The organism is Acidovorax sp. DMC1 (genome assembly GCF_056314325.1).
In genome coordinates this window covers 205,868-261,252 of record NZ_JBQUYO010000002.1, presented here as the reverse complement: position 1 = coordinate 261,252, position 55,385 = coordinate 205,868, and the positions used below count along the sequence as shown (strand labels likewise).

Sequence of the window (55,385 nt, the reverse complement as noted above, 5' to 3'; positions counted from 1 at the left end):
TGTGGCCGAGGCCGATGCATTGAGCCATGTTGCCGGATATGTGCTGGCCAACGATGTGTCCGAGCGTGCCTGGCAGATGGAGCGCGGCGGCCAGTGGGACAAGGGCAAGAGCTATGACACCTTTGCGCCCATCGGCCCCTGGCTGGTCACGGCCGACGAGGTGGCCGACCCCCACGCCATCGACCTGTGGCTGGAGGTGAACGGCCAGCGCGTGCAAAACGGCAGCACACGCAATTTCATTTTTGGTGTGCCCACCGTGGTGTCGTACATCAGCCAGTTCCTGACCCTGGAGCCGGGCGACCTCATCCTGACTGGCACCCCCGCGGGCGTGGGCCTGGGGCAAAAGCCCGCACCGCGGTTCCTCAAGCCCGGCGATGTGGTGCGCCTGGGTGCCACGGGGCTGGGCGAGCAGCTGCAAAAGTACGTCGGTGGTTGAGGTCTCCTACAGCGGCACCTGACTTGGCGAGGGAGTTGGGCGGGGGCCGTACACCCGTTCAACCTGCATCCGCAAGGCTGGAGGGCTTGGTGGGCGCTTTAGGCGTGTTCGGCTTCGTCAGGCCAACTTGCCCTTGAGCGCATGTCCCAGGGTGCGCCAGCCGGCTTGCTCTGCATGCGCCACCTTGAAGATCCTGAGATCGGCCTGGCTCTCGCGTTTGACCTTGAAAATCTTGAAGCTGGCCTGGTTCTCGTAGTTCACAAAGAACCACAGCGCATCGCCCGTGGCCTGCGTGGCGTAGCCCACCTCGTGCCAGCACAGGTCGGCCTGGCTCTCATAGGCCACTTCGCACACGCGTGCATCGGCCTGGTTCTCGTACTTCACTTCCAGAATCTTGGCCATGGGCGTCCTTTTCGGGGTGTGGGCGGATGATCTTGAAACTGACGGTGTCTCAACACGGAGCTTTCAACGCCAGGAACCTGCGTGGCGCTGCCTTGCGAGGTTATCCAAAACTGTGGATATCGGACAGCGTGCGGTGCAAGAGGATGTAAACAATCTTCAACCCGCAGTGGCGCTCTGGGTGGCTTGGCGTGCCGGGCAGCGTTAAGGTATGGACCTGTACACCTCCACCGCGAAAGCCGCTATGCCCCATACCCCGCGCCGTGCCCACCCCGAAGGCCACCGTTCTGACCGGATTGGCTGGCTCCGCGCGGCCGTGCTGGGGGCCAACGACGGCATCGTATCCACCGCCAGCCTGGTGGTGGGCGTGGCGGCCGCGCAGTCCAGCCAGTCCACCATCGTGATGACGGCAGTGGCCGGGCTGGTGGCGGGTGCCATGTCGATGGCGGCGGGTGAATATGTGTCGGTGCATTCGCAGGCCGATACCGAAAAGGCGGACCTGGACCGAGAGCGGGCCGAACTGGCCGCTGACCCGGCGGCCGAGGCGCGCGAACTGACCGCCATCTACGTCGCCCGAGGCTTGACCCCTGAACTGGCTCAGCAGGTGTCGGCGCAACTCATGGCGCACGATGCGCTGGGCGCCCATGCGCGGGACGAGCTGCAGGTGTCCACGGCACTCGCTGCCCGCCCGGTGCAGGCGGCCCTGACTTCGGCGGCCAGCTTCGCGGTGGGGGCCGCACTGCCGCTGGCTGTTGCCATGGTGTCGCCTGCCAGCAGCCTGCTGTATGCGGTGGCAGGTTCTGCGCTGGTGTTTTTGGCATTGCTCGGGGCCTTGGCTGCACACACAGGCGGCGCGGGGATGGCTGTGGGTGCCTGGCGTGTGACCTTTTGGGGGGCACTGGCCATGGCTATCACGGCGGGGGTGGGCGCGTGGTTTGGGGCGCCGGTGTAAGGGCGCCGGAAGAGACCGCCAACGAACCAAAGCCTCAGCGGAAGCGCCATCCGCACTGTGCACGAGTATTTGAACCAGATATTTGAGCCAAATCGGTCTGTAGCGATAGTGAAATATGCGCTGACAGCTATTAAATCGTGAGCAGTCAGCCCCCGCCTGCCGTACCCGGACGGGTGCCCTGGCTGATGCGTACGGCACCGGCCAGCCGCTGTTGCACGGTGGTGCGCACTGCGGGTGGCGCATCGTGCAGCAGCACGGGCCAGTCGGCCTGGGCCTGTTTGACCACATCGCGCAGCAGCGCCAGGTGCCGGGGCACCCGCAGCAGCCCGGCGGATTTCATCAGGCCTTCCATGTCGTCCCAGGTCAGTGCCCGCAAGGTTTTGTCGATGGCGCGGTTCACCGCGTATTGCTGGTCGGGCACGCCTTCAAAAAACGCGGCCACGCACACGGGGTCGTACACCGGGGCCAGTTGGGGCACGCGGCCGTCGGGGTAGACCAGGGCCCAGTTCTTCAGGTGCGCGTCGGTGTTGCCCATCAGGATGAAGGCCACCATGCGCGCCAGAAACTCGCGCGTGTCCTGCACGGGTTGGCGGCTCAGGCGGTTGAGCACGCGCAGCATGGTGGCCCAGTCCTGTAGCACGCCCTTGCCGTGCGACTTGCCGTATTTCTGGCGCGGCGTGTAGCCCAGCACCTGGTTGAACTCCTCCATGTGCACGCGGGCGCCGCCGGGCAGGTGGTCAAAGCGCTGCACGGCCAATATTTCGTTGAAGGGCACGGCGTCGGGCAGGTCGGCCTCTGCACGGGTGATGACTTGCACATCGGCGCAATGCAGGCCCAGAGCCTTGCACAGCTGGTAGCCGGTGTACTCGTTGGCCACCAGATCGGGGTGGGCGGTGGTGGAAAGCTTCAGGATGACGCTGCCCGCCGCGCCCCGACGGTGCACGGTGTAGCGTCGGCCGTCCTGCACCGCGCTGAACTTGGTCACCACGCCGGGCAGCGAGGCGGCGTCTTCCACCGGGAACTCCACAAACCCCGGCTCCAGCACATCCAGCCCCTGGGTGGTGTGCCAGTAGCGCACCACGTCCGGGATGCCGTCCTGCGCGGGCACGGGTTCCACCTCCAGCGCGCCCATCAGGTCGTGGCCTGCTGCGGCCAGCAGCTCGAACTCGTCGTCGGGGCTGCAGCCCCGCTCGCGCGCCAGCCGCTCGCGGTTGTGGCCCTCGGGCAGCAGGTTCTGAAAGTACACCGGCCAGCGCCCATCGGTGCGCACCAGCCGCGCATCGCGCGCCGATGCCAGGATCTGCTGCGTGGCCGCTTCGTCCGCGCCCTGGTAGCTGAGCGACAGGGTGGGGCGCTGCGGGTTGCGGATGTAGCTCTCGTCGAAGGACACACGCAGGATGTCGCCGTACTGCGAGAGGTAGCCGATGGCGTCCCGTTCCCCTGGAGCGCCGCTCGCCAGCGGCGGCCGGTGCAGGTACAGGCGCAGGTAGCGGATGGAGGTGCTCATGGGGCGTGGGCCTGCCAGTGCGGTGGGGCGTCGCCAGGCTCAGCGGCGCAGGCTGTCCACGACCGAGGGGGGCGCATCCACCCCTTCGGGCTGGCCCAGAAACTTGCCGCCGGACTGAATGAACGCCTCCAGGCTAGGCCGCAGGCTGCTGGGCACGGCAATGATGTCCATACCCAGCACCCGCGCCATTTCGGCCAGGGTGGAATAGCGGGGGTCCAGGTCGCCGCCTTCGGTGCGCTGCACTGTCATGCGGGAGAGGCCTGCACTTTCGGCGAGCTGGGCCTGGGTCATCTGGTGGGCTTTGCGGGCGGCGGCGAGGGTGGGGATGAGATCGGTTGACATGATGATATTTATACTCTTTTTATATTGAAAGAGTAGATAAATATACAAGTTTTCTACTCCTCACCAAGCTCAGGGCGAAGCCAATGGAGGCAATACCTCGCTGCGCTCTGCGCTAAACCGCTGCGCTTCCTGTACCAGCCACTCCCGCACCAGCTCCATCGCCGGGCTCGGGTGGGTGGTGGTCACAAACGAATAGGCCGCGCGCGATGGCACGCTGCGCCCCAGCAGCGGCACCAGTCGCCCGGCCTTCACGTCCTGCAGCACCAGCGCGGCGCGGCCCATGGCAATGCCCTGGCCGGCCAATGCGGCGCCCAGGGCCAGTTGCGACAGGTTGAACTGCTGGCCGCCCGCCCAGGGCGGGGGCGGGGCGCCCCTTTGCGCAAACCAGTGCTGCCACTCCTCATAGGTGTCTGCGCCGTCCCAGGCGCTGCCGTCGTGCAGCAGCCAGTCGCCGTGCAGATCCTCGGGCGTGGTGATGGGCGAGTGCCGGGCCAGGAACTCGGGGCTGGCCACGGGGATGAGCCATTCGTCGAGGAACACGGTGGCGTTCAGGTCGCGGTAGCCGCCCAAGTCAAAGCGCACGGCGGCCTCCACGCCGTCGCGCACCATGCGGATGCGGTCCAGCGTGTGGAACTCGCCAAACACGCGCAGCCCGGTGTGCGGGTGCTGGCGGAAGAAGTCGCCCAGCCGGGGCGTGAGCCAGCTCATGGCGAAGGAGGGCGAGCAGCTCAGCGTGGCCGTGGCGGCTTCTGCCGGTTGGCGCATCTGGGCCAGGGTGCTTTCGATGGCATCAAAACTCTCGCGCAGCACCACGGCCAGCCATTTGCCCTGGGGCGTAGGCACCAGCGCGCGCGGGGTGCGCAAGAAGAGGGGGCGGCGCAGCCAGTCTTCGAGCTGCTTGACCTGCTGGCTCACCGCCCCCTGGGTGATACACAGCTCGGCCGCCGCCTTGGTGAAGCTGCCGTGGCGGGCGGCTGCGTCAAAACTGCGCAGCCAGGCGAGCAGGGAGGGGGAGAGGCGAATATCCATTATTAATACTAATGTTTCGCTCAATATAAATGGTTTGTGATGGTGGCGTGACAGGCGAAGAATGGGGGCAACACTCTTCGAGACACAGATGCCATGACGACTGCCCAGACCCAACCTGCCGTGGATGCCTTGCTGGCTGCCCGCTTACGCAATGCCCAGCCTGCTTTGTGGACCAACGCAGCCCGGGAGGCGCAGCCTGCCGCAGCGATGTCCGCATTGGGCAGGACTATTAGTCTGGATGATACGAAGGCAGCGGCGGCGCGTTTGGCGCGTTTTGCCGGGCTGCTGGCCCAGGTGTTCCCCGAGCTGGCCGCAACAGGTGGCGTGGTGGAGTCGCCCCTGCTGCCCGCTACGGCGCTGCAGCTCGCATTGGGCATGGCCGAGGGGCAAGGCCGACTGTTCATCAAGGCCGACCACAGCCTGCCCGTCGCCGGCTCCATCAAGGCCCGGGGTGGCATGCACGAGGTGCTGGAGTTTGCCGAGGCGCTGGCGCTGCAGCATGGGCTGGTGCAGCCCGGCGGTGACTACCGCGCGCTGGCGACGCCGCAGGCGCGCGAGGTGCTGGGTCGCTACCAGGTGGCGGTGGGCTCCACGGGCAACCTGGGCATGAGCATCGGTGTGGTGGCGTCGGCCCTGGGTTTCCAGGCCACGGTGCACATGTCGGCCGATGCCAAGGAGTGGAAGAAAGACCGTCTGCGAACGCGTGGTGTGTTGGTGGTGGAGCACGCGGGCGACTACGAGCGTGCCGTGGCCGCAGGCCGCGCCGAGGCGGCCAGCAATCCGATGTGCCACTTTGTGGACGACGAGCAATCGTTCTCGCTGCTGCTGGGCTACAGCGCGGCGGCGCTGCATCTACAAAAGCAACTGGCAGAGCAAGGTGTGGCGGTGGATGCCGAGCACCCGCTCATCGTCTACCTGCCGTGTGGTGTGGGCGGCGCGCCCGCAGGCATCACCTTTGGCCTGCGGCAGGTGCTGGGGCCGCATGTGTACTGCTTCTTTGCGGAGCCGGTGCAGTCGCCGTGCTTCATGGTGCAAATGATGGCCGATGCAACGCAAGGTGTGGGGCAGCACCCCTCGGTCTATGACTGGGGCCTGACCAACCGCACCGAGGCCGACGGCCTGGCCGTGCCGCGTGCATCGCTGCTGGCGGCAGAGCTCATGCGGCCGCTGCTGTCGGGCGTGTTCACCGTGGCCGACGACACCCTGTTTGCGCACCTGGTGCGGGTGCTGGACGCCTTGGGCGAGCGCATCGAGCCCTCGGCCGCCGCTGGCTTCAGCGGCCCGGCGATGTTGACCGGCACCACCGCCGGGCAGGCCTGGCTGCGCAGCCCGGGCATCGACGCGGTGTTGCATCAGGCCACCCACCTGGTGTGGACCACGGGCGGCCTGCTGGTGCCCGATGTGCAGTACCAGGGCTTTGTGCAGCGCGGGCGGGCCGTGCTGGCTGCGCAGGCCTGATGGCTGAGCGCCTTCTTTTCTCTTTTTTCTTTTCACTTTTGTCTGGAGCCACGCCATGAACCGCAAGCAACTGCTTTTGTCTGCCGTCCTCAGCGCCGCCCTGGGGGCCACTGCGTGGACTCCGGCCATGGCGCAGGAGGCCGCCTTCCCCACCAAGCCGATCACGCTGGTGATTCCGTTCCCGCCCGGTGGTGCCACCGATGTGCTGGGGCGGCTGATCGGCAAAAAGCTGGGCGACAAGCTGGGCCAGAGCGTGGTGATTGACAACCGTGCGGGGGCAGGCACGGTGATTGGTGCGACGTCGGTGGCGCGGGCGGCGCCCGATGGCTACACGCTGCTCATGAGCTCGGGCACCACCTTCACCGTCAACCCCGCCGTGCGCGCCAAGCTGCCGTACGACCCGGTCAAAAGCTTTGAGCCCATCGGCATCACGGGCCGCACGGGGTTGATCTTGCTGGCTAACAAGGATGTACCTGCCAACGACCTGAAGCAGTTTGTGGCGTTGGTGAAAGCGGCTCCCGACAAGTATTCGTATGGCTCGTTCGGCACGGGCACCACGTCGCAGTTTGCGGGCGAGATGTTCTTCCACGCAGCGGGCCTGAAGATCCAGCATGTGCCCTACAAGGGCAGTGCGCCCGCCATGACCGACCTGCTCGGCGGGCAGATCCCGTTCACCGTCGATACCGTGTCGGCCGCGCTGCCGCAGCTCAGGGATGGCAAGATCAAGGCCATTGCGGTGACTTCCGGCAAACGCTCGGCCCTGCTGCCCAAGGTGCCCACGCTGGCCGAGAGCGGTTACCCCGGCCTGGAGATGGACACCTGGCTCGCCATGGTGGCGCCGCGTGGGCTGCCGCCGGCGGTGAAGTCGCGGCTGGAGCTGGCGCTGGCCCAGGTGGTGTCAGACCCCGAAACGCGTGACAAGATGATCGCGGTGGGGTTCGAGCCGTCCTATGCTTCGTCCAAGGTGTTGGCCGAGCTGATCGATAAGGAGTTGCCGCTGATGCGCGCCATTGCACAGCGTGCCGCTATCACCGCAGACTGAACCCGTGGGACCAGAACAAGGAGACAAGCCCGAGATGACCACCACAACCCCCCAAGCCCTGGTTGAGCTGACGGCCAACGAACTGCGCCACCGCATTGGCACACGCGAGATTTCGCCGGTGGAGCTGCTGGACGCCTGCATTGAACGCATCGAGGCCGTGAACCCGCACGTGAATGCCGTCACCGCCACCTGCTACGACCGCGCCCGCACCGAAGCCAAGGCGGCCGAGCAAGCGGTGCTGCGCGGCGAGCCGCTGGGCCTGCTGCATGGCCTGCCCATGGGCGTGAAAGACCTGGAGGCCACGGCGGGCTTGCTGACCACCTATGGATCGCAGATCTACCGCGAGCACATTCCGGCCGAGGACAACGTGCTGGTGGCACGCCTGCGCGCTGCTGGCGCCATCGTCACCGGCAAGACCAACATCCCCGAAATGGGTGCGGGCGCCAATTCGCGCAACACCGTGTGGGGTGCCACGGGCAACCCGTTCAACCCCAACCTGAACGCCGGGGGCTCGTCGGGCGGCTCGGCCGCTGCGCTGGCGTGCGACATGCTGCCGGTGTGCACGGGCTCGGACACGGGCGGGTCGCTGCGCATTCCGGCGTCCATTTGTGGTGTGGTGGGTTTCAGGCCCTCGCCCGGCGTGGTGCCCAGCTCGCGCAAGCTGCTGGGCTGGACGCCGATTTCGGTGGTTGGCCCCATGGGCCGCACGGTGGAAGAGGCCTGCCTGCAACTGGCCGCATCGGCGGGCATGTCGCCCGGCGACCCGCTGAGCTATCCGCTGGACCCGATGAGTTTCCTTCTGCCCGAAACCGTGGACCTGAGCCGCCTGCGCGTGGCCACCACCGAGGACTTCGGCGCCTGCGCTGTGGACAACGGCATCCGCGCCGTGTTCCGCAACAAGGTGCAGGCCATGAAGCACCTGTTTGCGCGTTGCGACGCCATCGACATCGACCTTGGCGATGTGCACCGCTGCTTTGACGTGCTGCGCGCTGAGGCCTTTGTGGCGAGCACGCGCGAGGCCTACGAGCGCGACCCCGCCAGCCTGGGCCCCAACACCCGCGCCAACTACGAAATGGGCGCCGCCATGACGCTGCTGGACAGCGCCTGGGCGCAGGCAGAGCAGACACGCATCCTGGCGCGGTTCCAGAAGCTGTACGAGGATTACGACATCATCCTCGCGCCCACCACACCCGTGTCGCCGTTCGCCTGGACCGAGCTGTTCGCCAGCCACATCAACGGCGAGCCGCAGGCCAACTACTACCGCTGGCTGGCGCTGACCTACGTGACCACGCTGACCACCCACCCAGCGCTGAGCCTGCCGTGCGGGCTGGACGACGCTGGCATGCCGTTTGGCCTGCAGATCGTGGGCCGCTTCCGCGCCGACCGGCACACGCTGGGTGTGGGGCATGCGCTGGAGCAGGCGTTCAAGGGCATTGCAGGGCTGGCACGGCCCCGGCCCGACATCGCCAAGCTGAAGCAGACGCGCGCCGAACCTGCGCTGACCTCCATCGTGACCGTGGCACCGGACCCCCGCGACGCCCGCACCCTGCCGCGCGACGACCGTGCGGCATCGGCTGCGCAGGTGTCGGCGGTTTGAACAGGAGACACCGACCATGCAAACCGTAGACACCATCGTGATTGGCGCGGGCATTGCCGGGGCCTCCGTGGCCTGGCAACTGGTACAGCCCGGCGCCGCAGGGCAGGGCGCCAGCGTGCTGCTGCTGGAGCGTGAATCGCAGCCCGGTTATCACACCACCGGCCGCTCGGCCGCGCTCTACATGGCGACCTATGGCACGCCCAACATCCAGGCGCTGACCCGGGCCAGCCGCGCGTTCTACGATGCGCCGCCGCCTGAATTTGGCGCCGACCCCATCCTCTCGCCCCGGGGCGTGGTCTATGTGGCTGGGCCGGATCAGCTGGACTTGCTGGAACAAACCTACGAGGAAGCGCGCTCCACCTCGCCCAATGTGCAGTGGGTGGAGCAGGCCGAGCTGCTGGCGATGCTGCCCTGCCTGAAGCCCGAGGCCGTGGCCGCCGGCATGAGCGAGCCCGAGGCGGCCGATATTGATGTGAACGCCCTGCACCAGGGCTACCTGCGCGGCCTGCGCCAGCGCGGCGGCCAGGTGCTGACCCACGCCGAGGTGACGGCCGTGCGCCGTGACGGCGACGTGTGGCAGGTGACGCTGGCCGACGGGCGGGTGTTTGCCGCCCCCACCATCGTCAACGCTGCGGGTGCCTGGGCCGATGTAGTGGCAGGCCTTGCGGGTGTGCCGCCGATCGGGCTGGAGCCACGCCGCCGCACGGCGTTCACCTTCCCGGTGCCCGAGGGCATGGACGCTACCCATTGGCCCGCCGTGATCGGCATTGACGAAAGCTTCTACTTCAAGCCCGACGCAGGGCAACTGCTGGGCTCACCGGCCAATGCCGACCCCACGCACCCGCACGATGTGGTGCCCGAGGAGCTGGACGTGGCCACCGGGATTTATCACATCGAGGAAATGACCCGGTTCCAGATACGCCGCCCATCGCACACCTGGGCCGGGTTGCGCTCGTTTGTGCGGGATGGCGACATGGTGATTGGCTGGGACAACCATGTGCCCGGCTTCTTCTGGCTGGCCGGGCAGGGCGGATATGGGATTCAGAGCGCGGCGGGCGCCTCGTTGCTGGCGCGGCAGCTGCTGCGCTGCGAGCCGCTGGCCGGGGAGTTGGTGCGCGAGGGCGTGGGGGTGGAAGGGCTGTCGCCCGCGCGTTTGCGCTGAGCCGCCAGGGCCGAGAGAGAGGGGGGGCTCAGCCCCTCAGGCGAACGTGTTGACGTTGGTCCCCAGCGTACCGCTGGTGGCCAGCTGAGGCTGGGGCATGGACTGCTGCATGGCGTCGATCATGGTGGCGGCCGACACGGCCTGCATGTCCAGCTCCTTTTTCAGCACCACCATGTTCAGGGCGTCGGACGTCTTGGCGCTGGCCAGGCTGGTAGCGGTGTTGACGATGCTGTTGGTCAGGGCGACGTCCATGGTGACTCCTTGGGGCAATGGTGGTTTATCGGCACTACAAAAGCGAGCTTGAGGGTTGTTACATGTGCAGGGGGCGGTGAAGCTGCGCTGTTCTGCATTGCCTTAGTCCAGCGCAGGCACCCCCAGGGCTGGGCAGGCGGCCAAGTCGGAGGTGCGGGCGTTTGGCAACTGTCGGGCTGCGTCGCGCAAGGCGGTGCGCAGGCCTTCTTCCAGCGTGGGGTGGTAGAACGGCATGCCCAAAAGATCATGCACGGTCAGCTGCTGCTGCACAGCCAGGGCCAGCAGGTGGGCGAGGTGCTCGCCATCGGGGGCGCACAACTCGGCACCCAGCAGGCGACCACTCGTATGGTCGGCATAAACGCACAGGCGTCCCAGGTTGCGCTGCGCGGTGCGGGCGCGGCCCTGGTTTGCGTAGCTGGCGGTGCCAGTGATGGTGCTGTGCGGGTCCATGTCGGCCACACGCGGCCCCACCACCGCCACGTTGGGGTCGGCGAACACGATGGAGAGCAAGGTGCGGCGCCGAAAGCGCGTGGGCGTGGGGGTCAGGGCGTTCATGCCTGCAATGTGGCCTTCATCGGCCGCCTCGTGCAGCAACGGGGTGTGGGTGTTGGCGTCGCCCGCCAAAAACACCGGCAGGTCTCCAATCTGCTGGGTTTGCGGGTCTACGGTGGGCAAGCCGCGCGCATCCAGGGGCACGCCCAGCGTCTCCAGGCCCAGGTGTTCGATGTTGGGCACCCGGCCCATCGCGGCGATGACCTGGTCCACCACCACGCGGTTGGCGCCACTCGCCACCTCGATGCCTCCGGGCACCTCGCGCAACTGCGCCTCGGCGCCCATGTGCAGGACCATGTCTTGTTTCAGCAGAGCGGCCAGCTCGGCGTTGAGCGTAGGATCGCTCAGCCCGGCCAGCGTGTGGCCGGTGGTGAATGCCGCCACCTCCAAGCCCAGCCGCGCCAGGGCTTGCGACAGCTCCACCCCGATCGGTCCCATGCCAATCACTGCAACGCGGGGGCCGAGACTGGGTTGCTCGAACAAGGTGTCGGTGGTGAGCATGCGGTCGCCAAACGCCAGCCATTCATCGGGCACGCGGGGGCGTGACCCCGTGGCGATGATGATGCTGCGTGTGGCGTAAGCCGTGCCGTCGATGTCCACCGCACGTGGCCCCAGCAGCGTTGCACGCCCTGACCTCTGGGCGCTGCCCAGCCCGTTGGTGGCCTGGGTGGCTCCTGCCACGAAGTCATCTCGCAGTGCGCGCACGCGCTGCAGCACGGCAGGCAGGTCGGCGGTCAGACCACTCGCGCCGCGCAGACCGAATTCTTCAAAGGTGTGGCGGCGGTGGAAGGCGTTGGCTGCCTCGATCAGCGCTTTGGACGGCATGCAGCCCACGCGCGCGCAGGTGGTGCCCCAGGGGCCTTCGTTCACGATGAGGTAGCGGTCGGTGCGCTTGCGCACTTCGCGCAAGGCGGCCAGGCCCGCCGTGCCGGCGCCGATGATGATGGTGTCGAGCGGTTGGGGCATGGGGCTCTTTCGGAGTCGGAAAAGCCGGAGTGTGTAGCGTGAACGGCCCCACCGCTGTAGGCATGCACGCCGTTTTACGAGGGCGCTGTGGGGGGCGCTTCCCAACCCTTTGTATGAAGGCGTAGCCCGGGGTCAGGCTTCGACATCCGACCAGCCCACGCGGCCTTGCCCATGGTCGTTGATGCGTTGCACAAAGGGCGCCGCTTGTGTTTGGGGCAGGCGCAGTTGCAAGGTGACCAGGGTGCCATGCTGAACGTCCACCAGTTCGGCACCTGCCGCCTCGATTTCTCGGCGCAGCAAGCCCTCCAGGGCATAGGGCACCTGGCATTGCAAGGTGGTCATGCGCTGCAGCGTGACCTTGGGGGCGGTGAGCAGCGCCTGGGCAATGGTGTCGGTGTAGGCGCGCACTAGGCCGCCCGCGCCCAGCTTGACCCCGCCAAAATAGCGCACCACCGTGGCCAGCACGCCTTCCAGGTCCTGGTGGCGCAGCACGTCCAGCATGGGGCGGCCAGCGGTGCCTCCGGGCTCTCCATCGTCCACCGCGGCAGACTGGCCGCCCGCCAGCAGGGCCCAGCAGATGTGGGCGGCGCCGGGGTGCTGCTTCCACAAGGCATCGACGGCGGCCTGGGCACTGGTGCGGTCGGCCATGGGTTGCACGCAGCCGATGAAGCGGCTTTTCTTGATGATGAGTTCGCTGTGCGCGGGGGCGGCCAGAGTCTGGGGCATGGGGCAGCGAGTGTACGGCGAGCATTTGGGGTGCCAGCCTGGGACGGTGTGTGACAGAAGTCACAGTCCATGCCCTCAAGGGCATGGATCGACACCAATCGCGTCGCGAATGTGCGTTCTGTCACACACACGTTTGGCGTGCGTTCCTACACTGCGGACTTGTCGCTGTGGCCTACGCTGTTGCTACGCATTTGAAAGCACCCGTGCCACCAGAAAAGGAACCGCCATGTTTGCCACTTCGCTCTCTGCACCTTTGCCTACCTCTCTCGCCAGCCATCTGTTTGGCCGTTTTATTGCCCCCTCTGGCGCCCAGGCATCGAGCCCCAGTGCGTTGGCATCGGCCGCCGCAATGCCCAGCGCGATGGACGAGCAGGATGACGATGCGATGCCGGACCTAGCACAGCGCGTGCGGGAAATTGGCGAGTGGTGATACGGCGCCCTGCGTGATGTGACAAACCACGCAGTGGAGCGCGTGTTTATTCGGTGTTGTCTACGCCGCCTTGTGCCTTCTCTAAGTCGCGTGCCATGAGCACGCTGGTGTAGTTGGTCAAAGGGCGCCAGTCGCACTCGCCCACCACCCGGTAACCCCAGGATTCATACATTGCTATCAAAGCGGTAGCGGGTTGTGCAGTGTCTAAAGCCATCACTCGGGCGCCTGCCTTGCGGGCATAGTCCAGGGCATAGGCGTGCAACTGTTTGCCGTAGCCCCGGCCTTTGGCGTCGGGGCTGATACAGAACTGGCACAGCGACCACACCGCAGGCTCGCGGTAAAGCGGTACGGTGGACTCGGGTTGCGGCGGTCGCAGCGTGGCGGTGCCCACATAGTCGTTTCCATCCAGCATCACCAGCCCCGTGCCAGAAGCAAATCGCTTGGCTGTGTCTTCCACGGATTGGTGGGTGCCCCAGTAGCGCAGGCCCCGCCGCGCGTGGGGTGCGTAGGCGGAGTGGATGAGGGCGGTCAGCCGTGCCAGGTCATCGGCGGCCGTGACGGGGCGAATCAAAAGCGGATCGGACAAAGTCATCGAGATGCTCCGTGCCCTCGCGTTGGGCGCTGCCGGTCATGCAGCGGATTGCGTAGCCTCATTCAAAGCTTCAGCTCCCAGGTTTCTCCCACCAATTGCTGACCAAAACCTTCGTAGGGCTCGGTCTTGACCAACTGAAAACCCCGTTGCGCATAGATACCGCGCGCCGCCGTCAGGCAGCTGTTGGTCCACAGCACCATCTTTTTGTAACCTTTTGCACGCGCAAAGGCAATGCATTCGTCGGTCAGGCGGGCGCCCAGGCCGAGGCCCCTGGCTTTGGGGCTGAGGATGAGCATGCGCAGCTGTGCGGTGGTGGGGGATTTGCGCACCACAAACACCGAGCCCACCCGCTCGCCGTCCAGCTCGGCGATCCAGGCCTTCTCCCACGCGGGCTGAAACTTGCGCAGAAACTGCGCCGCGATGTCTGCCACCAAGGCCTCAAACCGGTTGTCCCAGCCGTACTCGCGCCAATAGATCTCGCCATGCTGCTGCACCACCCAGCCCATGTCGCCGGGCAGAGGGTCGCGCAGAACGGCGATGCGCGTGCCGTCCGCGGCGTTGGAGGGGGCGGACAGCAGGGTTTCGATCCGCTCCATGGCCTCCACCACCTCTTGGCGCCGCGCCGGGTGTAGGGGCGCGAGCAGTGTGGCGGCCTCGTCGCGCGAGCGCTGCTGCAGCGGCTCGAACACCTCGCGCCCGGCAGTGGTGAGCGTGACCAGGCTTTGTCGCGCGTCCTTGGTGCTGGCGTGGCGTTCTATCCACCCTGACTGCTCAAAACGCCGCAGTATCCGGCTCATGTACCCACCGTCCAGGCCGAGCTCCCGTGCGAGTTCGCTGGCCACGGGTGCCTCGCGGTGGGCCAGTTCATACAACACGCGCACATCGGTCAATGACAGCTTGCTGCCCAGGTATGGGTCCAGCACGCCAATGCGGCGGGTGATGAAGCGGTTGAAGCGGCGCACGGCCTTCACCGCGCTCGGGGAAACGGGGAGGGGGGCGGAAGGGGCGGGGGCAACGTTGCTCATGAATGCCTTTGTCAGTTAATTAATTGACAAAGGCAAGTATATGCTTGATGGTCATCAAACCTGTATCAGTGAGGGGCAAGGGCCACCAAGGGGACAAAAACCGTCTGCCAACGTAAAATCGCGGGTTATCCACCACAGACGCGCCCTACAAAAGCCCCCATCGCTCCGGGGGCGGCCGCGACCCCCTTTGCATGAACGCCCCCGTTGACGTCTCCTTTTTTGCGCGCGCCGCAAAGCCCTTGACCAGCTACCGTCCGTACTGGGCCAAGCGCTTTGGCACGGCTCCGTTCCTGCCAATGAGCCGCGCCGAGATGGAGAAACTGGGCTGGGACAGCTGCGACATCATCCTGGTGACGGGCGACGCGTATGTGGACCACCCCAGCTTCGGCATGGCCGTGATCGGCCGCACGCTGGAGGCCCAGGGCTTTCGCGTGGGGATCATCGCCCAGCCTGATTGGCAGAGCGCCGAGCCGTTCAAGGTGCTGGGCAAGCCCAACCTGTTCTGGGGCGTGACGGCGGGCAACATGGATTCGATGATCAACCGGTACACCGCCGACCGGAAGATCCGCAGCGACGACGCCTACACCCCCGGCGACGTGGGCGGCAAGCGCCCCGACCGTGCAGCCATCGTCTACAGCCAGCGCTGCCGCGAGGCGTACAAGGACGTGCCCATCATCCTGGGCGGCATTGAAGGCAGCCTGCGCCGCATTGCGCATTACGACTACTGGAGCGACAAGGTGCGCCGCTCCATCGTGGTGGACAGCAAGTGCGATCTGCTGCTGTACGGGAACGCCGAGCGTGCGCTCGTTGAAGTGGCCCACCGCATCGCAGCGCGTGAACCGGTGGAGCAGATCACCGATGTGCGCGGCACGGCCTTTGTGCGCCGACCGGACGACGAGAGCGGCAAGGGCTGGTTCGAGATCGACTCCACCACGGTGGACGAGCCCGGCCGCGTAGAGGCGCACATCAACCCGTACATGACCACCAGCGAGCAGGCTGCGGCCCAAGGCAGCACCTGCAGCAAAGAGGATGGAAGTGCTACTGATTCTGTAGCGGGCGCCGCAAATAACACCAGCGCTACCGGCCAAAACAGCCCCAACCCTGCCATTCAGCCGATCCAGTTCGTTGCCAATCCGGCGCTCAAGGCCAAGCTCAAGGTGCCCCCGCGCGAGAAGAGCGTGATCCGCCTGCCCAGCTACGAGCAGGTCAAAAGCGACCCCGTGCTCTACGCCCACGCCAACCGCGTGCTGCACCTGGAGACCAACCCTGGCAACGCGCGTGCACTGGTGCAGGCCCATGGCGAGGGTGTGACGGCGCGTGATGTGTGGATCAACCCGCCCCCCATCCCGCTGACCACGGCCGAGATGGACTACGTGTTCGACCTGCCTTACGCGCGTGGCCCGCACCCTAGCTACGCCGACGAAAACGGCAGCCATGACGGCGCGACCAAGATCCCCGCGTGGGAGATGATCCGGTTCTCCATCAACATCATGCGCGGCTGCTTTGGCGGCTGCACCTTTTGCTCCATCACCGAGCACGAGGGCCGCATCATCCAGAGCCGATCGGAAGATTCGATCATTCAGGAGATCGAGGACATCCGCGACAAGGTCAAGGGCTTCACAGGCACCATCAGCGACCTGGGTGGCCCCACGGCCAACATGTACCGCCTGGGCTGCCGCAGCCCCGAGATCGAGGCCGCCTGCCGCAAGCCAAGCTGCGTGTACCCCGGCATCTGCCAGAACCTCACCACCGACCACGGCCCGCTGATCAAGATCTACCGCCGTGGCCGCGCGCTCAAGGGCATCAAGAAGATCCTCATCGGATCGGGCCTGCGTTATGACTTGGCGGTGAAATCGCCCGAGTACGTGAAGGAGCTGGTACAGCACCACGTGGGGGGCTACCTCAAGATCGCGCCCGAGCACACCGAGCAGGGCCCGCTCACCAAGATGATGAAGCCGGGCATCGGCAGCTATGACAAATTCAAGCAGATGTTCGAGAAGTTCAGCGAAGAGGCGGGCAAGAAGCAGTTCCTGATCCCGTACTTCATCGCCGCGCACCCGGGCACCAGTGACGAGGACATGATGAACCTCGCCATCTGGCTGAAGAAGAACGGCTTCCGCGCCGACCAGGTGCAGACCTTCTACCCCAGCCCCATGGCCACGGCCACGGCCATGTACCACTCGGGCCGCAACACCCTCACCAAGGTGCGCCGCCAGATGCGCGACGAGGCCGAGGAATCGGTGGACATCGTGCGCGGCGAAAAGCGCCGCCGCCTGCACAAGGCCTTCCTGCGCTACCACGACCCGAACAATTGGCCGCTGCTGCGTGAGGCGCTCAAGGCCATGGGCCGGGCGGATTTGATCGGCAACGGCAAGCACCACCTGATCCCTACCTTCCAGCCCTTGACGGACGGCGGGTACCAGAGCGCGCGTCGCAAGAACTCCACGCCCACAGGCGCGAAGGCCGCAACGGCTGCACCCGTCAAGCAGGTCAAGCCGATGAAGCCCGGTCAACCGCAGAAGGGCCGCATCCTGACCCAGCACACCGGCTTGCCACCGCGCGTCACCGGTGCCGCCAAGCCGTCCGCACGCAAGCCGCGCTGAGATCGGTGGCGGCAGCAGCCGCGGTCCACTGACAGTGGGCGTGATGGATGAAACGCCGAAAGGCTCTCTGACAAGTCGCTAGCCGCTATGAACCGGCCCCTACGGCTGCAGTGCGATTTTGTGGAGCCTTAACCTTCTGCCGCGTGGGTGCCAACCACCACCGACTGCTGGCCAGCGCTGGCGGGCTGCGAGATCAGGTCTTCGATGATGAAGGTGCGGTAGTAGAACGCCGTGACTGCACCTTCGGGCGCAATGGCGTTCACCACCCTGTCGGCCTCGTCTTTGTCTGCCATGGCGATCAGCAGGCCGTGGTGCCCGGTGCCCGCCAGGTCGGCAATGCGCCGCACCATGTCGCCTTCGGCGCCCACAGACGGGAGCGGCGCGTCTGCCGTACCCAGCGTGTGCACAATTTCTTGCAGGATGACCTCGGGGCTGGCGTACGCAATATCGCCCTGGTGGCTTACTGCCTGCAGCGCGAGCGCTGCCTGGCGCGTGCAGTCTTCATCGGGAAACAGTGCGAACACCTGGCCGGTGGGGTAGAAGATGCCGCCCATGTTGGTCATGGACGAATCAAGGACGAAGGGTTTCATGGACATCTCCCAAGGTGTTTCAGACCTTGGGATTGAAACCGGGCGCCTGTAAACACTGTGTAGGTCTGCGGGCTGTCCTTGCGTCAGCCTGCGGTGCGCTGTTGTAGATCAGGGCTCGCTGATGTGCAAAAAGTGCCTGTTGCGATAGTGCTTCATGGCTTCTTTGCTATCAAATTTGATAGCAACGGCGGCACTACAACCCGCGCAACCATCCGCCCAGCCAAGCGACCACGGCCGCGCAGTGCAACACCACGGTGGCCCAATACACCGCGCGGAACTCCGTCTTGCGCGATTTGTGCCGCAGCCATTGCTGGGCAAACCATGCGCCAGGCCAGCCGCCCGCGAGGCTCAGCAGGTGCAGATGGCTCTCTTTGGTGCGCCACTGGCCGTTTTGCGCGGCGCTTTTGTCCATGGCGTAGACCAGAAAGGTCAGAAGGTTGACGCCTATGGCGGCGCCCAGCACCCACCATGGCAGCCGACCTGCCCAGAGGCTCCAGGCCAGCAGCCCCACCCAGCCCAGCATCAGCAGGTGTATCAGCGCTGAACCGGCGGCGGTGGGCGGCTGGCTGGCCGCAGCAAGGCGTTTGCGTGGGGCAGACTGTGTCTGACCTGCGCGCTGCGCAGGCGTACGACGTGTTGGGCGCGGAGATGTTGACTGCGCTCGTGTTTGGCTTTGGGGCTGGAAGGCTCCAACGGTTGGAGCCACAGGCAACACGGCCATGGCCCGGGGCCCCTTGCCGCCCACGTGAATCTCTTCGTACACGACGGTAAGCCCTTCACGCGGCGGGGTGCTGCCCCGGTAGTCCCGCACATGAAAAAACACATCGGCAGACGTGTCCGGGCTGCGGATAAAGCCAAAGGCGCGGCTGGCGTCCCAGCGGACGACGGTGCCTTGCTTCTGCATCGGTCAGCGCGCCCGTCTTCAAGCCAGGGTGTGCAGCGGGATGTCCTGCGCCACCGCCAAAGCATCGAGTTGTGCACGGGTCTGAGTCCGCAGAAAAGCCGCCACAGCCGCGTGGGTGTCGGGGGCGCGCAGCACCTTCGGTTCACCCGTAGCAGGCAGACCTGCAGCAGCGCACAGGCTGGCGGCAAAGTGCGGCTCCAGCGCAGCCACGGCCACGCGGCCGTCGGCGCAGGGGTAGATGCGGTAGCCTGCGTGGTGGCCGCCCACGTCACCGTCGGGCGTGGTCAGGCCCCAGTGGCGCGGTTGGGCCAGCCATGCGGCGGCGTCGGCCAGGGCCACTTCGATACACACGCCGCTGCCGGTGTGGGCCCGCTCCAGCAGGGCCTGCAGCACGGCTTCGCTGGCCATCAGGGCGCCGCCCATGTCGGCGTAGAGCGTGGGGGGCATCTCGGTGCCCGTCACCAGGCCGGCGTCGGCCAGATAGGTGAGGTCATGGCCCGGTTCTTCGGCCCGCTCTGCCGCTGCGCCCACGATGCGCACCAGCGACAGGCGCGGGTATTGGGCCTGCAACGCGTCCCAGCCTAAGCCCAGCTTGGTGAGCGCCGAGGGGCGGAAGGAGGTGATCAGCACATCGGTGCGGGCCAGCTCGTCATGCAGCGCGGCTTGGCCTTCGGGCGTCTTGAGGTGGGCGTGCACCAGGCGCACGCCATCGTGCAGCGTGGCATAGGCTGCGGGGCTGTAGATGCCCATGGGGTCGGCGCTGGGATAGCCAGGCGCGGGAGGAGGTTCGAGCTTGGTGCATTCGGCCCCCATGCGCGCGCAGCGCATCAGGGCGGCGGGGCCGGGCAGGTTGAGCGCAAGGCTCAGAACACGGGTGTTGCGCAGGGGCTGGGGCAGGGCGGTGGGCATGGGTGGGAGGTTGTCTCGGGTTGTGATTTTTGGAAGGAGAGGACGGCGCCGGAACTTCATGGTGCGCCCCGGCTCACTCCCTGCGTTATACATAATTTGTTACGCTCCCTGACCCATGCAACGCAGAACCTCTTTGGCCGCCCTCACAGGCCTGGCCGCCTTTCCGGGAGCCTTCATGACCACGTCCCTGAGCAGTGCTGCCACGGCGCCCGCGCTGCAGGCGCTCAAGCCCTCGCCCCGCATGCCGGTGATGTTTGTGGGCCATGGCAGCCCCATGAACGCCATCGAGGACAACGCCTGGCGCCGCAGCTGGCAGGCCATGGGCGCGGAGCTGATGGCGCGCGCGGTGCAGCCACAGCTCATCCTTTGCGTGTCGGCCCACTGGCTCACGCGCGGTGGCTGGCAGCTGACCGGCATGGCCAACCCCAAAACCATTCACGACTTTGGCGGCTTCCCCCAGGCGCTGTTTGACCAGCAGTACCCCGTGCCGGGCGCCCCGGCGGTGGCACGCAGCCTGGCCAAGGAGCTGAAATCCCCGGCCACGGGCGCTGCGCTGGGTGTGGACGAGGGCGAATGGGGACTGGATCACGGCACGTGGTCGGTGCTCAAGCCCATGTTCCCCCAGGCGCGCATCCCGGTGATGCAACTCAGCATGGACTACAGCCGCCCTCCGGCCGAGCACTATGTGCTGGGACAGCAGCTCAAGGCCCTGCGCGAGCGGGGCGTGCTGATCGTGGGCAGCGGCAACATCGTGCACAACCTGCGCGCATCCCGCCGTGGCTCGGCCGCCAACGAAGCGTATGACTGGGCCACGGAGTTCGACACCGTGGTGCAGGAGCAGATCAAAAAGGGCCAGCTGGGCGCCTTGCAGGACTTCCAGAAGCTGGGTGCCGTCGCCCAGCAGGCGCACCCCACTCACGAGCACTATCTGCCGTTGCTCTACGCAGCCGGGGCCGTCTTGCCCAGCGAGATGCCACGCTTCTTCAACACGGGCTACCAGTCAGCATCGATCTCGATGCGGTCGGTGCTGTGGGGCTGATCATCGCGCTCTGAGGTTGATTGCTTCTCTTTTGATAGCTGTCAGCGCATGTTTTTCTAGCGCTTGAGGCCAAAAACGCTTGAAATCGCCGCGTCGTCGTTGTAAAACGGCCCTCCGGCCGCCACGTGACCTGCGGCCTGGATCGTCAGCCATGGCCAGCGCTCACGGTAGCTTTTTGCCTTTGCCTCAAACAACGGAAGATGTGGGCAGGCCGGGTTGGGTTGGAGCAGCCCGGCGTACAGCTCTTCCAGCCCGTACGGCGCGTACAGCGTGGGTTGCGCAATGCTGGGGGCGTTGGAAGGTTGCAGACCCACGCAGGTGCAGGGCACCAGAAAACGCTCGATCCCGTTGCGGGCGGATTGCAGCGGTGAATACGGATAACCAAACCAGCGCTCGTACCAGAGGTGCACCCGGGCCTGGTTCTTGGCTTCGACGGTGATCGGCAGGTCGGCGAAGAGGGCAGTGGCGCGGTCCTGAACGGCCTGTTCTGCTGCTTCGGACAGATCCGATGCATCGAAGTAAAACAGGTCGTAGTCCTTGATGTGCGCCGTGGGCGCCAGACCAGAGCGCAGGTTCCACACCGTCTGGAACAGGCAGCCAGCCACCAGCCACGCATCGGGCAGGCCCAGAAACGGCAAACGCTCCAGAAGGGCCGCGTTGTGCGGGTTCTGGAGCGCTTCGCTCACAAAGCGGCGCGTGAGCGCCGCCTGCTCATCGTGCTCAGACAACCTTGGCGATCGCCTGGCAGACGTAGTCGATGTTCTTGCTGTTCAGGGCAGCGACGCACATGCGGCCGGTGTCCGTGCCGTACACGCCGAACTCATTGCGCAGGCGCACCATCTGCTCCTTGGACAGGCCGGAGTAGCTGAACATGCCGATCTGGGTGGTGATGAAGCTCATGTCCTGCTTCACACCGGCGGCCTTCAGGCCATCGACCAGCTTCTGGCGCATGGCCTTGATGCGCACGCGCATTTCGGCCAGTTCCTTTTCCCACATCGCGCGCAGCTCGGGGTTGTTCAGCACGGCAGCCACCACCGCACCGCCGTGTGTGGGCGGGTTGGAGTAGTTGGTGCGGATCACGATCTTGAGCTGGGACAGCACGCGGCTGGCTTCTTCCTTGTCCGTGCACAGCACCGACAGGCCGCCCACGCGCTCGCCGTACAGGCTGAAGCTCTTGGAGAACGAGGTGGACACAAAGAAGTTCAGGCCAGCGGCGACGAACTTCTGAATGACGGCGCCGTCTTCGGCGATGCCGTGGCCGAAGCCCTGGTAGGCCATGTCCAGGAAAGGTGTCAGGCCCTTGGCCTTGACAGCAGCAATGACCTGGTCCCACTGCTCGGGGGTGATGTCATAGCCGGTGGGGTTGTGGCAGCAGGCGTGCAGAACGACGATGGTGCCGGGAGCGGCAGCGTTCAGGCTGGCCAGGAAACCTTCGAAGTTCACGCCGCGCTTTTCGGCGTCGTAGTACGCGTACGTGTCCACTTCAAAACCAGCGTTAGTGAACAGCGCGCGGTGGTTTTCCCAGCTGGGGTCGGAGATCAGCACTTTGGCGTTGGGACTGACCTTCTTCAAGAAGTCGGCACCGATCTTCAGGCCGCCGGTACCGCCGATGGCCTGCACGGTGGCCACGCGGCCGGACTTCACGGGTTCGCTGTCGGCGCCGAACACCAGGCTCTTGACGGCGTTGTCATAGGCCACGATGCCGTCGATGGGCAGGTAGCCACGGGCCGTAGGCTTTTCCATCATGGTCTTTTCAGCGGCCTGCACACATTGCAGCAGGGGCAGCTTGCCGTTGTCGTCGAAATAAACGCCGACGCCCAGGTTGACCTTGTTGGGGTTGGTGTCGGCGTTGAATTGCTCGTTGAGGCCCAGGATGGGGTCGCGGGGGGCCATTTCGACGGCGGTGAACAGAGACATGAAAATCCTTGAAAGGTTGTCAGTAGCGAAGAATCCGGGCGTGGTGTACTGTGCCGGGTTCCGCCGATTTTAACGGGCGGCCTGCTCCACCCGTTGACCACGCCCCATGCCAGATATCACCGAAGTCATAACTGAAAAGCAAGACGGCGAGTTCGTCCGCTTCCCTGATTCCCCCTTCGAACTGTTCCAGCCCTATCCCCCCGCAGGCGATCAGCCCGAGGCCATTGCCAAGCTGGTGGAGGGCCTGCATGACGGCGAAACCTTCCAAACCTTGCTGGGCGTGACGGGCTCGGGTAAGACCTTCACCATGGCCAACGTGATCGCGCGCATGGGCCGCCCGGCCATCATCTTTGCGCCCAACAAGACGCTGGCCGCGCAGCTGTACAGCGAATTCCGCGAGTTCTTCCCCAAGAACGCCGTGGAGTATTTCGTGAGCTACTACGACTACTACCAGCCCGAGGCCTATGTGCCGCAGCGCGACCTGTTCATCGAGAAGGACAGCGCGATCAACGAGCACATCGAGCAGATGCGGCTGTCGTGCACCAAAAGCCTGATGGAGCGGCGCGATGTGGTGATCGTGGCCACCGTGTCGGCCATCTATGGCATTGGCGAGCCCGAGAGCTACCACCGCATGGTGATGACGCTGCGGGTGGGCGACAAGGTGGGGCAGCGCGATGTGATTGCCCAGCTGATCCGCATGCAGTACCAGCGCAACGAGGCGGATTTCAGCCGGGGCAAGTTCCGTGTGCGCGGCGACACCATCGATGTGTTCCCGGCCGAACACTCGGAGCTGGCGATTCGCATCGAGCTGTTTGATGACGAGATCGAGAGCCTGCAGCTGTTCGACCCGCTCACCGGCCGCGTGAAGCAGAAGATTCCGCGCTTTACGGTGTACCCCAGCAGCCACTATGTGACGCCACGCGACAAGGTGCTGGCCGCCGTCGAGACCATAAAGCTGGAACTGGCCGAGCGTCTGCAGCAGCTGTTGGCCGATGGCAAACTGGTCGAAGCGCAGCGGCTGGAGCAGCGCACGCGGTTTGATCTGGAAATGCTCAGCGAGGTGGGCCACTGCAAGGGCATCGAGAACTACACGCGCCACCTGTCGGGCGCCGCGCCGGGCGATCCGCCCAGCACTCTGACCGACTACATGCCCAAGGACGCGCTCATGTTCCTGGACGAAAGCCACCAGATGATCGGCCAGCTCAGCGCCATGTACAACGGCGACCGTGCGCGCAAGACCACGCTGGTCGAATACGGCTTTCGGCTACCGTCGGCGCTGGACAACCGCCCGCTCAAGTTCGAAGAGTTTGAGCAGCGCATGCGGCAGGTGATCTTTGTCTCGGCCACACCCGCTGATTACGAAAAGACCCATTCAGGGCAGGTGGTGGACCAGGTGGTGCGCCCCACGGGCCTGGTGGACCCGGTGGTGGAGGTGCGACCCGCCACCCATCAAGTGGATGATGTGCTGCAAGAAATACGCATTCGGGTTGAAAAGCACGAGCGCGTACTCATTACCACGCTGACCAAGCGCATGGCCGAGCAGTTAACCGACTACCTCACGGACAACGGTGTGAAGGTGCGCTACCTGCACAGCGATGTGGATACCGTGGAACGCGTGGAGATCATCCGGGACCTGCGGCTGGGCGCGTTTGACGTGCTGGTGGGCATCAACCTGCTGCGTGAAGGGCTGGACATCCCCGAGGTGTCGCTGGTAGCGATTCTGGACGCGGACAAGGAAGGCTTCTTGCGCGCTGAGCGCAGCCTGATCCAGACCATTGGCCGTGCAGCGCGCAACCTGAACGGCCATGCCATCCTGTACGCCGACCGCATCACCGACTCCATGAAAAAAGCCATGGGCGAAACGGAACGCCGGCGCATCAAGCAGATCGCATACAACGAGGCCAATGGGATCACGCCGCGCAGCATTGTCAAGCGGGTAAGAGACCTGATTGACGGGGTGTACAGCGAAAAAGCGGGCAAGGACGCTGAACGCCTGGAGCAAGAAGCCCTGCAGCGTGCGCAGGTGGAGGACATGTCCGAGAAGGACGTGGCCCGCGAGATCAAGCGCCTGGAGAAGCTCATGCTGGAACATGCGCGCAACCTGGAGTTCGAGCAGGCCGCCCGGGTGCGCGACCAGCTGACGCGGCTCAAGGACCAAGCGTTTGGAGCCCACGGCAGCGATTCCGTAGCCTTGTAGAAAAAGGATTGCGGCCGGGTGTGTGATGAGAAATTACTATTGAGTCGATTAATAACTATTTGGTTTTTTAACCCGACAGAATCAATAGGGATTTGTGCTATACTCGCACAAAACACTCAACAAAACAGCCCAACGATGAAGGGCTCCGCGGCAGGTAACTGTGCGGAGTAAGGGGCGGAGACGGTGCCACGCTGGCAAACAGTCAGCGACGGCGGTTTCTTCAACGAACAAGCCTTAGTACAAGGAGCTTGCGATGCGTCTCACAACCAAAGGCCGTTTTGCGGTCACCGCCATGATTGACCTGGCCTTGCGCCAAAACAACGGCCCCGTCACGCTGGCTGCCATCAGCCAGCGCCAGCAGATTTCGCTGTCGTACCTGGAGCAACTCTTTGGCAAGCTGCGCCGCCACGAGCTGGTGGAGTCCACCCGTGGCCCCGGCGGCGGTTACACGCTGGCCCGCAAGGCAGGTGACATCACCGTGGCAGACATCATCGTGTCGGTAGATGAGCCCATCGACGCCACTCAATGCGGTGGCAAGGAAAACTGCCTGGGTGAAGCCGGTCGTTGCATGACGCACGAGCTGTGGGCTTCGCTGAACCAGCGCATGGTCGAATTCCTGGATTCCGTCACCCTGCAAAAGCTGGTGGACGAGCAGCTCGCCAAGGGCGTGCAGATCGAAGACAAGCCCGTGGTGCGCCGTGCCATCTCCACCACCCCTGTGGTCAAGCCCATTCGCGTGAATGCCCCGAACTCGGTGTTTGCGCTGGGCAACGTTTTCGCCAAATCCTGACCTATGAGGCGCGGTGCTGGCCCTGGGGTCGGCACTGCCCTGACCGCGTTTTAATCGTTTTCCTGTTTGTTCTGCCTCTTCTGTTTGCCAGCCAGAACCTTTTACTGAGCCAGCCATGGACATGACCCCGCACTTTCCCATTTACCTCGACTATGGCGCCACGACCCCGGTAGACCCCCGTGTGGTGGACGCCATGATTCCCTGGTTGCGTGAGCACTTTGGCAACCCGGCATCGCGCAGCCACGCCTGGGGCTGGGAGGCCGAAGAGGCGGTGGAAAAAGCGCGTGTCCAGGTGGCAGACCTGATCGGTGCCGACCCGCGCGAAATCGTCTGGACCAGTGGTGCGACCGAGTCGATCAACTTGGCCCTGAAGGGCGCCGCGCATTTCTACAAAGGCAAGGGCAAGCACCTCATCACGCTCAAGACCGAGCACAAGGCCGTGCTGGACACCATGCGTGAGCTGGAGCGCCAGGGTTTTGAAGCTACTTACCTGGACGTGCAGGAAGACGGCTTGGTCAACATGGACGTGCTCAAGGCGGCCATCCGCCCCGACACCGTGCTGATCAGCATCCTCTTCGTGAACAACGAAATCGGCGTGATCCAGGACATCCCCGCCATCGGCGCGCTGTGCCGCGAAAAGGGAATCCTGCTGCATGTGGATGCTGCCCAAGCCACCGGCCGTGTCGAGATCGACATGAACGTGCTTCCCATCGACCTGATGAGCATGACCGCCCACAAGACCTATGGCCCCAAGGGCATTGGTGCGCTTTACGTGCGCCGCAAGCCCCGCGTGCGGCTGGAAGCCCAGATGCACGGTGGCGGCCATGAACGCGGCATGCGTTCGGGCACCTTGCCCACGCACCAGATCGTGGGCATGGGCGAAGCCTTCCGCATTGCCAAGGAAGAAATGGCAGAGAGCAACGCCAAGGCCAAGGCCTTGCAGCAGCGTTTGCTCGACGGCCTCAAGGATATTGAACAGGTCTACATCAACGGCAGCCTGGAGCGCCGTGTGCCGCAGAACCTGAACATGAGCTTCAACTTCGTCGAAGGTGAATCGCTCATCATGGGCATCAAAGGCCTGGCGGTGTCGTCGGGCTCGGCCTGCACCTCTGCCAGCCTGGAGCCCAGCTATGTGCTGCGCGCGTTGGGCCGCAGTGACGAGCTGGCGCACAGCAGTCTGCGCATGACCATCGGCCGTTTCACGACCGAAGAAGAGATCGACTACGCCATCTCCACCATCCGCGAGAACGTGGCCCGCCTGCGCGAGTTGAGCCCGCTGTGGGAGATGTACAAGGACGGCATCGACATCAGCACCATCCAATGGGCTGCTCACTGATTCCGCACAAATTCTGGACGTATTGAAGAGGTACACATCATGGCTTACTCAGACAAAGTGGTTGACCATTACGAAAACCCCCGCAACGTAGGTTCGTTCGACAAGGGTGACGATTCGGTGGGCACCGGCATGGTGGGCGCGCCCGCCTGCGGCGACGTGATGAAGCTGCAGATCAAGGTGAACTCCGAAACCGGCGTGATCGAAGATGCCCGGTTCAAGACCTATGGCTGTGGCTCGGCCATTGCCTCGTCATCGCTGGTGACCGAGTGGGTCAAGGGCAAGACGCTGGACGAAGCTGCGGCGCTCAAGAACAGCGAGATCGCCGAAGAACTGGCTTTGCCGCCCGTCAAGATCCACTGCTCCATCCTGGCCGAAGATGCGATCAAGGCTGCCGTGCTGGACTACAAGACCAAGCACGCTGCCACGACCACCGCCGCCTGATTGTTTGACAGATAGATCGAGAGACATGGCCATTACGCTGACCGAAGCCGCCGCCCGGCACGTCAACCGCTACCTGACCCGTCGGGGCAAGGGGTTGGGCGTGCGCCTGGGAGTCAAGACGACAGGCTGCTCAGGGCTTGCCTACAAGCTCGAATACGTGGACGAGAGCGAGCCTGAGGACATCGTGTTCGAAAACCACGGCGTCAAGGTGCTGATCGACCCCAAGAGCCTGGCCTACATTGACGGCACTGAACTGGACTTCGTGCGTGAAGGCCTGAACGAAGGTTTCAAGTTCAACAACCCCAACGAGCGGGACCGCTGCGGTTGCGGGGAGAGCTTCCGCGTCTGAGCGCCTTTCGTTGATGTCACACCAAACCGCCAACGCGCTCTGTGCTGGCGGTTTTTTCTTGGATTTCTCTCTCGCCCCTGCGCATGAATCTGCAATCTGACGACTTCGAACTGTTTGGCCTAGAGCGCCGCTTTGCGCAGGAGCGCAGCGCCATCGACACGCGCTGGAAGGAGCTGCAGCGCGAGGCCCACCCCGACAAGTTTGCCGCGCAGGGCGCTGCGGCGCAGCGTGTGGCCATGCAATGGTCGGTACGCATCAACGAGGCGTACCAGCGGCTGAAGGACCCGATGCGCCGCGCTGCTTACCTGTGCGAACTGCACGGTGCGCCCATCCGTGCCGAAGACAACACCGCCATGCCCGCTGCCTTTCTGATGCAGCAAATGGAGTGGCGCGAGGCGCTGGAAGATGCCCGCGCAGACAGCGAGCTGGACGCGTTGGATGATGAGGTGGCGCAAGCCCGCCGTGCCGCGCTGGCGCAGTGCGAGCAACTCATCGACCAGCAGCAGGACTATGCAGGCGCAGCCCGTCAGGTCAGAGCCCTCATGTTCATTGCGCGATTTGCTGACGACATTGAGCGTCGCCGAGAGCAACTGGGACAATAGGGCGGTTTTGCATTCCCAAAGGGCCCCCTCGCGTGTTGATGCGATGGCGGGCTCCACCACGTAGAGATCCGAAATTTCATGGCGCTTCTGCAGATTTCCGAACCTGGCCAATCCCCCGACCCGCACCAGCGGCGCATTGCAGTGGGCATTGACCTGGGCACCACCCATTCTTTGGTCGCAGCGGTGCGCAATGGGGTGTCCGAATGCCTCCCCGATGCCCAGGGCCGGGTGCTGCTGCCCTCGGTGGTGCGCTACCTCGCCAACGGCGGGCGTCAGATTGGCTATGACGCCGTGGCGGCGCAAGCCCAGGATGCACGCAACACCATCGCCTCGGCCAAACGCTTCATGGGGCGTGGCCTGAAAGACGTGGCAGAGGCAGGAAAGTTGCCGTACGACTTTGTGGTCGCAAACGACGCTGGCGCGGGCGGCATGGTCAGTCTCGCTACGGTGGATGGCAACAAGTCACCCGTCGAGATCAGCGCCGAGATCCTCGCCACGCTGCGCTACCGGGCCGAAGACACCTTCAATGACGATCTCTACGGAGCGGTGATCACCGTGCCCGCCTACTTTGACGACGCCCAGCGCCAGGCTACAAAGGATGCGGCCAAGCTCGCGGGCATCAACCTGCTGCGCCTCATCAACGAGCCCACGGCGGCAGCGATTGCCTATGGCCTGGACAACGCCAGCGAGGGCGTCTACGCCGTGTATGACCTGGGTGGGGGTACGTTTGATATTTCCATCCTGCGCCTGACGAAGGGGGTGTTCGAGGTGATCGCCACGGGCGGCGACTCTGCCCTCGGGGGCGATGACTACGACGCCGCGCTGGCAGAGTGGGTACTGCAACAGGTGGGGCAACAGGCGGTCACGCCGGCCGACAAGTCGGCCGTGCGCATGGCGGCGCGCCAATGCAAAGAGGCGCTGACTGCTACTGACTTGGTAGCGTTCAAGGCAGATTTATCTAGCGCTTCCGTGCAGTTTGACGTCAAACGCTCGGATTTTGATGCCGTGACCGCCGATCTGACCGCCCGCTCCATGGCTGCTGTGCGCCGTGCCCTGCGCGATGCGCAGCTTGCGCGCGACGAGGTGCAGGGTGTGGTCATGGTGGGCGGCTCCACTCGCATGCCGCAGGTGCAACGGGCCGTCGCGGATTTCTTCGGCAAGGAGCCTTTGACCAATCTGAACCCGGACGAAGTGGTGGCTCTAGGGGCGGCCATCCAGGCCAACCAGCTGGCAGGTAACAACACCGCAGGTGACCTGCTGCTGCTGGATGTGATTCCGCTGTCTCTGGGCATCGAGACCATGGGCGGCTTGGTGGAGCGCATCGTCTCGCGCAACGAGACCATTCCCACCGCCAAGGCGCAGGACTTCACCACCTACAAGGATGGACAGACTGCTTTGGCCATCCATGTGGTGCAGGGCGAGCGCGATTTGGTGCAGGACTGCCGCAGCCTGGCGCGCTTTGAGTTGCGCGGTATTCCCCCCATGGCGGCAGGGGCTGCTCGCATCCGTGTGACCTTCACGGTCGATGCCGATGGCCTGCTGAGCGTGGCCGCCAAGGAGCAGGGCAGTGGGGTGGAGGCGCGCATTGATGTGAAACCGTCGTATGGCCTCACGGACGACGAAATAGCGCGCATGCTGCAGGACGGCTTTGCCACGGCTGCGCAAGACATGAAGGCCCGTGCCGTGGTCGAGGCCCGTGTGGACGCCGACCGCATGTTGATTGCTACGCAAAGCGCACTAGATGCGGATGGTGACGTGCTGAGCCCCAAGGAGCGGGCCGCCATCGACGCCCTGATGGTGGCCCTGCGCCACCAGCGCGACAGCGACGATGCAGCGGCTATCGAGGCCGCCACGGAAGCCCTGGCCAAGGGCACCGAGGCTTTCGCAGCCCAGCGCATGAACCGCGGTATCCAGCAGGCGCTGGCCGGCAAGAACGTTGCGAGCCTGTAATACGAGCCTGCGCATCCCTCTGAACAAGAAGAAAACCACCCCATGCCCGTCATCAAGATCCTTCCCCATCCCGAATACTGCCCTGCAGGCACCGAAATCACTGCGCCTGCAGGCACCTCGATCTGCGAAGCCCTGCTGGACAACCACATCAACATCGAGCACGCCTGCGACATGAGCTGCGCGTGCACCACCTGCCACGTCATCGTGCGCCAGGGGTTGAATTCGCTGAATGCGGCAGAAGAAGAGGAAGAAGACTTGCTGGACCGTGCCTGGGGCCTGGAGCCGCAGTCGCGCCTGTCGTGTCAGGCCATCCTGGCGCAGACCGATCTGGTGGTCGAAATTCCGAAGTACACGATCAACCACGCCAAGGAAAACCACTGATGTCCCGGCAAATTGTTCTGGACACGGAGACCACCGGCCTTTCGGCCGAGGGGGGTGACCGCATCATTGAACTGGGTTGTGTGGAGCTGCTCAACCGCAAGCTGACTGGTAACAATCTGCACCTGTACTTCAACCCGGGCCGCGACAGCCACGAGGACGCGCTGAAGGTGCACGGCATCAGCAATGAGTTTCTGAAGGACAAGCCCAAGTTTGCGGATGTGGTGGATGACATCCTGCAGTACCTGCAGGGCGCCGAGATCATCATCCACAACGCAGCGTTCGACGTGGGCTTCCTCAACAAGGAGCTGGAGCTGGTGGGGCGCCCGGCGTTTGGCACTTATGTGCAGAGCGTGACCGACACGCTGGCCATGGCCAAGGAGATGTACCCGGGAAAGCGCAATTCGCTGGACGCCCTGTGCGACCGCCTGGGCGTGGACAACTCGGGCCGGACGCTGCATGGTGCCTTGCTCGACGCCGAGTTGCTGGCCGATGTGTACATCAACCTCACACGCGGGCAGGACGCCCTGTTGATCACCGATGACGGCCATGACAGTGCCGACGGTGTGAAGGTGGCTGCCATTGATTTGCGTGGCCTTGCGCTGCCCGTGCTGCGGGCGAGCGAGCAGGAGCAGGCGGCGCATGCCGAGGTGCTCACGCAGATCGACAAGGCCAGCGGTGGCAAAACAATTTGGAGAACTCTCCAATCGGCCTAAAAAGCTGTGCCATAATAGAAGGCTGTCGCAGCGACAAGGGTGATTAGCTCAGCGGTAGAGCACTGCCTTCACACGGCAGGGGTCACATGTTCGATCCATGTATCACCCACCAGTTGCTGCCAGACTTTTCGCAGCGGTATCTTTCTCCAAGGTGCTTGCGACGGGTGATTAGCTCAGCGGTAGAGCACTGCCTTCACACGGCAGGGGTCACATGTTCGATCCATGTATCACCCACCAATTTGAAAATCCCTGCAGGTTATTGACCTGCAGGGATTTTTTCTTTTTCGGTTCAAAACGCCCTGCAGCCCGCAAAACCGTCGTAGGGATCGGTGATGGAGCTTTGCGGGGGGCTGGCGCGCTACATTTGTCCCTCGTACCTGCAACGCAGCATCCATGATCACCTTCCACAATCCCTTGCACCAGGGGCATGCGCCCGTCCACGAATTCTTCCGGGGCGAACGTGTGCCGTGTTTTGAAAAGCCCGCACGGGTGGACTATGTGGAGGAAGCCCTGCGCGCACGCGGCCACACCATGGCGGCTCCTGATGTGGACTGCAGTGCAGTGCTGGAACAAGTGCATGCACCGCGCTACCTGGCCTTTCTGCAAACTGCCTGGCAACAATGGCTGGCGCTGGACCCCGCCAACGCTGCGGTACAACCCTTTCCGTCGGTGTGGCCAGTGCGTACGCTGCGCAGCGATGTGGAGCCCAACAACTTCGTGGCGCGCCTCGGTCTGTATTCGATGGACAACGGCACCCCCATGGCGGCAGGCACCTGGGCCGCAGCCAAGGAGGGGGCGGACGCGGCGGCCAGCGCAGCGGCTCGCGTAGCACAAGGCACGCGTGCCGCGTTTTGCTGCACACGGCCGCCAGGACACCATGCGGGCCCGGACTTCATGGGCGGCTATTGCTTTTTGAACAATGCCGCCGTGGCCGCACAGACCCTACGCAACCAGGGCGCCCAGCGTGTGGCAGTGCTGGATGTGGACTACCACCATGGCAACGGCACGCAGAGCATCTTTTACGACCGCAGCGATGTGCTGTTTATCAGCATCCACGGCGACCCGCGCACGGAGTACCCCTTTTACCTGGGCCACGCCGATGAGACGGGCGAGGGGGCTGGCGCCGGCTTCAACCTCAATCTGCCTTTGCCCGCCGGCACCAGCGCGGCGACCTGGTTCGACGCGTTGGAGAAAGCTTGCGCACGCATCGCGGAGTACCGCGCCGATGGGCTGGTGATATCGCTGGGGCTGGATGCCTTCGAGGGCGATCCCATCTCGCGGTTTGCACTGGCTTCGTCAGATTTCACGCGCCTGGGCGAGCGGCTGGCGCGGCTCGGTCTGCCCACGGTGTTCGTGCTGGAGGGCGGTTATGCGGCGGCCGAGCTGGGTACCAATGCCGTCAACGTGCTCGATGGTTTTGAACAGGCCTGACCCAGCACCCGGCAGGGGATGATGCATGGAGACACACGGATGATCGATACGGTGGATTGTGTGGTGGTGGGCGCGGGTGTGGTTGGCCTGGCTGTGGCCCGTGCGCTGGCGCTGCAAGGTAGGGAGGTGATGGTGCTGGAAGCGGCAGATGCCATCGGCACCGGCACCAGTTCGCGCAACAGCGAGGTGATTCACGCGGGGCTGTACTACCCCGCAGGGTCGCTCAAGGCCCGCCTGTGCGTGCGGGGCAAGGAATTGCTCTATGCCTACTGCGCGCAGCGCGGCGTGCCCCACCGCCGTTGCGGCAAGTTGTTGGTGGCCACCTCTGCCGCCCAGTTGGACAGCCTGGAAGGCATCCAGGCGCGCGCCCGTGCTAACGGAGTGCTGGACCTTCAACGCCTGAGCCGTGAAGAAGCCCTGGAGATGGAGCCCGCGCTGGCCTGCGTCGGTGCCTTGCACTCGCCCAGCACCGGCATCGTCGATAGCCATGCGCTCATGCTGGCGCTGCAGGGCGATATGGAGCATGCGGGTGGTGTTGTGGCGCTGAATTCGCCACTAGCGCGAGCATCTATTGGCTCTGATGCTATTGATTTGGAAGCGGTGGATGGCACGCGCCTGCGCGCTCGCACCGTGGTCAACGCCGCTGGGCTGCATGCCCCCGCGCTGGCTGCGCGATTTGGCGGTCTGGCCCCGCAGCATGTGCCCACGGCGTTTTACGCCAAGGGCAACTACTTCACGTTGACGGGCAAGGCGCCTTTCAGCCGGCTGATTTACCCGGTGCCCGAGGCGGCTGGGTTGGGTGTGCACCTCACGCTGGACCTGGGCGGACAAGCCAAGTTTGGCCCGGACGTGCAGTGGGTGGATTCGCCTGATGATCTGCAGGTGGACCCCGCGCGCGGCGATGCCTTTTATGCCGAAGTGCGCAAATACTGGCCTGGTTTGCAGGATGGCGCTCTGGCCCCTGGCTATGCAGGCATGCGCCCCAAGATTCACGGGCCGGATGCACCGGCGGCAGATTTTGTCATTCAAGGGCCCACCGTGCATGGGGTGGCGGGGCTGGTCAACCTGTTTGGTATCGAGTCGCCCGGCTTGACAAGTGCCCTCGCCATTGCGGAGCATGTGGCTGCGCTGGTTTGATCTGCGGCAAGCCATTTGCAATCAGTAACCTCTTGCGTCCCCGTCCTACGAGGGGTTTCTGCGCGGATGGCTAAGATGAACTTCAGTCCTCCACGTTGGCGTGCGGGATTTCCCATCACTTTTGGCACTACACAGAAAGGCTTGTATGACTGCTTCTGACACCACGACCACCCAGGGCGAACTGGAAAAGCTGGTTTCCGATCTGCGGGGGCTGTTGGCCAACAAGGATCTGGACGCAGTGCCCGAAATCAAGCTGCTGCGCCAGCGTCTGGACGATGGCATGCACAACGTGCGTGAGTCTGCCGTTCGCGCCGCCCAGGATGCGGCACGTCAGGCCAAGGAAGCTGCACTGGCAGCTGACCGCTATGCCCATGACGAACCCTGGCGTGTGGCAGGTGCCGCGTTGGCTGTGGGCGCGTTGGTCGGTTTCCTGCTGGCGCGCCGTTGATTGCCGCTGATCCCTCATCCGATATGACGGCTCAGCACAAAGGCGACAAGACATGAATTGGCTCTCGCTGCTGGGGCTGGAGGGCTTGGCCGCCCGCTGGCGCGCCAACCTCATCGAGGGCGCCATCGCCGCCGAAGACCGTATGGACCTGGCCCGCCTCGAATGGGCGGACCTTAAGCAGCGCCTTCAGCAATTGCTGGTGCTCGCCATTCTGGTGGCCGGGCTCACGGTGGTGGCGCTCATCATGGTGTCGCTCGCCGTGCTGGTGCACTTTTGGGACTCGCCACAGCGCACGCTGGTGGCATGGTTGGTGGCTGGCGTGTGGGCTGCTGGCTGGGCGGCTGCCACGGTCTCGTTGGTGTCTGTGGCCCAACGTGCGGGCAGTGGTTTCGCACTGACGCGGCGAGAGCTCGCGCAGGATTGGCGTGACATCAAGGAGCGCTTGTGAGTACCCCACATCCCACCACCACGCCGCAGAGTCAGAGTGCGCCTATGGCGCGGATTACCCCCACCGTGGAGCAGCAGCGCGTGCTCGACCGTATCGAACTGCAGCGTGAGCGGCTGCGTGCCCGCCGCGTAGCCCGGGCCCAAGCCCGCGCGCTCGCGGAGCAAGCCGGAGGCCTCACGGGCGGTGAGGACGCTTCGCTGGCACTGCGCGCCGCCGGGTTTGCGCGGGAGCATCCGCTGGCGGTGGCCGCCATGGCTGGCGTCGCATTGGTTGCTGGCCCGCGTAGACTGGTCCGATGGGCGGGCATCTTGCTGCCTATGGTGATGCGCCTGCGTCGCTGAACATGGCTGCGAGGCAGGCCAGTAACCTGCGGCTTGCCCGTTAGAAAAAGCAAAACGGAGCCCTGTCACCAGCGGCTCCGTTTTTTCATCAGGCGGGCTTCGCGCAGCCCTGCAGGTCAGCGCAACGCCTTGATGGCTTTGGCGGCTTTTGCAACGAGCGCCGGGCCTTCGTAGATCAGGCCCGTGTAGATCTGCACTACATCCGCGCCTGCGCGAATCTTGCTCACGGCGTCGTCGGCGCTCAGGATGCCGCCCACGCCAATGATGGGGAAGCCGCTGCCCAACGCGGCGCGCAGTTGCCGGATGACCTGGTTGCTGGCTTCCAGCACCGGGGCACCGCTCAGCCCTCCCGTCTCTTCCGCATGGCGCATGCCCTGCACTGCGGTGCGGCTGATGGTGGTGTTGGTGGCGATCACGCCGTCCATGCCGTGGCGCTGCAGCGTCGCAGCGATGACCGCCACCTGGGCTTCGTCCAAGTCGGGGGCAATCTTCACAAAGACCGGAACGCGCCGCTGGTGCTGGGTGGCCAGGGCCTCACGCCGCTCGGCGATGGCACCCAGCAGGGCATCCAGGGCAGCGTCGCTTTGCAGCGCGCGCAGGTTCTGGGTGTTGGGCGAGCTGATGTTGATCGTGACGTAGTCGGCATGGGGGTACACACCCTCCAGGCAGATCAGGTAGTCGCTGGTCGCGTTCTCGATGGGGGTGGTGGCGTTCTTTCCGATGTTCAGGCCCAGCAGCATGGGGCGCTGCTGGCGGGTCTGCTTGCGAAACTGCGCCTGCTGCACATTGCGCAAAAAGGCTTCCAGGCCTTCGTTGTTGAAGCCCAGGCGGTTGATGAGGGCGCGGGCCTCGGGCAGACGGAACATGCGTGGCTTGGGGTTGCCTGGCTGGGTCTTGGGGGTTACGGTGCCCACTTCCACAAAGCCGAACCCCATGGCGCCCAGCGCGTCGATGCAGCGCGCATTCTTGTCCAGGCCCGCCGCCATGCCCACACGGTTGGGAAATTGCAGCCCCGCGAGGGTGATGGGGTCGTTCACGGTTTCGTTGCACCAGGCCCACTGCAGGGGCGTGCGCTGCCCGCGTGCCAGCATGTCCATGGTGAGTTCGTGGGCGGCCTCGGCATCCATGCCGAAGAGAAAGGGGCGGGTGAGGGCGTAGGGGATCAGGGACATGGAGGGATAATTCAGGATTACCCCCGATTTTCTCCCATGACGACCACATCTCCTCTGACCCAAGACGAACTCAAGACCCTGGTAGGCCAAGCCGCGCTGCAATACGTGGTACCTGGCGAGATTGTGGGGGTGGGCACAGGCTCCACCGTCAACAAGTTCATTGATGCCCTGGCGGGCATGAAGGACCAGATCAAGGGCGCAGTATCCAGCTCGGTCGCCAGCACAGAACGCCTGAAGGCACTGGGCATTGCCGTGTTCGATGCCAACGAAGTGCCTTCACTCTCCGTCTATATCGACGGCGCCGACGAAATCGACGGCCAGGGCCACATGGTCAAGGGCGGTGGCGCAGCATTGACCCGCGAGAAGATCGTGGCGGCGCTGGCTGAGCGTTTCGTGTGCATTGCCGACGAATCCAAGTTGGTCAAGGCCTTGGGCCAGTTTCCGTTGCCAGTGGAAGTGATCCCGATGGCCGCCAATCACATTGCGCGCCGTTTTGCGGCCATGGGTGGACAGGCGAGCCTGCGGCTTAAAGACGGACAGCCGCTGGTGACCGACAACGGCCAGCACATTCTGGACGTGAAGGGCCTGTCCATCACCGATCCGCTGGCGTTTGAATCCGAGATCAACCAATGGCCTGGCGTGGTGACCGTGGGGGTGTTTGGCCACCAGAAGGCGTCCGTGTGCTTGCTCGGCACGGCGCAGGGGGTGAAGACGATCGCCTATTGACGATTAGGGCGGTGGATGGGGGGGGCGCTCTCACGCCCGCTGCCTGTCGATACAAAGTCAATGCAAAAGAGGCCTTTACAGGCCTCTTTTTTATGGGTGAGCAAATGGTCTCACGGCAGGTAGCGGTCACATGGCACTGTCAGAACCGGATGCCTGCCGGATTGCTCGGCGTGGGACCATCATTCGCCGGTGGTGGCGGCGTGGGCCGTGCGGGAGCTTTTGGAGGGGGCGCTGGTGTCGCCTCTACCGGCTTGGCTGCGACCAGAGGTGCGGGCGCTGGCTGGCGATAGTTGCTGGGCAACTGAGATTGTTTGGGGTAGCCCGCCGCGTCGAGGTATTGGATCCACTCGGCGTCAGAAAACCCCACCAACTGTTGGCCCCCGATGGTGCCAAACGGCAGGCTGGAATTGCCGCTCAAGCGCTGTAGTGCCGCGATGTCTTCATTGCTGACCACTGTGCGCTCGGTGTAAGGCACGCCGCGTGATGTGAGCAGGTTGCGCAAGCTGCCGCAGGGCGCGCAGTCGCTGCCGGTGTAGATGGTCACCGGGTACCGGTTGGCAATCTGCCGCAATTCGTAGGGCAACGCTCCGTTGGCAGTCGCAGGGCTTGCCGGGGCGGCACTGCTGCGCGCTGGCTGGGCAGTAGCCTCGGCAGGGGGGCGGTCCGAAAAGGTCACCTTGCCATCCGGACCGACGATGCGATAGACCGCCTGCGCCTGAGCACCTACAGATGCCAAGGCCAACAACAAGGAGGCAGCTGCAGCAGGAGCGAACTTAAGACGGGGCATATGGGTTCTCCTCATTCGTGTGGGCTGTGTTTGTTGTGGGGCAGTCTGCGGTTTGTTCGGTCTAAGCCTCAGGCAGTCAGCTCTTCTGCCATCCCCTGGTGGCGCAGCAGGGCATCCAGGCTGGGTTCCCGTCCACGGAAGGCTTTGAAGGATTCCATGGCGGGGCGGCTGCCGCCCGCCTCCAGGATGGCCTCTCTGTAGCGCCGTCCCGTTTCGGTGCTGGGCAAGCCGTCGCTGCCGGCGGTTTCTTCAAAGGCGGCGTAGGCGTCGGCGCTGAGTACCTCGGCCCATTTGTAGCTGTAGTACCCCGCTGCATAGCCGCCGGCAAAGATGTGGCTGAAGGTGTGGGCCGTGCGGCTGAACGCGGGCGGCTGCAGCACGGCCACTTCCTGGCGCACCTGGGTCAGCAGGGGCATGAAGTCCTGGGCCGGGTCGTGTTCGGTGTGCAGCAGCATGTCGAACAAGGCAAACTCGATCTGGCGCAGGGTCTGCATGCCGCTCTGGAAGTTCTTGGCGGCAATCATCTTGTCAAACAGCGTGCGCGGCAGCGGCTCGCCGGTGTCCACGTGGGCCGTCATGTGTCTGAGCACATCCCATTCCCAGCAGAAGTTTTCCATGAACTGGCTGGGCAGCTCCACTGCGTCCCATTCGACGCCGCCAATGCCGGAAACATCGCGTTCGTTCACCTGGGTCAGCATGTGATGCAGTCCATGGCCAAATTCATGGAACAGCGTGATCACGTCGTCATGGGTCAACAGTGGCGGCTTGCCATCCACACCGTCCGCGAAGTTGCAGACGAGGTGGGCAATCGGCGTTTGCAGCACTCCGGTGTCGGGGCGCTGCCAGCGCGTGCGCACGTCATCCATCCAGGCGCCGCCCCGCTTGCCGGTGCGGGCGGGCTGGTCGAGGTAGAACTGGCCCACCAGTTGGCCGTTGCGTTCGATGCGATAGAACTCCACCGCAGGGTGCCACACCGGTGCCGTGTCGCGGCGGATGGACACTTCAAACAGCGTCTCAATGATCTTGAACAGGCCTGCCAATACCTTGGGTGCCGTGAAGTACGCCTTGAGCTCCTGCTCGCTGAAGGCATAGCGGGCTTCCTTGAGCTTTTCAGAGATGTAGGGCCAGTCCCAGGGCTGCGGATCGGCCAGGCCCAGGTGTTCGGCCGCAAAGGCGCGCAGGTCGGCCACGTCCTTTTCGGCATAGGGCCGGGCGCGGCGGGCGAGATCACGCAAGAACTGGACAACCTCGGCGGGCGACTGGGCCATCTTGGGCACCACGGAGACTTCACCAAAGTTGGCGTAGCCCAGCAGCTGGGCTTCTTCTCGGCGCAAGGCCAGGATTTCGCCAATCAGCGCGGTGTTGTCGAATTTCTGGCCTTCGCCTTCGGCCTGGTCCGAGGCACGGGTGACATAGGCGCGGTACAGCTTGGCGCGCAGGTCGCTGCGGGTGGCAAACTGCATCACCGGCAGGTAGCAAGGCATCTTCAGGGTGAGCTTGTAGCCGGGCTTCCCGTCCGCCTGTGCCGCCGCCAAAGCGGCTTGCTGCACATCGGCCGGTACACCGTCCAGTTCCTCAGCGGTGGCGTAGTAGGCAAAGGCATCGGTGGCGTCCAGCGCGTTTTCGCTGAACTTCTGGCTCAGCTCGGCCTGGCGTTCCTGGATCTGGGCGAAGCGCTCTTTGGCCGCCCCGGTCAGCTCAGCGCCGCTGAGCACGAAGTTGCGCACCGCGTTGCGGTGGGCTTGGCGCTGCTCGGGCGTCAGGGTGGTGGGGTCGATGGCCTTGTACTTGGCATAGAGGCGTTCGTCAGCGCCCAGGCGGGTCCAGAACTCCGTGACGCGGGGCAGGGCGGCGTTGTAGGCCGCGCGCAATTCCGGTGTGTCGGCAACGCTGTTGAGGTGGCTGACAGCCCCCCAGGCGCGGCCGAGCTGTTCGGTGGCTACATCCAGCACCTTGGCGATGGCATCCCAGCGGGCAGGGAAGTCGGGCGCCGTGACGGTCTCCAGAGCCTGATTGGCACGCTCCAGCAGCACATCAACCGCAGGGGCTACGTCCTGTGGGGTGATGCGGTCAAAGGCGGGGAGGTCGGAGAAGTCGAGAAGGGCGTTGCTCATGCGGGATTAGATGGCGCCAGGCGGCGCAGGTTCAAGTTGCAAAGCGGCTGGCGTCTTCCCCGGGCGCGGTCAGCGCGCGGCAGCCCGCTCGGCGGCTTCGATGGTGTTCACCAGCAGCATGGTAATGGTCATGGGTCCAACCCCGCCAGGGACGGGGGTGATCCAGCCCGCCACTTCCTTGACGCCGTCAAAGTCCACATCGCCGCACAGTTTGCCTTCGTCATTGCGGTTCATACCCACGTCGATCACCACGGCGCCGGGCTTGACCATGTCGGCGGTCAGCACGTTGCGCTTGCCCACTGCGGCCACGATCACGTCGGCCTGCAGTGTTTGTGCCTTCAGGTCCTGCGTGGCACTGTGGCAGATGGTGACGGTGGCGTTCTGGCCGAGCAGCATGAGCGCCATAGGCTTGCCCACGATGTTGCTTCGGCCGATGACTACGGCGTGTTTGCCCTTGAGGCTGTAGCCGATGCTCTCCAGCATCTTCATGCAACCGTGAGGCGTGCAGGGCCAGAAGCCGGGCATGCCGGTCATGAGCGCACCCGCACTGGCAATGTGAAAGCCGTCCACATCCTTGGCGGGTGAGATGGCTTCGATGACCTTTTGCGCATCGATGTGCTTGGGCAACGGCAGCTGCACCAGGATGCCGTGGATGGCCGGGTCGTTGTTGAGCGCTTCCACGCGGGCCAGCAGTGCGGCCTCGGTCATATCGGCATCGTACTTTTCGAGTACCGAGTGGAGGCCGCTGTCCTCGCAGGCCTTGACCTTGTTGCGCACATAGACCTGGCTGGCCTGGTTGTCGCCCACCAGAACTACAGCGAGCCCAGGCGTCACGCCACGGGTTTTCAGCGCCGCAGCGCGTTGCGTCACCTCGCTGCGAAGTTGGCGAGAAAGGGCGTTGCCGTCGATGAGTTGGGCTGTCATGTCAGAAATACAAGTCAAAATGGCCAGTAGCGCTAGTGGAATATGCGCTGATAGCTATCAAAATAAGAGCGATCAGCCCTTGGGCGCGTTCTGTCCCAGGGCGATCTTGAGCAGGTCCGCCACAGTGTTGGCGTTGAGCTTTTCCATGATGTTGGCGCGGTGCGCCTCTACCGTCTTGATACTGATGCCCAGGTCGTCGGCAATCTGCTTGTTCAGGCGGCCCGCGACGATGCGTTCGAGCACTTGGGCTTCGCGGCTGGTGAGCTTGGAGAGCAGGGCGTCGCGGCTGGCGGCCTGCTGGTAACCGGCAAAGCTTTCGCGGGCGTGGTCTAGCATGCGCTCGACCAGACCGACCAGTTCTTCCTCGTCAAACGGCTTCTGGATGAAGTCGAGCGCGCCCTTCTTCATGGTGTTCACGGCCATGGGTACGTCGCCGTGGCCGGTGATGAACACGATGGGCAGGGGGGATTTGCGCTCGATCAGGCGGTCTTGCAGTTCCAGGCCCGTCATGCCGCCCATGCGGATGTCCACGATCAGGCAGGCGACTTCGCGAGGGTCGTAGCGCGACAGGAATGTCTCGGCCGAATCAAAGCAGCGCACCCGGTAGTCCTTGCCTTCCAGCAGCCACTGCAGGGAATCGCGAACTGCTTCGTCGTCGTCCACAACGTAAACAGTGCCTTTTTTCGGAATCAAGCTCATGCAACAGTCCTTGGGTTTTGTTCGTTTGCTACTGAATTTGTAGTGGCATCAGCAGGCTTGGCAAGCGGCAGCCAGAAGGAGAACCTGCAGCCTGTAACCTCCGAGCCATTGTAGAGGTTCTCCGCCTGCATCCGGCCCTGGTGCGACTCGACGATGCTGCGGCACAGATTGAGGCCCATGCCCATGCCTTCCTGCTTGGTGGAGAAGAAGGCCTCGAACAAGCGCTCTAGCACTTCCGGGGCCAGGCCCTTGCCGGTGTCCTGCACCGAGAACTCCACCACCTGGCGATCATCGATCTGCTTGGGCACCACACGCAGTTCCACGCTACGGTTGGGGGCGGGGCGGTCGGCGTGCTGGATGGCTTCGGCGCCGTTCTTCATCAGGTTGACCAGCACCTGCTCGATCAGGATGGTGTCGGCCATCACCTGCGGCAGGCGCGCGGCGACATAGTGCGTCAGGCGCACGTTGTGCCGGCGCAGCTCGATGTCGGCCAGTTCCACGGCTTCGTTGACCATTGAATGCACATCGGCCAGCGCGCGGTTGGGCTCGCTCTTTTTCACGAACGAGCGGATGCGCTGGATGATCTGGCCCGCGCGCTGCGCCTGGTGTGCGGTTTTTTGCAGGGCCGTGAGCAGGGCTTCTTCGGTGAGCTGGCCGCTCTGGATGCGCGAAACCATGCCACTGCAGTAGTTGTTGATGGCCGTGAGCGGCTGGTTGAGCTCGTGCGCCACGCTCGATGCCATTTCGCCCATGGTGATAAGGCGGCTGACCGACTGGGCGCGCTCAGCCTGTCGCTGGGCTTGCTCTTCAGCCAGTCGGCGCGGGGTGATGTCCGTGGCGATCACCATCTGGGCCAGGCGCCCGTCCACCCAGTTCAGGTAGCGCGAGCGCACTTCCAGCCACTTGCCCAGGTCGGGCAGGTAGATTTCGGCGTTTTCGCTGCGAGCGCTGGTCAGTGTGTCGGTAGGCAGGCCCATCAGGCCGTCCTCATCGTCCATGCCGCTTTGCTCCTTGCCCGCCACCGGCACCACGCCAGCTTGCGCTACCAGTTGCAGATGCCCGCCGGTTTGTGATCCGAACCACTGGCGGTAGAGCTTGTTGGCGAACAGCAGTTCTTCGCTGCCCAGGGGCGCCACAGACACCGAGGCGTCCAGCGACTCCAGCACGATGGTGAAGCGCTCGTGTGACGCCGACAACTGCTCGCGGATGCGGTTCGGCTCGGTGATGTCGGTCATCGACGTCATCCAGCCCGTTTGCTGGCCATGGGCATCGATCAGGGGCGACACATAAAGGCGGGCGTCGAACAGCGTCCCGCTCTTGCGCTTGACGCGCACCTGGAAACCACCCGCCATTGTGTTGCCCCGCAGCTCGTCGCGCAGCTTGGCCTGCAGGGTTTCGTGGTCGGCCTCGGGCCAGTAGGGGAAGGGGGCCTTCAGGCCCACCAGCTCTTCCGCGCTCCAGCCTGTCATCTGGCAAAACGCGGCATTCACGTAGCTGATACGACCTTCCATATCGAGGGCGCGCATGCCGGTGAGGATGGAGTTTTCCATCGCCCGGCGGAAGTTGGTTTCGGCTACCAGGGCCTCTTGCGCCTGCATTCGGCGGCGGGTGTGGCGCCAGGTCGCGATCAGCATCCAGGCGGTCATGGCGCTCAGCGTCCCCACCAGCCAGAACAGGCCGCTGCCCACCACGCCGAGCGACGTGCGGTAAGCCTGCGCGCGCAGCACCAGGCCGTTGCCGACGGGAGAGACGGGCACCTCATACTCGTTGGCCTTGGGTGTCCAGGGCAACAACTGCGTGGCCCTGTTGCGCGGGCCCAGCGGCGTGCCCGCCAGCACCTGGTTCTTGCTGTCGAGCAGGGTCACTGCATAGCGCGCCAGCACTTCGGTGGGGGTGCCATAGCGCAGCAGGCTGTCGATGGAGTACTCACCCAGCACCACGCCGCTGAACTTGCCCTGGTTGTTGAGGGGTACCTGCAGCTGCAGCAGCGGGGTGGCGTCGCCCGTGGTGGCTGCCGGCTGGGCGTACACCGGTTGCTGCAGGTCCCGCGCCAGGCCAAAGGTGTCGGCCGTCTCGCCGGGCTTGAGTACTTCGCCTGCAATGCGCAACTCGCCACTGGCCAGCGTGGGGGCGGCCTGGCTCGCGCGGATGCGTCGGCGGTCGTCGATCCAGGTGATGGCCTGCAGTTCCGGGTACTGGCTGATCAGCGCCTCGGCGCGGCTGATGAACTCGGCTTTGCCAAGGTCCTGGTTGGACAGGTCGCGCGCGATGCGCATGAGCTGCTCTTGTCGTTCCAGCAGACGCAGGCGCACCCGCTGCTGGGCGTATTCCACGTCACGCCGCAGGGCTTCTTGCTCGCGCTCGGCCTCTTCTGCGCGCAAATACCAGAACGCCGCCACGATGGCCGCCAGAAACATCAGCACCGCCGCCAACGGGGCCAGTGCGGCAAACCGGTCTTGCCGGGTGGGCGACAAGCCGCGCCACCACTTGCGCCACCAGCGAATGGGCGCAGCCACGGTCGGGGCCGTGGGGGAGGGGGCGGTGGGCATCGAATCCATGTATGGAGTGTAGAGGAGCCCTGGCGGGGGCCCAGTCTGCTGGGTCATGTGCATTTGCAGTAAATTATTGCAATATGAAATGCATAAGCACCATTTGAAATTGCGAAAAAATATGCGAAACTAGAGCCAACGTACTAAATTGCTGCCACACCTACAGGAGACAAAGCATGTCAGCTCAGCCCGACCCTCAGGCCGGTTTCGGCATCGGTTCCGATACCGACCAGCAAGAGACCCGTGAATGGATGGACGCGCTGTCCGCCGTCATCGACAAGGAGGGCCCGGAGCGCGCCCACTTCCTGTTGGAACAACTTCTTGAACACGCCCGCCAGAGCAGCATCGATCTGCCGTTCTCCGCGAACACGGGCTACGTCAACACCATCGAGCCTGAAAAAGAGGCCCACTGCCCCGGCAACATCGCCATCGAAAAGCGTCTGCGCGCCTACATGCGCTGGAACGCCATGGCCATGGTGGTGCGTGCCAACCGCCTGAACCCCGCCGATGGCGGCGACCTGGGCGGCCACATCGGTTCGTTTGCTTCGGTGGCCAGCATGTTTGGCGCCGGTTTCAATCATTTCTGGCATGCCGAGAGCGAAGGCCATGGCGGCGACTTGCTCTACATCCAGGGCCACAGCGCCCCCGGCATCTATGCCCGTGCCTACCTCGAAGGCCGCCTGACCGAAGAGCAACTCGATAGCTTCCGCCAGGAAGTCGATGGCAAGGGCCTGTCCAGCTACCCGCATCCCAAGCTGATGCCCGAGTTCTGGCAGTTCCCCACGGTGTCCATGGGCCTCGGCCCACTGATGGCCATCTACCAGGCGCGCTTCCTCAAGTACCTGCACGCCCGCGGCATCGCCAACACCGAAAACCGCAAGGTGTGGGTGTTCTGCGGCGACGGCGAAATGGACGAGCCCGAATCGCTGGGCGCCATCGGCTTGGCCGCGCGTGAAAACCTCGACAACCTGGTCTTCGTCATCAACTGCAACCTGCAGCGCCTGGACGGCCCGGTGCGTGGCAACGGCAAGATCGTGCAAGAACTCGAAGGCGAGTTCCGTGGCGCGGGCTGGAACGTGATCAAGCTGCTGTGGGGCAATGGCTGGGACGAGCTGCTGCGCCGCGACAAGAGCGGCAAGCTCAAGCAGCTGATGATGGAAACGCTGGACGGCGACTATCAGGCCATGAAGGCCAACGACGGTGCCTTTGTCCGCAAGAACTTCTTCGGCAAGTACCCCGAAACCCTCAAGCTCGTCGAGCACATGACTGACGAAGAGGTGTTCGAGCTGCGCCGTGGCGGCCATGAGCCCGCCAAGGTGTACGCAGCCTTTCACGCCGCCAACGAGCACAAGAACCAGCCCACCGTGCTGCTGGTCAAGACCGTCAAGGGCTACGGCATGGGCAAGGCCGGTGAAGGCAAGAACACCGTGCACCAGACCAAGAAGCTGTCGGACGAAGACATCAAGTACATCCGTGACCGCTTCAACATCCCGATCCCTGACAGCCAGCTGGCCGAGATCCCGTACTACAAGCCCGCCGACGACACGCCGGAAATGCAGTACCTGCACGAGCGTCGCAAAGCCCTGGGCGGCTACCTGCCGCACCGCCGCGTGAAGGCTGACGAGAGCTTTACCGTGCCCGCGCTGGACACCTTCAAGGCCATCCTCGAGCCCACGGCCGAAGGCCGCGAAATCTCCACCACCCAGGCCTATGTGCGCTTCATCACGCAACTGCTGCGCGACCAGGCCCTGGGCCCGCGTGTGGTGCCCATCCTGGTGGATGAGGCGCGTACCTTCGGTATGGAAGGCCTGTTCCGCCAGATCGGCATCTACAACCCCAAGGGCCAGATGTACACCCCGGTCGACCGCGACCAGGTGATGTACTACAAGGAAGACAAGGCCGGCCAGATCCTGCAGGAAGGCATCAACGAAGCCGGCGGTATGGCCAGCTGGATCGCTGCCGCCACCAGCTACAGCACGAACAACCGCATCATGGTGCCGTTCTACGTGTACTACTCCATGTTCGGCTTCCAGCGCATTGGCGACCTGGCCTGGGCGGCGGGTGACATGCAGGCGCGTGGCTTCCTCTTGGGCGGCACTTCGGGCCGTACCACGCTGAACGGTGAAGGTCTGCAGCACGAAGATGGTCATAGCCACATCCTGGCCAACACCATCCCCAACTGCGTGAGCTACGACCCCACCTTTGCCCACGAAGTCGCAGTGATCATGCACCGTGGCCTCAAGCGCATGGTCGAGCAGCAAGAGAACGTCTTCTACTACATCACGCTGCTCAACGAGAACTACAGCATGCCGGGCCTCACGGCGGGTACCGAAGAGCAGATCATCAAGGGCATGTACCTGTGCAAGCCCGGCGCCGAAGGCGACAAGCGCGTGCAGCTGCTGGGCTCGGGCACCATCTTGCGTGAATCGCTGGCCGCGCAAACCCTGCTGGCCGCCGACTGGGGCGTGCAGGCCGACGTGTGGAGCTGCCCGAGCTTTAACGAACTGACCCGCGAAGGCCAGGACGTGGACCGCTGGAACCTGCTGCACCCGCTGGAAACACCCCGCGTGCCCTTCGTGGCGCAGCAGCTGGGCACCAGCACCGGCCCTGTGGTCTCATCCACCGACTACATGAAGGCCTATGCCGAGCAGATCCGTCCCTTTGTACCCAAGGGCCGCAATTACAAGGTGCTGGGCACCGACGGCTTTGGCCGCAGCGACTTCCGCAGCAAGCTGCGCGAGCACTTCGAGGTGAACCGCCACTACATCGTCGTGGCCGCCCTCAAGGCACTGAGCGAAGACGGCGTGCTGCCCGCCACCAAGGTGGCCGAGGCGATTGCCAAGTACGGCATCAATGCTGACAAGATCAACCCGCTCTACGCATAAAACGAACGGAGACAGAACAATGGCATTGGTCAACATTCAAGTCCCGGACATCGGGGACTTCGACGAAGTGGGCGTGATCGAGCTGCTGGTCAAGGTGGGCGACACCGTGAAGGCCGAGCAGTCGCTCATCACCGTCGAATCCGACAAGGCATCGATGGAGATCCCCTCCAGCCATGCGGGCGTGGTCAAGGAACTCAAGATTGCGCTGGGCGACAAGGTCAAGCAGGGCTCTGTGATTGCTGTGGTGGAGTCCGCTGACGCAGGCGCTGCAGCAGCCCCGGCCGCTGCACCGGCTCCTGCCGCAGCTGCTCCCGCGCCCGCCCCAGTGGCGGCGCCAGCACCGGCTCCTGTTGCTGCGGCCCCTGCGGCTGCTGGCCCGGTCGAAGTGCGCGTGCCCGACATCGGCGACTTCAAGGACGTGGCCGTCATCGAGATGTTGGTCAAGGTCGGTGACACCATCAAGGTCGAGCAATCCCTGTTCACCGTCGAATCCGACAAGGCCTCCATGGAGATCCCATCGCCCGCCGCTGGCGTGCTCAAGGAGCTCAAGGTCAAGATTGGCGACACCGTCAATATCGGTGATCTGGTGGCTGTGCTCGAAGGCGCTGCCACCGCAGCGGCCCCGGCAGCAGTCCCCGCACCCGTTGCGGCTGCTGCACCGGCACCTGCGCCCGTGGCCGCCCCTGCTGTGGCTGCCGCCTCAGCACCTGTCGCTGCCACTGCCTCGGTGCCTGTTCCCGCCCACCAGCCCGGCACCCCCACCGCAGGCCTGCCCCACGCATCGCCTTCGGTGCGCAAGTTTGCCCGCGAGCTGGGTGTGCCCATCGACGAAGTCAAGGGCACCGGCCCCAAGGGCCGCATCACCCAGGACGACGTGGCCGCCTTCACCAAGCAGGTGATGGCAGGCGCGGTGCAGACCAAGGCCCAGGCCGCCAAGGCGCCCGCTGCGGCATCCGGCGGCTCCGGCGTGGGCCTGGACCTGCTGCCCTGGCCCAAGGTGGACTTCACCAAGTTTGGCCCGGTGGAGCGTAAGGACCTCTCGCGCATCAAGAAGATCAGCGGCGCCAACCTGCACCGCAACTGGGTCGTTATCCCGCATGTCACGAACCACGACGACGCGGACATCACCGACCTGGAAGCCTTCCGCGTGCAGTTCAACAAGGAGAACGAGAAGAGTGGCGTCAAGGTCACCATGCTCGCCTTCATGATCAAGGCCGCCGTGGCTGCGCTCAAGAAGTTCCCCGAGTTCAACAGCTCGCTCGACGGTGACCAGCTGATACTGAAGAACTACTTCCATATCGGTTTTGCGGCCGACACGCCCAACGGCCTCGTGGTGCCCGTCATCCGCGACGCCGACAAGAAGGGCATCGTCCAGATCTCGCAAGAAATGGGCGACCTGGCCAAGAAGGCGCGCGACGGCAAGCTCGGCCCGGCCGATATGACCGGTGGCTGCTTCTCCATCAGCTCGCTGGGTGGCATTGGTGGCCGTTACTTCACGCCCATCATCAACGCCCCTGAAGTCGCCATCATGGGCGTGTGCAAGAGCAGCCTGGAGCCCAAGTGGGACGGCAAGCAGTTCGCTCCACGCCTCATGCTGCCGCTGAGCCTGAGCTGGGACCACCGCGTGATCGACGGTGCTGCCGCCGCACGCTTCAACGTGTACTTTGCCTCGCTGCTGGCGGACTTCCGCCGCATCGTGATGTAACGCGAGGGCAACACACATGGCAATCATCGACATCAAGGTGCCCGACATCGGCGACTTCGCCGAAGTGGCCATCATCGAAGTGCTGGTCAAGCCCGGCGACACCATCAAGGCCGAGCAGAGCCTGATCACCGTGGAGTCCGACAAGGCCTCCATGGAGATCCCCTCCAGCCATGCTGGGGTTGTGAAGGAACTCAAGGTCAAGCTCGGGGACAAGGTCGCCGAAGGCTCGGTGGTGCTGACGCTGGAAGTGCAGGGCGCAGGCGCGGCAGCGCCGGCACCTGCTGCGGCCCCAGCGCCTGCCGCTTCTGAGCAAAAAGCGGCTCCAGCGCCTGTGCCGAAAGCGCAAGCAGCTATCAATCCAGTAGCATCCAGCTTTGCAGGCACCGCCGATTTGGACTGTGACGTGCTCGTCCTCGGCGGCGGCCCTGGCGGCTACAGCGCCGCCTTCCGCGCGGCCGACTTGGGCCTCAAGGTCGTCATCGTCGAACGCTACGCCACCCTGGGCGGCGTGTGCCTGAACGTGGGCTGCATCCCCTCCAAGGCGCTGCTGCACGTGGCAGCCGTCATGGACGAAGTCAGCCACATGGCCGACCTGGGCGTGGACTTTGGCGCCCCCGCCGTCAACATCGACAAGCTGCGCGGCCACAAGGAAAAGGTCATCGGCAAGCTCACCGGCGGCCTGGCCGCCATGGCCAAGATGCGCAAGGTGACCACCGTGCGTGGCTACGGTGCTTTTGTCGGCGCCAACCATCTCGAAGTGGAAGAAACCACCGGCACCGGCCAGGAGAAGACGGGCACCAAGAAGGTCATCGCCTTCAAGCGCGCCATCATCGCCGCTGGCAGCCAGGCCGTGCGCCTGCCCTTCATGCCCAACGACCCGCGCGTGGTCGACTCCACCGGCGCGCTGGCGCTCAAGGAAGTGCCCAAGCGCATGCTGATTTTGGGCGGCGGCATCATCGGCCTGGAAATGGGCACGGTCTACAACACGCTGGGCGCACGCCTGGATGTGGTCGAGATGATGGACGGCCTGATGCAGGGCGCCGACCGCGACCTGGTCAAGATCTGGCAAAAGATGAACGCCAAGCGCTTCGACAACATCATGTTGAAGACGAAAACCGTCGGTGCCGAGGCAACGCCTGAAGGCATCAAGGTCACGTTCGCGCCAGCGGAAGAGGGCGGCACGGCCCCCGAGCCACAGGTGTACGACTTGGTGCTGCAAGCCGTGGGCCGCACGCCCAACGGTAAGAAGATCGCTGCCGAGAAGGCTGGCGTCGCCGTCACAGACCGCGGCTTCATCAACGTGGACATCCAGATGCGCACCAACGTGCCGCACATCTTCGCCATCGGCGACATCGTGGGCCAGCCCATGCTGGCGCACAAGGCGGTGCATGAGGCGCACGTGGCGGCTGAAGTCATCGCTGGCGAACTGCAGGGCAACAAGGAACTGGCATCCGCCGCCTTCAACGCCCGCGTGATTCCGAGCGTTGCCTACACCGACCCCGAAGTGGCCTGGGTGGGCCTGACGGAAGACCAGGCCAAGGCCCAAGGCATCAAGGTCAAGAAGGGCCTGTTCCCCTGGACGGCCTCCGGCCGCGCCATTGCCAACGGCCGCGACGAAGGCGTGACCAAGCTCCTGTTCGACGACTCGCCAGAGGCCCATGGCCACGGCAAGATCCTTGGCGGCGGCATGGTCGGCACGCATGCGGGCGACATGATCGGTGAGATCGCCCTGGCCATTGAGATGGGTGCAGACGCTGTAGACATCGGCAAAACCATCCACCCGCACCCCACGCTGGGCGAAAGCATCGGCATGGCAGCGGAGATTGCGCATGGCAGCTGCACGGATGTGCCGCCGCAGAAGAAGTGATCTGACGATCCGAGCGAAGGCAGTAGTCGCAACCGCCTGAGCGCCGCCATGGCAGCAGCCAAAAGGTTCCCCCAAGCCCCCGCCCATCCGGAGCGGGTGTGCTGGGGGTGCGATCGTTACTGCCCAGCCAATGCCATGCGCTGCGGCAATGGCTCTGACCGCACTCAGCACCCTGCAGAGCTGTTTGGCGAGGACTGGGACCAATGGGGCCTGTGCGCCGAAGAGGCCGCCGCAGCGCCCCCCGAGCCACTCTCCTAAACGCCGCCACGTCCCCAGTCTGGTGATGGATCGGCGCCTGGGGCCTGCGTCTGCTTCGCAGGTCCACGCTATTCGAGCGCTGACGGCACCTGTATCAAGATGGCCTGCGTCAAAGTGCCCCGGTAAAAGTCGTGGAAAATAGAGGGTTTCCTGCCGCTGAGCCCCTTGGCAGAGCACCCGTCCAGCTTTCCAACCTTTTTGCTCCCCTGAGCCTGTCCATGCAAGACGTTCAAAACTCCAAGATCTCTGTCGAGAAGATTGGCGGCACCTCGATGACCGCCTTTGGCGATGTGTTGCGCCACATCGTGCTGCACGACCCCAAGCGCATCAACGGCCGGATTTACGTGGTGTCCGCCTACTCGGGCGTCACGAACCAGTTGCTGGAGCACAAGAAAACGGGCGAGCGCGGCATCTATGCCTTGTTTGCCGAAGGCAAGGGCTACCAGGACGCGCTGACCCAACTGGCTGCCAGCCTGAAAAAGCTCAACGCGGGCTATGCCGACCTGGGCCTGCCGCTGGATGTGGCCGATGCCTTTATTGATCAGCGCATTGCCCAGGCACGCGAATATCTGAACGCAATGCAACACGTGCTGGCCAGCGGCTATCTCAGCCGTAAGGACGTGTTGCTCGCGGCGCGCGAAGTGCTGGCCTCGATTGGCGAGTCGCACAGCGCGTTCAACTCCGTCGAGATCCTCAAGGCCAACGGCGTCAATGCCCTGCTGATGGACCTGGCCGGTTTTGACGACAACGAAGCCTGGACGATTGACGAGCGCATCGCCCACAGCTTCAAGGGCCTGGACCTCTCCGACAAGGTGGTCGTTGCCACGGGCTACACCAAGGGCACCGAAGGCATCATGCGCGAGTTTGACCGGGGTTACTCCGAAGTCACCTTCAGCAAGATTGCCGTGGAAGTGCGCCCTGCCGAGGCCGTGATCCATAAGGAATTCCACCTCTCGTCTGCCGACCCCAACCTGGTGGGCCTGGAAAACGCCATCGTCGTCGGCGCCACCAATTACGACGTGGCCGACCAGCTGGCCGACGTGGGCATGGAAGCCATCCATCCCAAGGCCGCCAAGCCCATGGAACTGGCCGGCATCCCGATCCGCCTGAAGAACACGTTTGAGCCCGACCACCCCGGCACGCTCATCACCAAAGACTTCGTGGGCGAGCGCGCGCGCGTCGAGATCGTGACCGGCACCGACAAGGTCACGCTGATCGAAATCCACGACCCCAGCATGGTGGGTACCGTCGGCTTTGATGCGGGCCTGATGAACGTGTTTTGTAAGCACGATGTGAGCTACATCCTCAAGGCGACCAACGCCAACTCCATCGCCCATCTGGTGTGGGACAACCAGGTCACACCCGAGCTGGTGGCTGAGCTGCAGAAGGACTACCAGGTCGTGACGATCAAGCCCAGCGCGATCGTGTGCACCATTGGCTCCAACATCGGCATCCCCGGCGTGCTGGCCAAGGCTGCGCAGGCGCTGGCCGATGCCCGCGTCAACGTGAATTGCGTGTCCCAGACCCTGCGCCAGGTGAACATGCAGTTCGTGATCGAACGCGAGGACTACAAGACCGCCATCAAGGCGCTGAACATGGCGCTGTGCGTGAACTCGGGGACCCCGGTGCCTCGCGTGTGATGGGATGGCGGTGGGCGTGCCTGCCGCACTGCTTTTCCCTCGGGCCTTCGCGCAAGGCCTGCCCAGTAGCCCGCCATGTGCGGGCTTTTTATCGCCTGGATATTTCCGTCAGCCCGCGCCCAGCAGTCTTTCGAAAAGGTCCGTTCCGCCCATCTGCCCCCCCTTGAGCATCAGCTCCAGCCCGTGGCGCGACGGGTCTGTACTGTGCGCGCGGCTCAGCGTGACCCCGGGGCAGACCGTGGTGTGGTACGACAGCCCCCACAGATGCAGTGCCTGCACTGCGTGGCTGGAGGTGTCGCCCCCCGCAATGCCAACGCGCCGCAGCGGCGTACCGTTGTCGGCCTGCGCCTGCACCACGCGGGCGACCAGGGCCGCACTGGCGGGGGCGACGGCCGCTGAGGCACCACCGGACGGGGCAGAGGCGCCGTCCGTGGGCCCGGTGTAGGCCAGCACGTGATGGCACTGCTGCAGCCCGGCGCATATCGCGCGTTGGATGGCCTGGGCGTAGTCGGTGTCATGGGCCAGCTGGTGCGCGTCCACCGGGATGCGCTGATAGGACGTTGCGGCCTGGACCTGGGCCGCTGTGATGGGTGACAGGCTGCCCGCCCAGGCGAATACAGGTCCAGGCGATGGTGCCAAGGCAGAGGCGGGTGCGCTGACCTGCGCGTCCCAGCACGCGATCAGCGCCTGGGCCACGGAGCTGGGCCCCACGGCGAGCAGGCGGGCGCGCTGGGCTTGTTGCCACAGCAGGTGCCCCACGCTGGCCAGCTGGTCTGCACTGGTCAGGTCGAGCAGCGTAGGCACGAAGGGCGTATCGGACACATTGGACACCTCGGGCACAGCGGTCGCGCCATGGCCCAGCAGGGTGTTCAGAGAGCCGGGCAAGGCGTCTGCTTCGTACAGCGGGTAATGCAGTGCCGTGATGCCTTGCAAACCCTGTTGTGCCAGGTGCACCCGCAAGTCGGCTTCTGCCATGGGCGTCACCGGGTGCCGCTGCATCGTCGGGTGCCGGTCGATGCGGTAGACGGCTCCACCTGTGCCGGCTGCGGCAAACAGGTTGCTGAAGGCGCAGTATCTGCCGAGGCTGGGCTGGCCGCCGAGGATGGGTACCCAGCGGTTCTCCACGCTGGGGTGCAGTGTTTCGATGGCGCAGGCAATGTTGCCCACATGGGGTGCACTGTCGAAGGTGGAGCACACCTTGTAGTGCAACACGTTGGGCGCGATCTGCCTGAAAAAGCGGCCCACGGGTGCCAGTTCTGCGCGCATGGCCTCGGGCGGCATGGCGCGCGCGGCGCCTGCAATGCCCACGGCGTCCAGCGGCCCGGCTGCGATCAAAGCTTCTGCGCTGGGCACGCCCATGAACAGCATGGACCGCAGGCCTGCCCGTGCGAGTACGGCCAGGGTGTCGGTGGCTCCGGTGAAGTCGTCGGCGTACCAGCCAAACCGGGGAGCTGTGGTGGACATGGTTCAGTGCTTCTTGCCAAAGAAGTCAATGGCGTGGCGCAGTTCAACGGCATGTTCCGCGCGCTGGGCCAGCGTCTTGCCGTTCTGCACCGCGTCCCACGCCTGCTGCAGGCTGGCCACGCCAGCAGCCGCGCCATCGGGGTGGGCCAGAATACCGCCGCCGGACATGAACAGCAGATCGTTGCTGCGCACGCTGTCCCAGGTGGCGGGCACGGTGCCAGCCCATTGACCATTGGAGAACGCAGGCAGCACGCGGTCGTCCAGCCCTTCGCACAGCGGGGCCAGGGTGTCGTGGGCGGATTCGATCACTTCCTCATCGGTCTGCGAGAACTTGCCCTGCAGGCCGTGGACATGCATGTGGTCCACACCCGCCAGGCGCCACAGCGTCTGCCAGGCGTTGAACGAAAAGCCCAGCAACGGGTGGCGCGACAGGGCGCCGTAGCCATTGCGGTGGCCGTGCAAGGCCAGCTGTGTGTGGCGGCGCAGCGTCTGCACGGCGGAGTAGCCGCACCAGTTCAGGCTGACCATCACACAACTGCCACCCTCGGCGGCAATCAGGTCGGCATGGCGGCGCATGGCATCGGTCTCGTCGGTGATGTTGAACGCCACCATCACGAGCTTGCCGGTCTTGTCCTGGTGGGCGCGCACACGGCGCATCACGGATTTCACGCGGTCGGCCAGCGGGGCGTGCACCGGGTTGGCGCACACCTCGTCATCCTTGATGAAGTCCACCCCGGCGGCGCACAGGCGGCCCGCCAGTTCACCGGTTTCTTCGGCCGATAAACCCACGTTGGGTTTGATGATGGTGCCGATGAGCGGCCGGCCCTGCACGCCGGTCAGCGCGCGTGTGCCTGCAATACCTTGGCGGGGCAGGTCAAACTGCTCGCGGTAGGCGCAAGGCAGCTTCATCGACTCCAGTCGCAAGCCGGTGACCTCGCCCAGGTCGAACAGGTTGCCCGACACCGTGGCTGCCAGCGTCGGCAGGTTGGGGCCGATGTTGCCGCACGGAAAGCTCACGCGCAGCCGGGCGCGCTGCCAGGTCTGCGGCGTGCCGAACATGCCGCGCCGCTGCATCCAGCCGTTGGGCAGCGAGGGGACGAGCGCCACGTCCAGCAGCTCGATGGATTCGACCGTGGCGCGGGCGCGTTCGCGCAGCGCATCGGTCTCGCCCTCCACCCGGGTGAAGGTGCCACACGATTGCTCGCCCGCCAGTACCTCGGCCACGTGGGCGGGGTCCAGCGGGGTTTCGATCAGATAGGTGGCTTCAAAGCGGTCTGGGGACATGGGCAGAGTGCACTATGGTTTTGATAGCTGCTAGCGCTTTATGGACAGGCGGTAAAGGGCTATTTAGCTTGAAATCAGATCTTGGAGAGGTCCGGAAAGGGGCGCACCGCGTCGGTCTTGCCGTCCCAGGTTTCCGACTCGGCGCGGATCAGGTCGAACATGCGGCCTTTGGGGCCAGCCACTTCCGACAGCTCGATCACCGTGCCCGGGTGGTACTCGGTGTCGAAGTACACAAACCGGCCCTTTTCACCCACCTCGCCGCTCATCACCGCCTTGAAGCCCTGGGCGGTCAGCCGCGCCAGGTCAGCGTCGTAGTCG

The 55,385-nt window shown here is 64.5% G+C and carries 52 protein-coding genes and 2 tRNA genes (2 of these 54 running past the window's edge); 31 read left to right on the top strand and 23 right to left on the bottom strand.

The annotated features are described in order from the left end of the window. On the top strand, window positions 1–436 hold the 3' portion of the coding sequence (locus ACT531_RS05635) for a fumarylacetoacetate hydrolase family protein (protein ID WP_476016788.1). The gene continues 410 nt to the left of window position 1, outside the view; only the last 436 of its 846 coding nucleotides appear in the window; the start codon falls outside the window, past its left edge; it ends in the stop codon at window positions 434–436. A gap of 117 nt (window positions 437–553) precedes the next feature. Here the strand turns inward: ACT531_RS05635 and ACT531_RS05630 are convergent, their stop codons facing one another. After that, window positions 554–838: a 7(1) septoil knot domain-containing protein gene (locus tag ACT531_RS05630; protein WP_060987522.1), complete on the bottom strand. Its 285-nt coding sequence runs from the start codon at window positions 836–838 to the stop codon at window positions 554–556. Window positions 839–1,079: 241 nt separating this feature from the next. Here ACT531_RS05630 and ACT531_RS05625 point away from each other — a divergent pair, with 241 nt between their 5' ends. Beyond that, window positions 1,080–1,787, top strand: a complete 708-nt coding sequence (locus ACT531_RS05625; protein WP_476016787.1) for a VIT1/CCC1 transporter family protein — start codon at window positions 1,080–1,082, stop codon at window positions 1,785–1,787. Between the two features lie 145 nt (window positions 1,788–1,932). On the opposite strand, the gene ACT531_RS05620 is transcribed toward ACT531_RS05625, so the two are convergent. The 3 genes from ACT531_RS05620 to ACT531_RS05610 form a co-directional block, all read right to left on the bottom strand. After that, entirely contained in the window at window positions 1,933–3,294 is a 1,362-nt protein-coding gene (locus ACT531_RS05620) for a type II toxin-antitoxin system HipA family toxin (protein ID WP_476016786.1), read from the bottom strand. 39 nt (window positions 3,295–3,333) lie between these two features. Beyond that, window positions 3,334–3,636 (bottom strand): helix-turn-helix transcriptional regulator, encoded by a 303-nt coding sequence (locus ACT531_RS05615; protein WP_015013960.1) that lies wholly within the window; start codon window positions 3,634–3,636, stop codon window positions 3,334–3,336. Window positions 3,637–3,705: 69 nt separating this feature from the next. After that, window positions 3,706–4,665 (bottom strand): LysR substrate-binding domain-containing protein, encoded by a 960-nt coding sequence (locus ACT531_RS05610; protein WP_476016785.1) that lies wholly within the window; start codon window positions 4,663–4,665, stop codon window positions 3,706–3,708. Between the two features lie 93 nt (window positions 4,666–4,758). Here ACT531_RS05610 and ACT531_RS05605 point away from each other — a divergent pair, with 93 nt between their 5' ends. From ACT531_RS05605 to ACT531_RS05590, 4 genes are read left to right on the top strand one after another with little or no spacing between them, the layout of a single operon-like run. Further along, a complete protein-coding gene (locus ACT531_RS05605) occupies window positions 4,759–6,123 on the top strand; it encodes a D-serine ammonia-lyase (protein ID WP_476016784.1) in 1,365 nt (454 codons plus the stop codon). Window positions 6,124–6,178: 55 nt separating this feature from the next. Further along, complete coding sequence (locus ACT531_RS05600; protein WP_476016783.1) at window positions 6,179–7,165, top strand: Bug family tripartite tricarboxylate transporter substrate binding protein; 987 nt, start codon at window positions 6,179–6,181, stop codon at window positions 7,163–7,165. Window positions 7,166–7,199: 34 nt separating this feature from the next. Then, a complete protein-coding gene (locus ACT531_RS05595; protein WP_476016782.1) occupies window positions 7,200–8,762 on the top strand; it encodes an amidase in 1,563 nt (520 codons plus the stop codon). A gap of 16 nt (window positions 8,763–8,778) precedes the next feature. Next, complete coding sequence (locus ACT531_RS05590) at window positions 8,779–9,924, top strand: NAD(P)/FAD-dependent oxidoreductase (protein ID WP_476016781.1); 1,146 nt, start codon at window positions 8,779–8,781, stop codon at window positions 9,922–9,924. A 36-nt stretch (window positions 9,925–9,960) separates the two neighbouring features. On the opposite strand, the gene ACT531_RS05585 is transcribed toward ACT531_RS05590, so the two are convergent. The 3 genes from ACT531_RS05585 to ACT531_RS05575 all read right to left on the bottom strand — a co-directional run bounded on the left by ACT531_RS05585 (window position 9,961) and on the right by ACT531_RS05575 (window position 12,420). Next, the gene (locus ACT531_RS05585) at window positions 9,961–10,176 is read right to left on the bottom strand and encodes a YjfB family protein (RefSeq protein ID WP_476016780.1); all 216 of its coding nucleotides are present in this window, start codon (window positions 10,174–10,176) and stop codon (window positions 9,961–9,963) included. 102 nt (window positions 10,177–10,278) lie between these two features. Then, a complete protein-coding gene (locus ACT531_RS05580) occupies window positions 10,279–11,694 on the bottom strand; it encodes a dihydrolipoyl dehydrogenase (protein WP_476016779.1) in 1,416 nt (471 codons plus the stop codon). A gap of 132 nt (window positions 11,695–11,826) precedes the next feature. Next, complete coding sequence (locus ACT531_RS05575) at window positions 11,827–12,420, bottom strand: IMPACT family protein (protein WP_476016778.1); 594 nt, start codon at window positions 12,418–12,420, stop codon at window positions 11,827–11,829. Between the two features lie 226 nt (window positions 12,421–12,646). Here ACT531_RS05575 and ACT531_RS05570 point away from each other — a divergent pair, with 226 nt between their 5' ends. Continuing rightward, complete coding sequence (locus ACT531_RS05570; protein WP_309824355.1) at window positions 12,647–12,850, top strand: hypothetical protein; 204 nt, start codon at window positions 12,647–12,649, stop codon at window positions 12,848–12,850. 46 nt (window positions 12,851–12,896) lie between these two features. Here ACT531_RS05570 and ACT531_RS05565 read toward each other — a convergent pair whose 3' ends face one another. Both ACT531_RS05565 and ACT531_RS05560 read right to left on the bottom strand, forming a co-directional pair. Further along, on the bottom strand, window positions 12,897–13,442 hold the full coding sequence (locus ACT531_RS05565; protein WP_476016777.1) for an N-acetyltransferase family protein: 546 nt from the start codon (window positions 13,440–13,442) through the stop codon (window positions 12,897–12,899). 62 nt (window positions 13,443–13,504) lie between these two features. Beyond that, window positions 13,505–14,467 carry a bifunctional helix-turn-helix transcriptional regulator/GNAT family N-acetyltransferase gene (locus ACT531_RS05560; protein ID WP_476016776.1) on the bottom strand — a complete coding sequence of 321 codons (963 nt, stop codon included), beginning with the start codon at window positions 14,465–14,467 and terminating at the stop codon, window positions 13,505–13,507. A 191-nt stretch (window positions 14,468–14,658) separates the two neighbouring features. On the opposite strand from ACT531_RS05560, the gene ACT531_RS05555 reads away from it, so the two are divergent. Further along, on the top strand, window positions 14,659–17,070 hold the full coding sequence (locus tag ACT531_RS05555) for a YgiQ family radical SAM protein (protein WP_476016775.1): 2,412 nt from the start codon (window positions 14,659–14,661) through the stop codon (window positions 17,068–17,070). A 128-nt stretch (window positions 17,071–17,198) separates the two neighbouring features. On the opposite strand, the gene ACT531_RS05550 is transcribed toward ACT531_RS05555, so the two are convergent. The 3 genes from ACT531_RS05550 to ACT531_RS05540 all read right to left on the bottom strand — a co-directional run bounded on the left by ACT531_RS05550 (window position 17,199) and on the right by ACT531_RS05540 (window position 19,473). Continuing rightward, on the bottom strand, window positions 17,199–17,660 hold the full coding sequence (locus ACT531_RS05550; protein WP_476016774.1) for a hypothetical protein: 462 nt from the start codon (window positions 17,658–17,660) through the stop codon (window positions 17,199–17,201). 193 nt (window positions 17,661–17,853) lie between these two features. Continuing rightward, window positions 17,854–18,564, bottom strand: coding sequence for a DUF1294 domain-containing protein (locus tag ACT531_RS05545; RefSeq protein ID WP_476016773.1), 711 nt, complete (start codon window positions 18,562–18,564; stop codon window positions 17,854–17,856). An 18-nt stretch (window positions 18,565–18,582) separates the two neighbouring features. Further along, entirely contained in the window at window positions 18,583–19,473 is an 891-nt protein-coding gene (locus ACT531_RS05540; protein ID WP_476016772.1) for a CoA transferase, read from the bottom strand. 175 nt (window positions 19,474–19,648) lie between these two features. Here ACT531_RS05540 and ygiD point away from each other — a divergent pair, with 175 nt between their 5' ends. Beyond that, the gene (gene ygiD, locus ACT531_RS05535) at window positions 19,649–20,512 is read left to right on the top strand and encodes a 4,5-DOPA-extradiol-dioxygenase (RefSeq protein WP_476016996.1); all 864 of its coding nucleotides are present in this window, start codon (window positions 19,649–19,651) and stop codon (window positions 20,510–20,512) included. Window positions 20,513–20,568: 56 nt separating this feature from the next. On the opposite strand, the gene ACT531_RS05530 is transcribed toward ygiD, so the two are convergent. Both ACT531_RS05530 and ACT531_RS05525 read right to left on the bottom strand, forming a co-directional pair. Beyond that, window positions 20,569–21,240: a nucleotidyltransferase family protein gene (locus ACT531_RS05530; RefSeq protein ID WP_015013977.1), complete on the bottom strand. Its 672-nt coding sequence runs from the start codon at window positions 21,238–21,240 to the stop codon at window positions 20,569–20,571. After that, entirely contained in the window at window positions 21,233–22,429 is a 1,197-nt protein-coding gene (locus tag ACT531_RS05525) for an amino acid aminotransferase (RefSeq protein ID WP_476016771.1), read from the bottom strand. The genes ACT531_RS05530 and ACT531_RS05525 overlap by 8 nt, the downstream gene beginning before the upstream one ends. Before the next feature lie 106 nt (window positions 22,430–22,535). Between ACT531_RS05525 and uvrB the strand changes: the two genes are divergently transcribed. The 16 genes from uvrB to ACT531_RS05445 all read left to right on the top strand — a co-directional run bounded on the left by uvrB (window position 22,536) and on the right by ACT531_RS05445 (window position 34,993). Next, a complete protein-coding gene (gene uvrB / locus ACT531_RS05520; protein ID WP_343736541.1) occupies window positions 22,536–24,626 on the top strand; it encodes an excinuclease ABC subunit UvrB in 2,091 nt (696 codons plus the stop codon). 253 nt (window positions 24,627–24,879) lie between these two features. Beyond that, window positions 24,880–25,416 carry a Fe-S cluster assembly transcriptional regulator IscR gene (iscR, locus tag ACT531_RS05515; protein ID WP_015013980.1) on the top strand — a complete coding sequence of 179 codons (537 nt, stop codon included), beginning with the start codon at window positions 24,880–24,882 and terminating at the stop codon, window positions 25,414–25,416. A gap of 115 nt (window positions 25,417–25,531) precedes the next feature. Next, a complete protein-coding gene (locus ACT531_RS05510; protein ID WP_015013981.1) occupies window positions 25,532–26,752 on the top strand; it encodes an IscS subfamily cysteine desulfurase in 1,221 nt (406 codons plus the stop codon). Between the two features lie 39 nt (window positions 26,753–26,791). Continuing rightward, window positions 26,792–27,193 (top strand): Fe-S cluster assembly scaffold IscU, encoded by a 402-nt coding sequence (iscU, locus tag ACT531_RS05505; RefSeq protein WP_476016770.1) that lies wholly within the window; start codon window positions 26,792–26,794, stop codon window positions 27,191–27,193. A 25-nt stretch (window positions 27,194–27,218) separates the two neighbouring features. Further along, the gene (iscA, locus tag ACT531_RS05500) at window positions 27,219–27,542 is read left to right on the top strand and encodes an iron-sulfur cluster assembly protein IscA (protein WP_015013983.1); all 324 of its coding nucleotides are present in this window, start codon (window positions 27,219–27,221) and stop codon (window positions 27,540–27,542) included. 83 nt (window positions 27,543–27,625) lie between these two features. Next, window positions 27,626–28,144, top strand: a complete 519-nt coding sequence (gene hscB, locus ACT531_RS05495) for a Fe-S protein assembly co-chaperone HscB (RefSeq protein WP_476016769.1) — start codon at window positions 27,626–27,628, stop codon at window positions 28,142–28,144. A 78-nt stretch (window positions 28,145–28,222) separates the two neighbouring features. After that, window positions 28,223–30,094 carry a Fe-S protein assembly chaperone HscA gene (gene hscA, locus ACT531_RS05490; protein WP_309824341.1) on the top strand — a complete coding sequence of 624 codons (1,872 nt, stop codon included), beginning with the start codon at window positions 28,223–28,225 and terminating at the stop codon, window positions 30,092–30,094. A 42-nt stretch (window positions 30,095–30,136) separates the two neighbouring features. Next, complete coding sequence (fdx, locus tag ACT531_RS05485) at window positions 30,137–30,475, top strand: ISC system 2Fe-2S type ferredoxin (RefSeq protein ID WP_015013986.1); 339 nt, start codon at window positions 30,137–30,139, stop codon at window positions 30,473–30,475. Continuing rightward, complete coding sequence (gene dnaQ, locus ACT531_RS05480; RefSeq protein WP_015013987.1) at window positions 30,475–31,188, top strand: DNA polymerase III subunit epsilon; 714 nt, start codon at window positions 30,475–30,477, stop codon at window positions 31,186–31,188. Before fdx ends, dnaQ begins: the two co-directional genes overlap by 1 nt. Window positions 31,189–31,225: 37 nt before the next feature. After that, a tRNA-Val gene (locus ACT531_RS05475) sits at window positions 31,226–31,300 on the top strand. A 50-nt stretch (window positions 31,301–31,350) separates the two neighbouring features. Further along, window positions 31,351–31,425: transfer RNA gene (locus tag ACT531_RS05470), tRNA-Val, on the top strand. 156 nt (window positions 31,426–31,581) lie between these two features. Beyond that, window positions 31,582–32,619, top strand: coding sequence for a histone deacetylase family protein (locus ACT531_RS05465; protein ID WP_476016768.1), 1,038 nt, complete (start codon window positions 31,582–31,584; stop codon window positions 32,617–32,619). Window positions 32,620–32,658: 39 nt separating this feature from the next. Continuing rightward, window positions 32,659–33,756 carry an NAD(P)/FAD-dependent oxidoreductase gene (locus ACT531_RS05460; protein ID WP_295939039.1) on the top strand — a complete coding sequence of 366 codons (1,098 nt, stop codon included), beginning with the start codon at window positions 32,659–32,661 and terminating at the stop codon, window positions 33,754–33,756. Window positions 33,757–33,901: 145 nt separating this feature from the next. After that, window positions 33,902–34,204 carry a DUF883 family protein gene (locus tag ACT531_RS05455; RefSeq protein ID WP_008904788.1) on the top strand — a complete coding sequence of 101 codons (303 nt, stop codon included), beginning with the start codon at window positions 33,902–33,904 and terminating at the stop codon, window positions 34,202–34,204. 52 nt (window positions 34,205–34,256) lie between these two features. After that, window positions 34,257–34,652, top strand: a complete 396-nt coding sequence (locus tag ACT531_RS05450; protein WP_295939026.1) for a phage holin family protein — start codon at window positions 34,257–34,259, stop codon at window positions 34,650–34,652. A gap of 44 nt (window positions 34,653–34,696) precedes the next feature. Next, complete coding sequence (locus tag ACT531_RS05445) at window positions 34,697–34,993, top strand: hypothetical protein (protein WP_295939024.1); 297 nt, start codon at window positions 34,697–34,699, stop codon at window positions 34,991–34,993. Window positions 34,994–35,109: 116 nt separating this feature from the next. On the opposite strand, the gene ACT531_RS05440 is transcribed toward ACT531_RS05445, so the two are convergent. Continuing rightward, window positions 35,110–36,165, bottom strand: coding sequence for a quinone-dependent dihydroorotate dehydrogenase (locus ACT531_RS05440; RefSeq protein WP_476016767.1), 1,056 nt, complete (start codon window positions 36,163–36,165; stop codon window positions 35,110–35,112). A 36-nt stretch (window positions 36,166–36,201) separates the two neighbouring features. Here ACT531_RS05440 and rpiA point away from each other — a divergent pair, with 36 nt between their 5' ends. Continuing rightward, entirely contained in the window at window positions 36,202–36,891 is a 690-nt protein-coding gene (gene rpiA, locus ACT531_RS05435) for a ribose-5-phosphate isomerase RpiA (protein ID WP_295939017.1), read from the top strand. A gap of 139 nt (window positions 36,892–37,030) precedes the next feature. On the opposite strand, the gene ACT531_RS05430 is transcribed toward rpiA, so the two are convergent. The 5 genes from ACT531_RS05430 to ACT531_RS05410 all read right to left on the bottom strand — a co-directional run bounded on the left by ACT531_RS05430 (window position 37,031) and on the right by ACT531_RS05410 (window position 43,973). Then, window positions 37,031–37,678 (bottom strand): glutaredoxin family protein, encoded by a 648-nt coding sequence (locus ACT531_RS05430; RefSeq protein WP_295939016.1) that lies wholly within the window; start codon window positions 37,676–37,678, stop codon window positions 37,031–37,033. 68 nt (window positions 37,679–37,746) lie between these two features. Next, window positions 37,747–39,792, bottom strand: a complete 2,046-nt coding sequence (locus ACT531_RS05425) for a M3 family metallopeptidase (RefSeq protein WP_476016766.1) — start codon at window positions 39,790–39,792, stop codon at window positions 37,747–37,749. Window positions 39,793–39,861: 69 nt separating this feature from the next. Next, the gene (gene folD / locus ACT531_RS05420; RefSeq protein ID WP_476016765.1) at window positions 39,862–40,716 is read right to left on the bottom strand and encodes a bifunctional methylenetetrahydrofolate dehydrogenase/methenyltetrahydrofolate cyclohydrolase FolD; all 855 of its coding nucleotides are present in this window, start codon (window positions 40,714–40,716) and stop codon (window positions 39,862–39,864) included. A 72-nt stretch (window positions 40,717–40,788) separates the two neighbouring features. Then, the gene (locus ACT531_RS05415; protein WP_015013997.1) at window positions 40,789–41,415 is read right to left on the bottom strand and encodes a response regulator transcription factor; all 627 of its coding nucleotides are present in this window, start codon (window positions 41,413–41,415) and stop codon (window positions 40,789–40,791) included. After that, window positions 41,412–43,973, bottom strand: a complete 2,562-nt coding sequence (locus ACT531_RS05410) for a PAS domain S-box protein (protein WP_476016764.1) — start codon at window positions 43,971–43,973, stop codon at window positions 41,412–41,414. Before ACT531_RS05410 ends, ACT531_RS05415 begins: the two co-directional genes overlap by 4 nt. 167 nt (window positions 43,974–44,140) lie before the next feature. Between ACT531_RS05410 and aceE the strand changes: the two genes are divergently transcribed. The 5 genes from aceE (at window position 44,141) to ACT531_RS05385 (ending at window position 52,319) form a co-directional block, all read left to right on the top strand. After that, complete coding sequence (aceE, locus tag ACT531_RS05405; protein ID WP_476016763.1) at window positions 44,141–46,849, top strand: pyruvate dehydrogenase (acetyl-transferring), homodimeric type; 2,709 nt, start codon at window positions 44,141–44,143, stop codon at window positions 46,847–46,849. A gap of 19 nt (window positions 46,850–46,868) precedes the next feature. Then, entirely contained in the window at window positions 46,869–48,554 is a 1,686-nt protein-coding gene (gene aceF, locus ACT531_RS05400; RefSeq protein WP_476016762.1) for a dihydrolipoyllysine-residue acetyltransferase, read from the top strand. 16 nt (window positions 48,555–48,570) lie between these two features. Then, complete coding sequence (gene lpdA, locus ACT531_RS05395) at window positions 48,571–50,421, top strand: dihydrolipoyl dehydrogenase (RefSeq protein WP_476016761.1); 1,851 nt, start codon at window positions 48,571–48,573, stop codon at window positions 50,419–50,421. A gap of 48 nt (window positions 50,422–50,469) precedes the next feature. Further along, on the top strand, window positions 50,470–50,679 hold the full coding sequence (locus ACT531_RS05390; protein WP_476016760.1) for a DUF3079 domain-containing protein: 210 nt from the start codon (window positions 50,470–50,472) through the stop codon (window positions 50,677–50,679). A gap of 218 nt (window positions 50,680–50,897) precedes the next feature. Then, window positions 50,898–52,319: an aspartate kinase gene (locus ACT531_RS05385; RefSeq protein WP_436139307.1), complete on the top strand. Its 1,422-nt coding sequence runs from the start codon at window positions 50,898–50,900 to the stop codon at window positions 52,317–52,319. A gap of 108 nt (window positions 52,320–52,427) precedes the next feature. Here ACT531_RS05385 and ACT531_RS05380 read toward each other — a convergent pair whose 3' ends face one another. The 3 genes from ACT531_RS05380 to ACT531_RS05370 form a co-directional block, all read right to left on the bottom strand. Then, window positions 52,428–53,783: a four-carbon acid sugar kinase family protein gene (locus ACT531_RS05380; RefSeq protein ID WP_476016759.1), complete on the bottom strand. Its 1,356-nt coding sequence runs from the start codon at window positions 53,781–53,783 to the stop codon at window positions 52,428–52,430. 3 nt (window positions 53,784–53,786) lie between these two features. Next, a complete protein-coding gene (locus ACT531_RS05375) occupies window positions 53,787–55,067 on the bottom strand; it encodes a ribulose-bisphosphate carboxylase large subunit family protein (protein ID WP_209819585.1) in 1,281 nt (426 codons plus the stop codon). Window positions 55,068–55,141: 74 nt separating this feature from the next. After that, window positions 55,142–55,385: the 3' end of a VOC family protein gene (locus tag ACT531_RS05370; RefSeq protein WP_476016758.1), read on the bottom strand. The gene runs 299 nt beyond the window's last position; 244 of the gene's 543 nt are visible here — the last part of the coding sequence; its start codon lies beyond the right edge, outside the window — the gene reads right to left on this strand; the stop codon is at window positions 55,142–55,144.

Bases quoted from the DNA above. Each gene is read 5' to 3' on its own strand.
- ACT531_RS05630 (WP_060987522.1), bottom strand. From the start codon at position 838: ATGGCCAAGATTCTGGAAGTGAAGTACGAGAACCAGGCCGATGCACGC.
- ACT531_RS05625 (WP_476016787.1), top strand. From the start codon at position 1,080: ATGCCCCATACCCCGCGCCGTGCCCACCCCGAAGGCCACCGTTCTGAC.
- ACT531_RS05620 (WP_476016786.1), bottom strand. From the start codon at position 3,294: ATGAGCACCTCCATCCGCTACCTGCGCCTGTACCTGCACCGGCCGCCG.
- ACT531_RS05615 (WP_015013960.1), bottom strand. From the start codon at position 3,636: ATGTCAACCGATCTCATCCCCACCCTCGCCGCCGCCCGCAAAGCCCAC.
- ACT531_RS05610 (WP_476016785.1), bottom strand. From the start codon at position 4,665: ATGGATATTCGCCTCTCCCCCTCCCTGCTCGCCTGGCTGCGCAGTTTT.
- ACT531_RS05605 (WP_476016784.1), top strand. From the start codon at position 4,759: ATGACGACTGCCCAGACCCAACCTGCCGTGGATGCCTTGCTGGCTGCC.
- ACT531_RS05600 (WP_476016783.1), top strand. From the start codon at position 6,179: ATGAACCGCAAGCAACTGCTTTTGTCTGCCGTCCTCAGCGCCGCCCTG.
- ACT531_RS05595 (WP_476016782.1), top strand. From the start codon at position 7,200: ATGACCACCACAACCCCCCAAGCCCTGGTTGAGCTGACGGCCAACGAA.
- ACT531_RS05590 (WP_476016781.1), top strand. From the start codon at position 8,779: ATGCAAACCGTAGACACCATCGTGATTGGCGCGGGCATTGCCGGGGCC.
- ACT531_RS05585 (WP_476016780.1), bottom strand. From the start codon at position 10,176: ATGGACGTCGCCCTGACCAACAGCATCGTCAACACCGCTACCAGCCTG.
- ACT531_RS05580 (WP_476016779.1), bottom strand. From the start codon at position 11,694: ATGCCCCAACCGCTCGACACCATCATCATCGGCGCCGGCACGGCGGGC.
- ACT531_RS05575 (WP_476016778.1), bottom strand. From the start codon at position 12,420: ATGCCCCAGACTCTGGCCGCCCCCGCGCACAGCGAACTCATCATCAAG.
- ACT531_RS05570 (WP_309824355.1), top strand. From the start codon at position 12,647: ATGTTTGCCACTTCGCTCTCTGCACCTTTGCCTACCTCTCTCGCCAGC.
- ACT531_RS05565 (WP_476016777.1), bottom strand. From the start codon at position 13,442: ATGACTTTGTCCGATCCGCTTTTGATTCGCCCCGTCACGGCCGCCGAT.
- ACT531_RS05560 (WP_476016776.1), bottom strand. From the start codon at position 14,467: ATGAGCAACGTTGCCCCCGCCCCTTCCGCCCCCCTCCCCGTTTCCCCG.
- ACT531_RS05555 (WP_476016775.1), top strand. From the start codon at position 14,659: ATGAACGCCCCCGTTGACGTCTCCTTTTTTGCGCGCGCCGCAAAGCCC.
- ACT531_RS05550 (WP_476016774.1), bottom strand. From the start codon at position 17,660: ATGAAACCCTTCGTCCTTGATTCGTCCATGACCAACATGGGCGGCATC.
- ACT531_RS05545 (WP_476016773.1), bottom strand. From the start codon at position 18,564: ATGCAGAAGCAAGGCACCGTCGTCCGCTGGGACGCCAGCCGCGCCTTT.
- ACT531_RS05540 (WP_476016772.1), bottom strand. From the start codon at position 19,473: ATGCCCACCGCCCTGCCCCAGCCCCTGCGCAACACCCGTGTTCTGAGC.
- ygiD (WP_476016996.1), top strand. From the start codon at position 19,649: ATGACCACGTCCCTGAGCAGTGCTGCCACGGCGCCCGCGCTGCAGGCG.
- ACT531_RS05525 (WP_476016771.1), bottom strand. From the start codon at position 22,429: ATGTCTCTGTTCACCGCCGTCGAAATGGCCCCCCGCGACCCCATCCTG.
- uvrB (WP_343736541.1), top strand. From the start codon at position 22,536: ATGCCAGATATCACCGAAGTCATAACTGAAAAGCAAGACGGCGAGTTC.
- iscR (WP_015013980.1), top strand. From the start codon at position 24,880: ATGCGTCTCACAACCAAAGGCCGTTTTGCGGTCACCGCCATGATTGAC.
- ACT531_RS05510 (WP_015013981.1), top strand. From the start codon at position 25,532: ATGGACATGACCCCGCACTTTCCCATTTACCTCGACTATGGCGCCACG.
- iscU (WP_476016770.1), top strand. From the start codon at position 26,792: ATGGCTTACTCAGACAAAGTGGTTGACCATTACGAAAACCCCCGCAAC.
- iscA (WP_015013983.1), top strand. From the start codon at position 27,219: ATGGCCATTACGCTGACCGAAGCCGCCGCCCGGCACGTCAACCGCTAC.
- hscB (WP_476016769.1), top strand. From the start codon at position 27,626: ATGAATCTGCAATCTGACGACTTCGAACTGTTTGGCCTAGAGCGCCGC.
- hscA (WP_309824341.1), top strand. From the start codon at position 28,223: ATGGCGCTTCTGCAGATTTCCGAACCTGGCCAATCCCCCGACCCGCAC.
- fdx (WP_015013986.1), top strand. From the start codon at position 30,137: ATGCCCGTCATCAAGATCCTTCCCCATCCCGAATACTGCCCTGCAGGC.
- dnaQ (WP_015013987.1), top strand. From the start codon at position 30,475: ATGTCCCGGCAAATTGTTCTGGACACGGAGACCACCGGCCTTTCGGCC.
- ACT531_RS05465 (WP_476016768.1), top strand. From the start codon at position 31,582: ATGATCACCTTCCACAATCCCTTGCACCAGGGGCATGCGCCCGTCCAC.
- ACT531_RS05460 (WP_295939039.1), top strand. From the start codon at position 32,659: ATGATCGATACGGTGGATTGTGTGGTGGTGGGCGCGGGTGTGGTTGGC.
- ACT531_RS05455 (WP_008904788.1), top strand. From the start codon at position 33,902: ATGACTGCTTCTGACACCACGACCACCCAGGGCGAACTGGAAAAGCTG.
- ACT531_RS05450 (WP_295939026.1), top strand. From the start codon at position 34,257: ATGAATTGGCTCTCGCTGCTGGGGCTGGAGGGCTTGGCCGCCCGCTGG.
- ACT531_RS05445 (WP_295939024.1), top strand. From the start codon at position 34,697: ATGGCGCGGATTACCCCCACCGTGGAGCAGCAGCGCGTGCTCGACCGT.
- ACT531_RS05440 (WP_476016767.1), bottom strand. From the start codon at position 36,165: ATGTCCCTGATCCCCTACGCCCTCACCCGCCCCTTTCTCTTCGGCATG.
- rpiA (WP_295939017.1), top strand. From the start codon at position 36,202: ATGACGACCACATCTCCTCTGACCCAAGACGAACTCAAGACCCTGGTA.
- ACT531_RS05430 (WP_295939016.1), bottom strand. From the start codon at position 37,678: ATGCCCCGTCTTAAGTTCGCTCCTGCTGCAGCTGCCTCCTTGTTGTTG.
- ACT531_RS05425 (WP_476016766.1), bottom strand. From the start codon at position 39,792: ATGAGCAACGCCCTTCTCGACTTCTCCGACCTCCCCGCCTTTGACCGC.
- folD (WP_476016765.1), bottom strand. From the start codon at position 40,716: ATGACAGCCCAACTCATCGACGGCAACGCCCTTTCTCGCCAACTTCGC.
- ACT531_RS05415 (WP_015013997.1), bottom strand. From the start codon at position 41,415: ATGAGCTTGATTCCGAAAAAAGGCACTGTTTACGTTGTGGACGACGAC.
- ACT531_RS05410 (WP_476016764.1), bottom strand. From the start codon at position 43,973: ATGGATTCGATGCCCACCGCCCCCTCCCCCACGGCCCCGACCGTGGCT.
- aceE (WP_476016763.1), top strand. From the start codon at position 44,141: ATGTCAGCTCAGCCCGACCCTCAGGCCGGTTTCGGCATCGGTTCCGAT.
- aceF (WP_476016762.1), top strand. From the start codon at position 46,869: ATGGCATTGGTCAACATTCAAGTCCCGGACATCGGGGACTTCGACGAA.
- lpdA (WP_476016761.1), top strand. From the start codon at position 48,571: ATGGCAATCATCGACATCAAGGTGCCCGACATCGGCGACTTCGCCGAA.
- ACT531_RS05390 (WP_476016760.1), top strand. From the start codon at position 50,470: ATGGCAGCAGCCAAAAGGTTCCCCCAAGCCCCCGCCCATCCGGAGCGG.
- ACT531_RS05385 (WP_436139307.1), top strand. From the start codon at position 50,898: ATGCAAGACGTTCAAAACTCCAAGATCTCTGTCGAGAAGATTGGCGGC.
- ACT531_RS05380 (WP_476016759.1), bottom strand. From the start codon at position 53,783: ATGTCCACCACAGCTCCCCGGTTTGGCTGGTACGCCGACGACTTCACC.
- ACT531_RS05375 (WP_209819585.1), bottom strand. From the start codon at position 55,067: ATGTCCCCAGACCGCTTTGAAGCCACCTATCTGATCGAAACCCCGCTG.